At 59.7% G+C, this 56,060-nt stretch carries 55 protein-coding genes and 2 pseudogenes (2 of these 57 running past the window's edge); 24 read left to right on the top strand and 33 right to left on the bottom strand.

All coding sequences use genetic code 11. The annotated features are described in order from the left end of the window. Positions 1-68 carry the end of a hypothetical protein gene (locus AB3X94_RS22710; protein WP_368612824.1) on the top strand. It extends 610 nt beyond the left edge of the window, so 68 of the gene's 678 nt are visible here — the last part of the coding sequence; its start codon lies beyond the left edge, outside the window; it ends in the stop codon at positions 66-68. A 94-nt stretch (positions 69-162) separates the two neighbouring features. Here AB3X94_RS22710 and AB3X94_RS22705 read toward each other — a convergent pair whose 3' ends face one another. The 7 genes from AB3X94_RS22705 to AB3X94_RS22675 are packed head-to-tail and all read right to left on the bottom strand — an operon-like array spanning position 163 to position 5,715. Beyond that, complete coding sequence (locus AB3X94_RS22705; RefSeq protein WP_368612782.1) at positions 163-3,258, bottom strand: complex I subunit 5 family protein; 3,096 nt, start codon at positions 3,256-3,258, stop codon at positions 163-165. Further along, the gene (locus AB3X94_RS22700; RefSeq protein ID WP_013093972.1) at positions 3,252-3,626 is read right to left on the bottom strand and encodes a sodium:proton antiporter; all 375 of its coding nucleotides are present in this window, start codon (positions 3,624-3,626) and stop codon (positions 3,252-3,254) included. Before AB3X94_RS22700 ends, AB3X94_RS22705 begins: the two co-directional genes overlap by 7 nt. Before the next feature lie 16 nt (positions 3,627-3,642). Beyond that, a complete protein-coding gene (locus AB3X94_RS22695; RefSeq protein WP_176111603.1) occupies positions 3,643-4,344 on the bottom strand; it encodes a Na(+)/H(+) antiporter subunit B in 702 nt (233 codons plus the stop codon). Continuing rightward, entirely contained in the window at positions 4,341-4,685 is a 345-nt protein-coding gene (mnhG, locus tag AB3X94_RS22690) for a monovalent cation/H(+) antiporter subunit G (protein WP_176111604.1), read from the bottom strand. Before mnhG ends, AB3X94_RS22695 begins: the two co-directional genes overlap by 4 nt. 3 nt (positions 4,686-4,688) lie before the next feature. After that, positions 4,689-4,931 (bottom strand): hydrogenase subunit MbhD domain-containing protein, encoded by a 243-nt coding sequence (locus AB3X94_RS22685; protein ID WP_018433708.1) that lies wholly within the window; start codon positions 4,929-4,931, stop codon positions 4,689-4,691. 3 nt (positions 4,932-4,934) lie between these two features. Continuing rightward, positions 4,935-5,195, bottom strand: a complete 261-nt coding sequence (locus AB3X94_RS22680) for a monovalent cation/H+ antiporter complex subunit F (protein WP_176111605.1) — start codon at positions 5,193-5,195, stop codon at positions 4,935-4,937. After that, complete coding sequence (locus AB3X94_RS22675; RefSeq protein WP_176111606.1) at positions 5,188-5,715, bottom strand: Na+/H+ antiporter subunit E; 528 nt, start codon at positions 5,713-5,715, stop codon at positions 5,188-5,190. The genes AB3X94_RS22680 and AB3X94_RS22675 overlap by 8 nt, the downstream gene beginning before the upstream one ends. Here AB3X94_RS22675 and AB3X94_RS22670 point away from each other — a divergent pair. Further along, the gene (locus tag AB3X94_RS22670) at positions 5,714-6,094 is read left to right on the top strand and encodes a hypothetical protein (protein WP_368612781.1); all 381 of its coding nucleotides are present in this window, start codon (positions 5,714-5,716) and stop codon (positions 6,092-6,094) included. The two genes, AB3X94_RS22675 and AB3X94_RS22670, sit on opposite strands and share 2 nt — an antisense overlap. 12 nt (positions 6,095-6,106) lie before the next feature. On the opposite strand, the gene AB3X94_RS22665 is transcribed toward AB3X94_RS22670, so the two are convergent. The 11 genes from AB3X94_RS22665 to phnF form a co-directional block, all read right to left on the bottom strand. Further along, positions 6,107-7,552 carry an MFS transporter gene (locus tag AB3X94_RS22665; RefSeq protein ID WP_368612780.1) on the bottom strand — a complete coding sequence of 482 codons (1,446 nt, stop codon included), beginning with the start codon at positions 7,550-7,552 and terminating at the stop codon, positions 6,107-6,109. 90 nt (positions 7,553-7,642) lie between these two features. Then, positions 7,643-8,449, bottom strand: a complete 807-nt coding sequence (phnP, locus tag AB3X94_RS22660) for a phosphonate metabolism protein PhnP (protein ID WP_368612823.1) — start codon at positions 8,447-8,449, stop codon at positions 7,643-7,645. Continuing rightward, positions 8,449-9,006 carry a phosphonate metabolism protein/1,5-bisphosphokinase (PRPP-forming) PhnN gene (gene phnN / locus AB3X94_RS22655; protein WP_176111610.1) on the bottom strand — a complete coding sequence of 186 codons (558 nt, stop codon included), beginning with the start codon at positions 9,004-9,006 and terminating at the stop codon, positions 8,449-8,451. Before phnN ends, phnP begins: the two co-directional genes overlap by 1 nt. Before the next feature lie 10 nt (positions 9,007-9,016). After that, positions 9,017-10,171, bottom strand: coding sequence for an alpha-D-ribose 1-methylphosphonate 5-triphosphate diphosphatase (locus AB3X94_RS22650; protein ID WP_368612779.1), 1,155 nt, complete (start codon positions 10,169-10,171; stop codon positions 9,017-9,019). After that, the gene (phnL, locus tag AB3X94_RS22645; protein ID WP_368612778.1) at positions 10,168-10,890 is read right to left on the bottom strand and encodes a phosphonate C-P lyase system protein PhnL; all 723 of its coding nucleotides are present in this window, start codon (positions 10,888-10,890) and stop codon (positions 10,168-10,170) included. The genes AB3X94_RS22650 and phnL overlap by 4 nt, the downstream gene beginning before the upstream one ends. A 9-nt stretch (positions 10,891-10,899) precedes the next feature. Then, positions 10,900-11,730 (bottom strand): ATP-binding cassette domain-containing protein, encoded by an 831-nt coding sequence (locus AB3X94_RS22640; RefSeq protein ID WP_176365371.1) that lies wholly within the window; start codon positions 11,728-11,730, stop codon positions 10,900-10,902. Further along, positions 11,727-12,647, bottom strand: a complete 921-nt coding sequence (locus AB3X94_RS22635; RefSeq protein ID WP_368612777.1) for an alpha-D-ribose 1-methylphosphonate 5-phosphate C-P-lyase PhnJ — start codon at positions 12,645-12,647, stop codon at positions 11,727-11,729. Before AB3X94_RS22635 ends, AB3X94_RS22640 begins: the two co-directional genes overlap by 4 nt. After that, positions 12,644-13,774 (bottom strand): carbon-phosphorus lyase complex subunit PhnI, encoded by a 1,131-nt coding sequence (locus tag AB3X94_RS22630; protein WP_368612776.1) that lies wholly within the window; start codon positions 13,772-13,774, stop codon positions 12,644-12,646. The genes AB3X94_RS22635 and AB3X94_RS22630 overlap by 4 nt, the downstream gene beginning before the upstream one ends. Continuing rightward, a complete protein-coding gene (gene phnH / locus AB3X94_RS22625) occupies positions 13,774-14,352 on the bottom strand; it encodes a phosphonate C-P lyase system protein PhnH (RefSeq protein WP_368612775.1) in 579 nt (192 codons plus the stop codon). The genes AB3X94_RS22630 and phnH overlap by 1 nt, the downstream gene beginning before the upstream one ends. Next, on the bottom strand, positions 14,342-14,818 hold the full coding sequence (gene phnG, locus AB3X94_RS22620; RefSeq protein ID WP_176111617.1) for a phosphonate C-P lyase system protein PhnG: 477 nt from the start codon (positions 14,816-14,818) through the stop codon (positions 14,342-14,344). The genes phnH and phnG overlap by 11 nt, the downstream gene beginning before the upstream one ends. A gap of 118 nt (positions 14,819-14,936) precedes the next feature. Next, positions 14,937-15,668, bottom strand: a complete 732-nt coding sequence (phnF, locus tag AB3X94_RS22615; protein ID WP_176111618.1) for a phosphonate metabolism transcriptional regulator PhnF — start codon at positions 15,666-15,668, stop codon at positions 14,937-14,939. 431 nt (positions 15,669-16,099) lie between these two features. Here phnF and AB3X94_RS22610 point away from each other — a divergent pair, with 431 nt between their 5' ends. Further along, positions 16,100-17,965 carry an alkaline phosphatase family protein gene (locus AB3X94_RS22610; RefSeq protein WP_312883695.1) on the top strand — a complete coding sequence of 622 codons (1,866 nt, stop codon included), beginning with the start codon at positions 16,100-16,102 and terminating at the stop codon, positions 17,963-17,965. Between the two features lie 145 nt (positions 17,966-18,110). Here the strand turns inward: AB3X94_RS22610 and AB3X94_RS22605 are convergent, their stop codons facing one another. From AB3X94_RS22605 to AB3X94_RS22585, 5 genes and pseudogenes are all read right to left on the bottom strand, one after another. Continuing rightward, positions 18,111-19,469, bottom strand: a complete 1,359-nt coding sequence (locus AB3X94_RS22605) for an alpha/beta fold hydrolase (RefSeq protein ID WP_368612774.1) — start codon at positions 19,467-19,469, stop codon at positions 18,111-18,113. A 607-nt stretch (positions 19,470-20,076) separates the two neighbouring features. Beyond that, positions 20,077-22,575: a filamentous hemagglutinin N-terminal domain-containing protein gene (locus AB3X94_RS22600; protein WP_368612773.1), complete on the bottom strand. Its 2,499-nt coding sequence runs from the start codon at positions 22,573-22,575 to the stop codon at positions 20,077-20,079. Positions 22,576-22,802: 227 nt separating this feature from the next. Further along, the gene (locus AB3X94_RS22595; protein ID WP_368612772.1) at positions 22,803-23,039 is read right to left on the bottom strand and encodes an LrgB family protein; all 237 of its coding nucleotides are present in this window, start codon (positions 23,037-23,039) and stop codon (positions 22,803-22,805) included. 34 nt (positions 23,040-23,073) lie between these two features. Beyond that, a pseudogene (locus AB3X94_RS22590) lies at positions 23,074-23,313 on the bottom strand (DUF4148 domain-containing protein); the annotation flags it as partial. Between the two features lie 221 nt (positions 23,314-23,534). Further along, positions 23,535-23,945 (bottom strand): DUF4148 domain-containing protein, encoded by a 411-nt coding sequence (locus AB3X94_RS22585; protein ID WP_368612771.1) that lies wholly within the window; start codon positions 23,943-23,945, stop codon positions 23,535-23,537. A 366-nt stretch (positions 23,946-24,311) separates the two neighbouring features. On the opposite strand from AB3X94_RS22585, the gene AB3X94_RS22580 reads away from it, so the two are divergent. Continuing rightward, entirely contained in the window at positions 24,312-24,758 is a 447-nt protein-coding gene (locus AB3X94_RS22580) for a hypothetical protein (protein WP_368612770.1), read from the top strand. Between the two features lie 137 nt (positions 24,759-24,895). Here the strand turns inward: AB3X94_RS22580 and AB3X94_RS22575 are convergent, their stop codons facing one another. Beyond that, a complete protein-coding gene (locus AB3X94_RS22575) occupies positions 24,896-25,252 on the bottom strand; it encodes a hypothetical protein (protein WP_368612822.1) in 357 nt (118 codons plus the stop codon). A 77-nt stretch (positions 25,253-25,329) separates the two neighbouring features. Then, positions 25,330-25,527, bottom strand: coding sequence for a hypothetical protein (locus tag AB3X94_RS22570; RefSeq protein WP_368612769.1), 198 nt, complete (start codon positions 25,525-25,527; stop codon positions 25,330-25,332). A 227-nt stretch (positions 25,528-25,754) separates the two neighbouring features. Here AB3X94_RS22570 and AB3X94_RS22565 point away from each other — a divergent pair, with 227 nt between their 5' ends. The 5 genes from AB3X94_RS22565 (at position 25,755) to AB3X94_RS22545 (ending at position 31,777) form a co-directional block, all read left to right on the top strand. Then, positions 25,755-27,605, top strand: a complete 1,851-nt coding sequence (locus AB3X94_RS22565) for an AMP-binding protein (RefSeq protein WP_368612821.1) — start codon at positions 25,755-25,757, stop codon at positions 27,603-27,605. Between the two features lie 409 nt (positions 27,606-28,014). Then, on the top strand, positions 28,015-29,172 hold the full coding sequence (locus AB3X94_RS22560) for a porin (protein WP_176111626.1): 1,158 nt from the start codon (positions 28,015-28,017) through the stop codon (positions 29,170-29,172). A 103-nt stretch (positions 29,173-29,275) separates the two neighbouring features. Then, the gene (locus AB3X94_RS22555; protein WP_176110690.1) at positions 29,276-29,587 is read left to right on the top strand and encodes a hypothetical protein; all 312 of its coding nucleotides are present in this window, start codon (positions 29,276-29,278) and stop codon (positions 29,585-29,587) included. A gap of 371 nt (positions 29,588-29,958) precedes the next feature. Continuing rightward, positions 29,959-30,474: a flavin reductase family protein gene (locus AB3X94_RS22550; RefSeq protein ID WP_176111627.1), complete on the top strand. Its 516-nt coding sequence runs from the start codon at positions 29,959-29,961 to the stop codon at positions 30,472-30,474. A 43-nt stretch (positions 30,475-30,517) separates the two neighbouring features. After that, positions 30,518-31,777 (top strand): aromatic ring-hydroxylating dioxygenase subunit alpha, encoded by a 1,260-nt coding sequence (locus AB3X94_RS22545; RefSeq protein ID WP_176111628.1) that lies wholly within the window; start codon positions 30,518-30,520, stop codon positions 31,775-31,777. Positions 31,778-31,970: 193 nt separating this feature from the next. Here the strand turns inward: AB3X94_RS22545 and AB3X94_RS22540 are convergent, their stop codons facing one another. From AB3X94_RS22540 to AB3X94_RS22525, 4 genes are all read right to left on the bottom strand, one after another. Then, entirely contained in the window at positions 31,971-32,945 is a 975-nt protein-coding gene (locus AB3X94_RS22540) for a PDR/VanB family oxidoreductase (RefSeq protein WP_246392336.1), read from the bottom strand. A 70-nt stretch (positions 32,946-33,015) separates the two neighbouring features. Further along, on the bottom strand, positions 33,016-34,836 hold the full coding sequence (locus AB3X94_RS22535) for an acyl-CoA dehydrogenase family protein (protein WP_368612768.1): 1,821 nt from the start codon (positions 34,834-34,836) through the stop codon (positions 33,016-33,018). Positions 34,837-34,839: 3 nt separating this feature from the next. Next, a complete protein-coding gene (locus AB3X94_RS22530; RefSeq protein ID WP_368612767.1) occupies positions 34,840-36,513 on the bottom strand; it encodes a 3-hydroxyacyl-CoA dehydrogenase NAD-binding domain-containing protein in 1,674 nt (557 codons plus the stop codon). A gap of 4 nt (positions 36,514-36,517) precedes the next feature. Beyond that, the gene (locus AB3X94_RS22525) at positions 36,518-37,687 is read right to left on the bottom strand and encodes a thiolase domain-containing protein (RefSeq protein WP_176380447.1); all 1,170 of its coding nucleotides are present in this window, start codon (positions 37,685-37,687) and stop codon (positions 36,518-36,520) included. A gap of 167 nt (positions 37,688-37,854) precedes the next feature. Here AB3X94_RS22525 and AB3X94_RS22520 point away from each other — a divergent pair, with 167 nt between their 5' ends. From AB3X94_RS22520 to AB3X94_RS22480, 9 genes are all read left to right on the top strand, one after another. Beyond that, positions 37,855-38,643 (top strand): crotonase/enoyl-CoA hydratase family protein, encoded by a 789-nt coding sequence (locus AB3X94_RS22520; RefSeq protein ID WP_368612766.1) that lies wholly within the window; start codon positions 37,855-37,857, stop codon positions 38,641-38,643. 16 nt (positions 38,644-38,659) lie between these two features. Continuing rightward, on the top strand, positions 38,660-39,877 hold the full coding sequence (locus tag AB3X94_RS22515) for a Rieske 2Fe-2S domain-containing protein (RefSeq protein ID WP_368612765.1): 1,218 nt from the start codon (positions 38,660-38,662) through the stop codon (positions 39,875-39,877). 90 nt (positions 39,878-39,967) lie between these two features. Further along, positions 39,968-41,833 (top strand): AMP-binding protein, encoded by a 1,866-nt coding sequence (locus AB3X94_RS22510; RefSeq protein WP_176112004.1) that lies wholly within the window; start codon positions 39,968-39,970, stop codon positions 41,831-41,833. A 73-nt stretch (positions 41,834-41,906) separates the two neighbouring features. Continuing rightward, positions 41,907-42,104 carry a hypothetical protein gene (locus AB3X94_RS22505; RefSeq protein ID WP_176111634.1) on the top strand — a complete coding sequence of 66 codons (198 nt, stop codon included), beginning with the start codon at positions 41,907-41,909 and terminating at the stop codon, positions 42,102-42,104. Positions 42,105-42,356: 252 nt separating this feature from the next. Next, a complete protein-coding gene (locus AB3X94_RS22500; protein WP_176111635.1) occupies positions 42,357-42,752 on the top strand; it encodes a RidA family protein in 396 nt (131 codons plus the stop codon). A gap of 32 nt (positions 42,753-42,784) precedes the next feature. After that, positions 42,785-43,993, top strand: a complete 1,209-nt coding sequence (locus AB3X94_RS22495; protein WP_368612764.1) for a Rieske 2Fe-2S domain-containing protein — start codon at positions 42,785-42,787, stop codon at positions 43,991-43,993. A gap of 33 nt (positions 43,994-44,026) precedes the next feature. Further along, entirely contained in the window at positions 44,027-45,025 is a 999-nt protein-coding gene (locus tag AB3X94_RS22490; RefSeq protein WP_368612763.1) for an amidohydrolase family protein, read from the top strand. 80 nt (positions 45,026-45,105) lie between these two features. Beyond that, positions 45,106-46,098 carry a protocatechuate 3,4-dioxygenase gene (locus tag AB3X94_RS22485; protein WP_368612762.1) on the top strand — a complete coding sequence of 331 codons (993 nt, stop codon included), beginning with the start codon at positions 45,106-45,108 and terminating at the stop codon, positions 46,096-46,098. A 70-nt stretch (positions 46,099-46,168) separates the two neighbouring features. Then, positions 46,169-47,518: a spinster family MFS transporter gene (locus AB3X94_RS22480; protein WP_368612761.1), complete on the top strand. Its 1,350-nt coding sequence runs from the start codon at positions 46,169-46,171 to the stop codon at positions 47,516-47,518. Between the two features lie 140 nt (positions 47,519-47,658). On the opposite strand, the pseudogene AB3X94_RS22475 reads toward AB3X94_RS22480, so the two are convergent. Then, a pseudogene (locus AB3X94_RS22475) lies at positions 47,659-47,778 on the bottom strand (IS6 family transposase); the annotation flags it as partial. 66 nt (positions 47,779-47,844) lie between these two features. On the opposite strand from AB3X94_RS22475, the gene AB3X94_RS22470 reads away from it, so the two are divergent. Genes AB3X94_RS22470 through dmpG form a run of 3 tightly spaced genes read left to right on the top strand, consistent with a single transcriptional unit; the run spans position 47,845 to position 50,729 of the window. Beyond that, positions 47,845-48,657: a 2-keto-4-pentenoate hydratase gene (locus tag AB3X94_RS22470; protein ID WP_368612760.1), complete on the top strand. Its 813-nt coding sequence runs from the start codon at positions 47,845-47,847 to the stop codon at positions 48,655-48,657. Positions 48,658-48,709: 52 nt separating this feature from the next. Continuing rightward, complete coding sequence (locus AB3X94_RS22465; protein WP_368612759.1) at positions 48,710-49,651, top strand: acetaldehyde dehydrogenase (acetylating); 942 nt, start codon at positions 48,710-48,712, stop codon at positions 49,649-49,651. Positions 49,652-49,664: 13 nt separating this feature from the next. Continuing rightward, entirely contained in the window at positions 49,665-50,729 is a 1,065-nt protein-coding gene (gene dmpG / locus AB3X94_RS22460; RefSeq protein ID WP_176111642.1) for a 4-hydroxy-2-oxovalerate aldolase, read from the top strand. Positions 50,730-50,887: 158 nt separating this feature from the next. Here the strand turns inward: dmpG and bphD are convergent, their stop codons facing one another. Genes bphD through AB3X94_RS22445 form a run of 3 tightly spaced genes read right to left on the bottom strand, consistent with a single transcriptional unit; the run spans position 50,888 to position 53,900 of the window. Beyond that, positions 50,888-51,745, bottom strand: a complete 858-nt coding sequence (bphD, locus tag AB3X94_RS22455) for a 2-hydroxy-6-oxo-6-phenylhexa-2,4-dienoate hydrolase (RefSeq protein ID WP_176380460.1) — start codon at positions 51,743-51,745, stop codon at positions 50,888-50,890. A gap of 46 nt (positions 51,746-51,791) precedes the next feature. Next, on the bottom strand, positions 51,792-52,973 hold the full coding sequence (locus AB3X94_RS22450) for an acyl-CoA dehydrogenase family protein (protein WP_368592159.1): 1,182 nt from the start codon (positions 52,971-52,973) through the stop codon (positions 51,792-51,794). A gap of 30 nt (positions 52,974-53,003) precedes the next feature. After that, entirely contained in the window at positions 53,004-53,900 is an 897-nt protein-coding gene (locus AB3X94_RS22445) for a VOC family protein (RefSeq protein WP_368612758.1), read from the bottom strand. 268 nt (positions 53,901-54,168) lie between these two features. On the opposite strand from AB3X94_RS22445, the gene AB3X94_RS22440 reads away from it, so the two are divergent. From AB3X94_RS22440 to AB3X94_RS22430, 3 genes are all read left to right on the top strand, one after another. Further along, positions 54,169-54,612, top strand: coding sequence for a MarR family winged helix-turn-helix transcriptional regulator (locus AB3X94_RS22440; protein WP_368612757.1), 444 nt, complete (start codon positions 54,169-54,171; stop codon positions 54,610-54,612). Positions 54,613-54,778: 166 nt separating this feature from the next. Further along, positions 54,779-55,450 carry an RraA family protein gene (locus tag AB3X94_RS22435; protein ID WP_368612756.1) on the top strand — a complete coding sequence of 224 codons (672 nt, stop codon included), beginning with the start codon at positions 54,779-54,781 and terminating at the stop codon, positions 55,448-55,450. A gap of 276 nt (positions 55,451-55,726) precedes the next feature. Beyond that, on the top strand, positions 55,727-56,060 hold the 5' portion of the coding sequence (locus AB3X94_RS22430; protein WP_176111648.1) for an ABC transporter substrate-binding protein. 449 nt of this gene lie beyond the right edge of the window; only the first 334 of its 783 coding nucleotides appear in the window; its start codon is at positions 55,727-55,729; the stop codon falls past the right edge of the window.

Here is a 56,060-nt window from a genome sequence, read left to right as displayed (position 1 = left end):
TGCAACTGCGCGAGGGTGTGCGCTTGACCAAGGACGGCTGGGTAGCGGAAGAATATTTCGTTCGCTGATCGTTGAGTTTGCCGACGCGGTGCACGACTAGATCGCGCGGCACCTGAGGCGCGGCGGCGGCTCCGTGCCGCCGTGCCAGGACCACCCGCACCGTTATGGTGTCCCCGCTGGACTCAATCCCGCGCTCGCGAAGTAGATCACGAGAAAATACAGCAGCACGTAGAGCGCGTAGGTCTGCCCGTTGCCGGTATAGACGCGTCGTATCCGTGCCGCCGCCGCGAGCGCGAAGTGCGATAGGCCGCGCCAGAAAATCTGCGCGACCGGCGGCACCGTGCGGCTCAGCATCGGCCGATAGAAGTGGTAAAAGTCCGGGGCGTTGCGCGCCTTGCCGCGACGGCTGCGGTAGTACAGCGCACCGAGTCCGAATACGACCGCGGTGACGGTCAGCACGACGATCACGACCGGTGTCGGATTCCAGAACCCGTAGATGCTTTCGAGCGACATGCCGCCCCATACCAGCGTCGCCGCGAACTGCGGATCGATCGCGGCGGATACCGGTTCGAGCAACACCTTCGGAAAGAACGACAGGATCGCGATACCGACCACGAACAGGAACTGCGGCACCAGCAGCATCACCGGCGCTTCGCGCACCTGCGGCCGCTGCGGCGGGCGCGGCTTGAGGAAGACGCCGTTCAAGAGGCGCAGCATGTACAGAAAACCGGCGCAGGTCGCGAGCAGTCCGCACACGGCGAGCCCGTACCAGCCCTTGTCGGTCATCGCGCTCAGCAATAGCCATTTGCCGCCGAAGCCCATCAGCGGCGGCAGGCCCGACATCGATACGAGTGCGATCACGACCATCGCGAACGTCAGCGGCATCTCGCGCGCGAGGCCGCCCACAGCGGCGAAGTTGCGCGTGCCGGTGCGCAAGATCACACCCGCGAGCGCGAGGAACAGGATGCCCTTCACGAACATGTGATTGGCGACCAGGTACAGCGCGGTGACCCAGCCGAGATGGCTCATCAGGCCGATCGCGGTGACGATATAGCCGGTCTGGCTCATGCTCGACAGCGCGAGCATGCGTTTGAAGTCGTTCTGCCGCAATGCCATCAGCGCGCCGAACAGCGCCGTCAGCATGCCGATCCATGTCATCACGTGCGCGAGTTCGAGGCCGACCTCCGAGCGTATCGTCAGATAGGTGCCGATCAGCAGGCCGAACATCGCGACCTTGCTGACCACCGCCGACAGCATCGCGGTCACGTCGTCTTCCGCTTCGGTGTAGGCGCCCGGCAGCCATACGTGCACGCCGATCGCGCCCGCCTTGATCAGGAAGCCGGCCGCGAGCAGCACGAACGCAAAGTTCGCTTCCGGTCCCGAATGGATCAGCGCCGATAGTGCGATGGTGTCGTCGATCGCCGCGACGTTGGCGAAACCCGCCAGCAGGAAGAACGCCGCCAGCAACGAAAACAGCAGGAAGGTCAGCACATGCGGGCCCGCGCGCCGGCACTTCGCGATCAGGAAGCACGACGACAGCGTGATGATTTCCCAGCTATAGAAGAATTCGAGCGACGTCGATGAGCGCAGCAGCGCCGGAATCGACAGCGACAGCACGACGAGCATCGGATAGAAGCCGGGGCGCACATCGTCGCGATAGAGACTTGCCGCGGCGATCACGAGGCTGCCCGCGAGCAGCAGCCAGGCGAACAGCCCGGCGATACGGCCCGCGCCCTCGCAAAGCAGACTGCCGATCAGTCCAATCGCGATCACCGCGAGCACGCCTTTCACGCGCCCCGGCAGACGATCGGCCGCATAGAACAGCGCGCCTGCCGCGAGCGGCGAGAAGATCCACACCGACGCGACGCCCGAGAACACGGCCGCCATATAGGCCGCCGCGATGAGCAGCACGGCGACGCCGAACAGCGGCAGCAGCGCGGCGAGGTTCGGCCGGGCTTTGGCCTCGACCTCGGACGGAGCCAGCGCGCGCACGAACCAGTGGAACATATAACCCGCTTCGAGCAGCGAGCCTGTCAGGATCAGCACGATCCAGTACGGCTTGCCGGCGGCGGTCAGGCGCATCACGAGTTCCCACTTCGCCCAGAAGCCGGGGAACGGCGGCAGCCCCGCAATCGCGACCAGGAAGAGGCCGAGCAGGCCTATCAGCAATGGGCTGCGCGACAGGATCGCGCGTGCGTCGTCGCCATGCCGCCGCAGCACGCCGGTCAGCCAGAACAGCCCCGCCTTCGCGAACAGATGGTTGATGAAGAGGCCGCCGACGACGAGCGGGATCGATGCGTCCGCGCCGACCTGGCGCAGCAACGCGAGCGACAGCATCAGTAGCGCCATTTGCCCGATCGACGAATAGCCGAGCACGCGCTGCGGTTTCGTCTGCTTGATCGCGAGCAGGTTCGAGAACAGAAACGTGACGCCGCCCGACACGGCGAGCAGCGTGAGTTGGCCGTCGAATAGCGGCAGCAACTTCAGCAGCGCGAAGAACACGCCCGCCGACACGCCGACCGATACCATCGCGGCGACGCCGCTCGGCGCGGTCTCGTAGACGTCGAGCCCCCAGCCGTTGGCCGGAAACGGCTTCAGTTCGATCACTAGACTCGCGAACACGAGCAGAATCGCGGCCGTGCCGATCGGGCCGCCGATCTGCTCGCGCAGCGACAGCAATTCGTCGATGTTCAGCGTGCCGCTCACGTAGTAGAGCAGCACCGCGCCGAGCAGGAACAGGGTCGACGCGATCACGGTCGCGAGGATGTACTTGAACGCGGCGGCGAGCGCGGCGGGTGTGCGCTCGAGCCCGAACAGGCCGTATGTCGCGATCGACACGATCTCGAGAAACACGAACAGGTTGAACAGGTCGCGGGTCATCACCATGCCGTCGATGCCCATCACCAGAATCAGGTACAGCAGCAAGGCCGCGTAGTTGCCGCGCAGACGGTCCCACAGATGCAATGCGCCGAGCAGCGCGACCACGTTGACGCTGAACGTGAAAAGGCCTTCCCACAGGCCGAAGCGCAGATTGATCGACACCGGCGGCAGCGCGCCCGCGGTCAGCACCTCGATCGTGTCGCCGCCATCGAGCAGGCCGTAAAACGACACGCCCGAGACCAGCACGATCCCGCACAGCGCGATGAAGAAACCGAGCGTGAGCCACGGCTTGCCGAGCCGATACAGCAGCGGAATGACGAAGCCGCCGCCGAGCCCGAGAATGAAGATCTGCAACGGATGAAACAGCGCGGCTACCATTTCGACTCGGTGAAGGCGTCGATGGAGAGCGTCTTTTTGGCGGCGTAAAGACGGATTGCGAACGACAGCATGATGGCGGTGACCGATAGCCCTATCACGATCGCGGTGACGACGAGCGCCGATGGAATCGGATCGATCGCACGGTGCGCGGCGGCGGATTTGCTGAGCGCCGCATCGATGATCGGCGCAGTGCCGCCCGTGATGTAGCCGGTCGCGACCATCACGATGTGCAGGCCCGTGTCGATCACCGCGAAGCCGATGATGATGCGCAGGATGTTGCGGTGGGTCAGCATGCCCCACAGGCCGATCAAGGAAAGGCAGAAGCCCGTGATCAGCAGGATCTTCGAAACCGGAATGCCCGTGCTCATGCGCTCCCCTTTTCGTTCAGCTTCTGAACCGGTCGATGATGACGCTAAGCTCCGCGCCGACCTTGACGCCGAGCAGCGTGGAAATCAGCGGGATCGCGCCGGCGCTGAAGAACGTGCCGAACTGGCCGCGCGGCAGAAAGCGCGCGTCGAGAAAACCGCCCGCGAGCACGAGGCCCAGAATGCCGATGCAAACGTAGAGCACGCCCGCGAGCGATTCGACGACGCTCAGCAGCGCGAGGTTCAGCGTCGAGCGGGGCCGCGCGAGCAGCATCAGCATCACCGCGGATGCGACGATCGCGCCGCCCTGGAAGCCGCCGCCCGCCGACAGATGGCCGTTGACGATTACGTAGCCGCCGAAGGTGAAGATCATCGGTAGCAGCACCTGTTTGCCGGTATGTACGATCTCGCCGGCGGGCCGGCGCGCAAGCGCGGCTTCTTCCGCCACAGCGGTGGGCGTTGCGCTTTCCTCATTCAGCAGCACGCCGACGCTCGCCGCGACCATGAACAGCACCGCGACTTCGCCGAGCGTGTCGAAGCCGCGAAACGTGATCAGGATGCCGGTCACGATGTTCGGAGCGCCGAGTTCGAGCGGCCCTCTGACGACGTAGTACCAGGCGAGCGGGCGCAGCCCCTGCAACTCCGAATAGCCGCCGACAATTCGCCAGAACACGACCGCGAACAGCAGCACCGTCAGCAGCGCGAACACGCGACGCATCATGATTCGGCCTTCCCGGCGGTGCGCGCGTCTTCGTCGGCGAGCGCGTCGGTGATCGTGGACGGGGTCATCGGCGTGCGGATCAGCCAGGCGGCGCGCGATAATGCATGCGAGGACAGCGGGTTGGTCACGAGCACGAAGTAGATCAGCAGGATCAGACGGAAGGTCCAGCTCGGGTGGTAGAACGCGAGGCCGATCAGCACGAGCATGTTGCCGAGCGTCGACGCCTTGGTGCCGGCCTGAATGCGCGTATAGGCATCCGGCATGCGCAGCAGCCCGAGGCCGGCGGAGAACAGAAAGACGGCGCCCAACAGGATGAACACGCTGCCGGTCAGTTCGAACATGCGCTAGCCCTTCTGATAGCCGGTTTTGCGGATCGCGTACAGAAAGACGAAAGTCGTGAGTCCCGAGCCGATCGCGGCTTCGGCCATCGCGACGTCCGGCGCGGCGAGCAGCAGGAAGGCGACCGCCGCGAACAGGCTCGCGAGTCCGGAGCTCACCATCGCGGCCAGCAGATTCTTCAGGCAGACGGCCAACACCCCGCTCACGAGGATGCTCGCGCACATCAGCAGCAGGAGCAGTTCGAGCATCGCTCACAGCCCCCTTTCAAGAAAGCGCGCAATCGCGAGCACCGCGAGAAAGCTGAGCAGTGCGTACACGAGCGCGACGTCGATATAGACGAAACGACCGGAGAACTGCGCATACAGCGCGATCAGCGACAGCGAGATGACCGTCAGCACGTCGATCGCGACGATGCGGTCGACGACGGTTCTGCCGATCACGAGACGGATCACGCCGAACAGGATCGCGAACAAGATCAGCACGCCGGCGATCCGGAGCATGATCTCAGCCAAAGACTTTCTCCAGATGCTTTTCGAACGGTGTGACGAGTGCGTTGGTCGCTTCGTCGATATCGGTCGTCTTCACGTCGAGCCAGTGAATGAAAAGTATGTCGTCCCGAACGTCCATCACGAGCGAGCCCGGCGTGAGCGCAATCGAATTGGCGAGCGCGAGACGGCCGAGCGGCGTTTGGAGGCGGGTGCGAACCTTGACGATGCCGGGCTTGATGTCGATACGCGGCGAGTACACCAGCGCCATCACATTCAGATTGGCGCGTACGAGCTCGACGATGAAAGTCACGCTATACGCGGCGAAGTGATACGGCGCGGCTGGCGTTAGACGTAGGCGCTGCCATGCTTCGCTCGACGATACGAAGACACGCGCGACGACGAAGGTAATGACGAGACCGACAAGAGCGGGTTCGACCGCGAGCGATGCATTCGCGACCATCCAGATGACGAACAGGACGACCCAGAGGCCGGGCATTCCCCGAGGAACGAACGACGACACCGGTTTTCCGTTGTTCGAAGGCATGTCATCGGTTCCTAAGGAGGCCTTGCGGAAAATTCTAAGTGACAATTTATGGCAAATCAAACCCGACGCCGATCACCGCTCGTTGATTGAAAAAACCGCGATAGATGGATGTGTGCAAACAATACCCGTCCTGACGTATCTCGCTAAGTGGCTGTTTTGTATGAATATTCGTCTTTCCCGCAATTCCATGTTTGCAAACAGATACGGTCTGGCGCGCGGCGCGCTGCAAAACGGATTTGCAAATGAAATCTGTACTGATGCCCTTTGGCATGCCGTGCACTCAGGCAAGTACCACCTTCGTATCGGGGCACGACTCGACGGTGGCCATTCCGAAACCAGAATGAAAAAAGACTGCAGAGATTTCTCTGCAGCTCTTTGACTTTCAAGGCGTCTATGCTTCGCGCGTTCGGAAATTTTGCTGCGGTGTGGCTTCCGTCAACGCATCATCGCTGCCTTCCTCCAGCGAAATATGCCGGGTTTCGCGTCCCTTGACCCACCAGATCGCGGCGGCAATGGGACCGGGCAGCGCAAGCGCCAGCAGCACGAGCAACGGTGCGGAAGTTGTGCCCGTCGTGCTGAAGGCGCTGGTGAGCAGTAGCGGCGTGATCATTGCGCCCACTCGACCGAAAGCAACGGACACGCCCAAACCCGAGGCGCGCAACCGCGTCGGCAGGATTTCAGACGAAACCACGTAAGCCGAGATGTAACCCCACGTGACGCCAAACTGGATCAGGCAGTAGCCGACCACCATGGAAGGCAGCGTTTGCGCAAAGTACACCACCAGGATAGCGAGCACGGTGAACGTGTAGCTCGTGAACAGCGACGAGCGACGCCCCCACGACTCGAGCACACGCGATGCCAGCAAGCCGCCGAGCAAAGCCGCTACGTTGCCGTAAATGTAGTAGATCGGCATCGCAGCAGCAGGCACTTTCATGTACGGCAGAATGACGAGCGCCATCAACGACAGTACGCCATACACTACGACTGCCTGCGAGAAGTTCAGCGCACTGGCAAGGCCGCACGGTCCGCGATAGCGGCCAACCAGCTCACCCACATTGCGCCAGAACGTCGGGTGTGCGGGCACGATCGCGGTGGGCTGATAGCGCTTCTGCGCTTCGGTAGCCGCGCTGATCCCGGCGCGCTTCGCATACGCGGCAATTTCATCGACGATTGCTTCAGCTTCGGTCACGCGCCCTTGCTGCAGAAGCCAGCGCGGCGATTCGGGAATCACGCGGCGAATCCAGAAGAAAATCAGGGCCATCGTGGTACCCAGGCCGAAACCCACGCGCCACGCGGTGTCGGGCGGCAGGAGATTCAGCGCGTAGTACGAAACAACGGCGGACAGCACGGCACCGAGGGGAAAACCCGACAGGATCAGCGCGTCGGTACGTCCGCGATTGCGGCGCGGAATGAATTCGCCCATGGTGGCCGTCACGGCGGAGTATTCGCCGCCCACGGCGAGCGCGGTCAGCGCGCGGAACACGAGAAAGGAGTGGTAATCCCACGCGAAGATGGTTGCCACGCTGAACGCGGCATACCAGAGGAGCGTAGCCAGGAACAGGCGTTTGCGGCCGAAGCGATCCGCCAGGTAGCCGAACGCGACCGCGCCGATCAGAATGCCGAGCACCCACACGCTTACGGCCAGCGAGCTTTGGGCCGCGTCGAGGTGCCAAAGCGCCTTGATCGTGCCGAATACGCTACCGATGATATTGGTTTCAAAAGAGTCGAGCGTCCAGCCCACTCCCAGCGCGACCGTCAGCAAGGTGTGGAAGCGGGTCCACGGCATGTGATCGAGCCGGGTTAAGGCGTCGGTCTTGATGGTGGTTCGGGAAGTCATGTCGATATGTTCCTTTCCTGATTCGTTGTGATATTCGTCGTACTAAGTAAAGTGACATCTTGAAGACACATGCGATTCATGCCGTGCGGATTAGCTGGCCATGGCGGCCCCCTCGGACGTCTGTGCAGTCCGAAAATCACGGGGAAGCACGTGAGCCATGCCGTCCCGCGCGATCAAAACACCTTCTGGCATGACGTTTTCTGATTGCTCAAGTAGCCACGTATCGAACGTATGGGATGCATGCGTCATCCATGCACGTACTGGCCGCAGCTGCTTGACTAGCGCACATGCGGTATTCCAGTCGTTGTGGTTGGTCGGCTGATCCGTTGGCGGTAAAGAACAGTCGAGAGCCAGCGAAAGTGCTTCCCATCTCTGCAGCCACTCCAGCGTGGAAGGCGGCAACCCGATCGTGTCAGTCAGATAGGCGAAGCGTTCGCCCTCTGGCCCTTCGATTGCATAGCCGAACGTTGGTTTGGAATGGATCAGCGGCAGCGCCGTAAAACGCAGGTCGCCGACATCGAAAGTGCCGAATTTCTGTGCCTGATTAAATGCGAGCAGGCCCGGGTTGCGATACAGATCGGCGCAACCGTTGCTGTCTGGCGGGGCCCAGGTCGGGATGGATTTCCCGACGCCCCAGCGCAGATGGAACAACCCTTGCACGTGGTCTGGATGGAAGTGCGTGAGTGCGATCGCGTCGAAACTTCCAGCGGGAAAACGCTCGGATAGGTCCATCAGTCCGGCATCGAGCAGAACGCGGGTCGTGTCCGTTTCGATCAATGCGCTGCAGGGGCGACGAACGCAAGCGGGTAAGGCTCGCGCTCGTGTACATGCGGGGCAGTTGCAGCCGTAGAGCGGTACGCCGCCTGCCGCGCCGGTGCCGAGGAAAGTAACGCGCATCATGATGGCTCCGCACAGCGGAGAATTAGCGAAACCAGTGCCTCTCCCGCCTGTCCGAGATCACCGTCGTTGCGGATGATCTCCACTTTGCCGGCACGCTGCTCGAGCAAATGGTTGCGCCGCAGGCGCTGCTCCACCTGCTCGACCGTTTCGCGACCGCGCGCCAGAAGGCGTTCACGCAGTACCGCTTGCGGCACTGCAATTTCCACCGGCACGAGGTGGGGGTAGCGCGTGCGTGCATGCGGCAGATATTCGCGCGACCCGTTCATCACGACGGTCAACCCTTTATCCAGCCAATGGTCGATCTCGGCCCCGATACCGTATTGCAGCCCATTGCTCGTCCAGTTCAGCGCGAACAGGTCCGAGCTGCTGCGCGCCGCGAACTCTTCGGGACTCAGCGCGACGTGATTCTCGCTACCGGCGTCCGCTGCGCGCGTGATGTAGCGATGAGCAAAGCAGATCCCCACGTGGCCGGACAACTGCTCGCGCGCATAGCGCAGCAGGCTATCCTTGCCGCTGCCGGAAGGACCGCTTACGTAGATCAGATTGCCTGACATGGAAGCGGCCTCAGTGATGCACGCGGCTCGCGCCGAGCACGAGCTTGCCGCGAGACCACACCTGGTCGGCATGCGGCAACCCACCTATCCGCTGGACTGCGACCAGATCGGCGCGCTGTCCGACCGCGATCTCGCCGCGGTCGTTTAGCCCGGCTGCCCGCGCCGGATTGCGCGTCACGAGCGCGACCGCGTGCGCGAGCGAAACGTCCGCGACCTCGGGCAGCTTGAACGTGGCTGGCAGCAACGAGGCAGGCGAGTAGTCGCCGCACAGGCAGTCTGCGACGCCTGCCAGCACGGCATCGAGCGCACGCATGTTGCCCGACTGCGACTTGCCGCGCAGAATGTTCGGCGCGCCGAACAGCGTGGCTATGCCGCTGCTGCGCGCGGCCTGGGCCGTTTCGAGGTTGATCGGGAACTCCGAGATCGTCGCACCGAGATCGCGTACCACGTCGACCTTGGCGGCCGAATCGTCGTCGTGGCTTGCAATTGCGACACCCTTGGCGCGCGCCAGCGCAGCCAGTTGCTGCATGCGTTCGATCGCGCCTCTGGCCGCCTCTGCCTTCTGCTTCATGATCTCGTCGAGCGTGGCATCGTCGGCTTTGTAGGCGTTCGCAAGGTATTTGCGGAACGACTCCACGTCGCGAAACTGACCCTGGCCCGGGCTGTGATCCATGAACGAGATCAGGTCGATCACGCCTTCGTCCATCAGCGACGACAGAACCGGAGGGGCGGTGCCGTCGGTCACCTCGAAGCGTGCATGGAATCTGTTATCGATTAGCGCATGCGCTTGCCAGGCGTGGATCGAGCGGCCGAGCTCGGCTGCCGTTTCGTTGTTGCGTACGCCGAACTCGCGGTTCGCGAAAGACAGCGCATGAAATACCGTGGTGATGCCCGCAGACGCATTGCGCTTGTCTGCCTGCGCGCAAGCGAAGTCGATCGGGAAATACACGCCGGGACGAGGCTCCACCTCTTTTTCAAGCGAGTCGCAGTGCAGGTCGATCATACCTGGGATCAGCGTATGTTCTTGCAGGTCGACCACGGTCGCTCCGGCGGTATGTTCTGGGTCGAGCGCCGCGATTTTGCCGTCCTCGATGAGTACGGCGAGTCTTTCACGCACTTCGTCAGCGAGAACGACGGTTGCGTTCGTCAGGAGTTGGCGGCTCATTGCGTGATCGCTTCAGAAAGAGGGGAGTGGACAACCGGCGGTGCAAGTTCGATCACCTGGTCGGCAAGGCGCTCTACGAGGTCCAGATGGTGGAAGATGGCGAGCATCGCCACACCTTCGGCCTTGATCCCTTGCAGGATCTCCACAACCTTGTCGGTGGTGCGCGGATCGAGGCTTGCGGTCGGTTCGTCGAGGAGTAACAGGCGCGGGCGAGCGACGAGGCCCCGCGCCAGGTTGACGCGCTGCTTTTCACCACCCGAGAAGGTCGCAGGGGGCACTTCCCAAAGACGCTCGGGCACGTTCAGCGCATCGAGCATTCCACGCGCGTTGTCGCGCGCTTCGGCACGCGCGGTGCCGCGCACGAGCAGCGGCTCGGCCACGACATCGACGGCGGCCTTGCGCGGCAGGCAGTGCAGGAATTGCGTGACGAAGCCAATCTCGTCTTTGCGCAGCGCGAGCACTTCGTGCTCGGACGCCTGCGCGAGATCGACCGTCTCACCGGCTGCGGTGCGGAACAGCAGGCTTCCGGCGCTCGCGAGGTAAGTACGGTAGATGCATTTGAGCACCGACGATTTGCCGGCACCGGTCGGGCCGATCAGCGCGGACAGGCGGCCCGGCTCGACGGCAAACGAGACGTTCGCGCAGGACGGGATGGTCTTGCGCTGATCGTGCAGCGCAAAGTGCTTGCTCAGATTTTTAACGGTCAGGATCGCGGACATTGGTTTACCTCAGAGAGCGGAGGCCACAAGCCGCTGCGTGTACGCATGCTGCGGGTCTTCGAGAATCTGGTCGGTCAGGCCCGACTCGATGATGCGGCCGTACTTCATCACGATCGTGCGGCCCGCCAGCAAGCGGATCACGCCGAGATCGTGCGTGACGGCGATCATCGCCGTGCCGAGTTCCTGCTGGATCTCGAGGATCAGATCGAGGATGCGCGCCTGCACCGACAGGTCGAGGCCAGTCGTAACTTCATCGAGGAACAGCAGCGGTGGACGGGTCGCGAGTGCCTTCGCGATCTGCACCCGCTGTTGCATGCCGCCCGAAAACTTCTTCGGCGACTCGTCCATACGTTCGGGCAATACCTCGGTGCGCGAGAGCAGGTCGCGTGCGCGTTCCCGGATCTCGCCGAACAGCGTCACGTCGTTCATCAACAGGCGCTCGGCGATGTTGCCGCCGGCCGACACGTTGAAGTTCAAGCCGAGATGCGGGTTCTGGTACACCATGCCGAAGCGATGATTGCGCAGCCAGCGTTGTGCTGCGGCATTCGCTGCGAACAGGTCCCAGTCATTGTCTTCATCGAAGAAGCGCGCGGTGCCCGCGGTTGGCTTTTCATCGAAGTACAGCGTTTTGACGACGGTCGACTTGCCCGACCCCGACTCACCCATGATCCCGAGAATCTCGCCGGGCCGCAGGTCGAAGCTGACGTCGTGGGCAGCCACCACCGAACCGCAATGCGGGCAGATGTTGGTGTCCTGTTCCGGGCCGGTGCTTTCGATGCAGCGCTCGCAGCCTGTGCCGTGAATCTTGGTCAAGCCGCGCACTTGAAGAATGGGGCTCACTGGACTGCTCCTTCGTTCGTTGCGTTGGCCTTCTGCTGAGTGCGGCCGTTGCGATAGTCGTTGCAGTAGTCCGAATCCGAACATTGGTACGACCTGTCGCCGTCCTCGCCGATGATCTCGTCGAGAAAACTGTCGATCGAGCCGCAGCGCACGCAGGCGCGGCGATTGCCGTGCTCGTCGTGGAAGTCCTCGGTGCGGAACGGCACGTCGTCGAACGCGAGCGGGTCCGCGCGGGTATAGGGCGGCACCGCATAAATCTTCTTTTCGCGTCCCGCACCGAGTAGCACGAGCGCGGCCGACATGTGCAGCCGCGGCACGTCGTAGCGCGGAATCGGACTCGGGTCGATCACGTAATGACCGTTGATCCGCGTCGGATAGCGATGCGAGATAGTGATTTCATCGAACTGCACGATGTCTTCGTACAGCTTGGTCAGCAGACGCGAGTAGTCACCTTCGCCGTGCATCGTCTTGCGGCGCGCCTCGGACGGTTCCACGACGACCAGCGGATCGGGATACGGCACCTGCAGGACGAGAATCTGCTCTTCGGTCAACGCGACTTCGGGAATCCGGTGGCGCGACTGGATCAACGTGGCTTCACGGGTGTGCTCGGTAGTCTGAACACCCTCGCAGGTGAGTTCGACGAAGTGACGCAGATTGACCGCATTGACCGAGTCGTCGGAGCCTTGGTCGATCACCTTGAGCGTGTCGTCCGGACCGACGAGGGACAGCGTGAGCTGCAGACCGCCCGTGCCGAAACCACGGCCCATCGGCATTTCACGAGAGGCGTACGGCGTCTGGTAGCCGGGAACGCAAATCGCTTTAATCACCGCGCGGCGGATCTCACGCTTCGCGTATTCATCGAGGAAGCCAAAGTTGTAACCTGCTTCGTCGAGCGGCAGTTCGTAGAGGTCGTTCATAGCTCGACTCCTTGTGCATCCTGTTCGGTCTGCTTGTCCGCAGCCTTTTGCTGGGTCGTGCGCAGCCGGTCCATGTCCGACTGGAACGTGACGTAATGCGGCATCTTGTAGTGGCTCGCGAAACCCATCGAATCGACGCCGTCGATATGCAGCAACACGAACTCCGGGTCCTCCGACGGATTGGTCGGACCGTTTCGCATGCCGTTCTGCAGCGAACGGTCAAGCACGGCCATCGAGATCGCCTTGACTTCGTTGTGGCCGAAACACGCGCCATAGCCGAGGGTGAAGACGGGTGGCCCGCCGCCGTCGTCGTCTTCGTACATCGCGACCATCTCGCACTCGGTCATCAGCACCTCGCCGGCCTCGACGAGTTCGCCCGTGACCGGATGGGGAATTCGCACCGGCACATAGCCGACACGCAGTTCGGCCACGGTCGGGTGGACATCGCCATAGCCGCGCATGTTCGAGTAAGCGACCGCGAGCAGCGAGCCGGTTTCGGCGCGCGCCATCGTCGCGAGGGCGGCGGAACGCGGAACCGGGAAGATCAGCGGATCGCGCGTGACATCGAAAGGCTCGGTGCGTGACGGCTGCAGCGCCGGGAGCAGTCCTTCGGCGCGCAGTGCATCCACGACCTTCGGGAAGGTGTCCGGCAGATCGCTTTCGTCGATCGAGTCGAGAAACGTGCGTGCAACCGAGCGGAACGCTTCGGGTGATTCGTTGGCGAGGTCGAGGCGCATCAGGCGCAGCGCGTAGTCGTTGGTCGGACCGAGCATCTGACCGCCAGGAATGTCCTTGAACGCGCTGGAGATACGGCGGATCACGCGCATTTCGCCCGTGTGCTGTACGGGCGCCTCGAGCAGCCGAGGCTTGGTCGAACGATAGGCTCGCAGTGCGAACGCTGCTTCGAGCGTATCGCCCTGCATCTGCTTGATAGCGAGCGCGGCGAGGCGCGGGTGATACAACCCGCCTTCCGAAACCACTCGCGAGGTCAGCGAACGAAGCTGATGTTCGATCGTCTGCAGGGTCAGCGGCGTGCCGTGCTCGCCCTCGGCCGTACGCAACGCGTCGACGACACGCTCTGCGCCCTCGATTGCCCGGCCGCCGCCCTTGATAGCCACATAACCCATTACCGGCCTCCTTCGATGGCAACTTTGATCGTGCGGGGCAGTGCGACTACGCTGCACTCGTCCAGCAGTACCAGATCGACGCCAAGTGGGAAGCCGCTGTTCCATTGCTTGCGCAACTTCCACCACTGCGGGTCGACTCCCGACACGTGCAGCGAAACGCTGCTTTGAATGCCTGGACCGCTGAGGACGAGCTCGCCACCTTGCTTGATCTCATCGACGACCAGTACGAGTGTTGCGCCGCTTTCCGGGCTGTCGAGCGTGCCGAAAGCAGGCTCGACAGCGGGTAGTTGACTGCCCGGCATCACGACGAATTGAGCCTGATCCGCACTAGTGGACTTCGCGCCGAGGCGCTGACGGTCTGCCGCGCCGATCATCTCGCAGGGATCGGCCAGCGTAGTTGCGGGATCGACCAGCGTCGCAAGCACGAGTGGCAGCACATGCGTGGCCTGCGTCTCGAGTTCGCTGATTCGGCCAGGATAGGAAAACGCATCCAGGATGCGGCGAAACGCGCGCTGCTGAACCAGTGGTGTCCAGTCGGCCGGATGCGAGACGATACGCGTCTGCAGTTCATTCATCATCGTCCTCCTGCGCGGCGAGCAACGCGAAGTCCACGCGCGTTGCCGCCAGCAGCTTCTTGCGATCGGCCGCGGTTGCTTCGACGATCTGTTTGCCTTCACGAAGAAGTTCCACGGCCGCATCATGCCCAGGCCAGGCGGCAGCCGTTACCGCGTCCAGGATCGCGAGTGCGCGAATCAGGCTCGTGCGGTCATCCATGACGATCGCCGCGCCTTCGGCGGTGCCGCCTTGTGGGTCGGTCAGGCGCACATGCGCCTTTGCGACCGGAATCTCGCCGAGGTAGTAAGTCTCGCCCATGGCAGCGTCGGTGAGTGGCACCAAGGCGAGGCCCGATTGCGGGATTTCCAGGTCTTCCACCTGAAATTGCTCACCGAATTGACGCGCGAGTGCGCGAATGCGCTGTGCCGGCACGTTCGTCCAGTAGCGCATCCAGTCCCCGCGAGTGGGCTGCGACGCTGTCGCGTTCATGAGTTGTCCTTCTGAATATACATATAGCACTAGAAACTTGGTGAAGCAGTTAGATTTCTTAGCCGATTTATGCGGCCCGAAGGCCGCAACCTTTGCCTCAGGGATGACCCCAGACCCCTTACAGCAGCGGAATGCGCAACTGGACGCGGTCTGCGCGGAACCGGGTAATCACATACTCGACCGGCTTGTTGTCGCGCTCATCCACATTCACGCTCTTGACCCGCAACACTGGCCGGTTTTGCGGCATGCCAAGGATTCGCGCGTCGTCACCTTGGGGTAGCACTGCCGTGACGGCGCTATCGACGCGACGCAGCTGGCAGCCATACTCTGCATTCAGAAAAGCGTGAAGGGAGTCGCCTTGATAACGGACAAGCAGATCGGGGAAGGGTTGTGCTGGCAAGAAATGCGAAATGAGGCACATCGGCTTGCCGTCCACGCTTCGTAACGTTTCCAGCCAATGCACGGGCTCGCCTTCCAGGATGGCCAGGCGTTCGGCAACGCGCACACTGGCAGGCAAGGTCTGCTTGCGCAGGATGCGGTTTCCGGCCAGCAAACCCTGAGCGTTCAGGGTTTCGGTAAAGCGGGTGGTTTTGCCGATCTGGTAGTCGATCTGGTTATCGAGCACAAGGATGCCGCGGCCATGACGGCGCTCCACCAGGCCGGCCTCGACCAACTCGTCGATGGCACGACGGAGCGTGTGCCGGTTCACCCCAAAGCGTGACGCGAGTTCGCCCTCGGATGGCAGGTAGTCGCCAGGTGCATAGACGTTGGCGATTTCCTGTTCCAGTTGTCGTGCGATCTGGGCATACAAGGATTCGCCCTGTTCTCGACTGACAGCGTACAAGCTCATATACGGTTATCTAGATAAGTGGATAACCGAATCCTACAAAGAGTGTGTGACAGAGATGTGATGCGGGGATGGCAGGTTCTCGGAAGTCGACTGATAGCGGCGTCCGTGTCGAAAAGCCACGGAACGATTGCAATTCCGAGCCGGCGTCTGGACCTTTGTCCAACGGGTTCGCGCACACGACGACAGCCGTCTGTAATGCCAACGACTCTCCAGCTTCATGGAACGGCCCTAAGGTCTTACCGTTGTAATCAACGGTAAGGAGACGGCAAATGGTGAGGCCCCAACTGTCACAACGATGCAATAAGGTATGCGTACGACTTTCGATCGCAGCATTCGCGGGAGTCGCCGCGTTAGCGTTCGCTACGTTGCCCGCCGGCGTATCTGCGGCAGGCAACGATCGAACGTCCCCAACACTGACGCCGATCAAGCATGTGATCATTGTTGTCGGCGAAAACCGAACGTTTGATCACGTTTTCGGCACCTATCAACCCGCGCAAGGCCAATCAGTGTGGAACCTGCTGTCGCGCGGCATCGTCAATGCGGATGGCTCCCCTGGGCCACACTTCGCGAAGGCACAGCAATATCAGGCGCAACTGATTGGACCGGCCAAATTCGCGCTGGCCCCGTCGAATAAAACGCCGTACGGGACGCTGCCGGCGCCCAACACCGGCGGGGCGCCGACTGCGGCGAGCGATGCGAGCCCGCCACCATTCGCGACTCACGATGCGGCCGCGCAGGCCGAGGGGACGGCGCTCGAAGCGTCCGACATCGATCAACTGTTGACCGGCGCGACAGGGCTGCCGGCGCATGCAGAGGATTCGCGGGTGGCCAACTACAATGCGTTGCTGAACGGTCCATACCTGTTGCAGCCTCCGCTCTATGATGCGTACATGGGTGGTCCGGTGCACCGCTTCTATCAAGCCTGGCAGCAAGCGGACTGTGCCGTCGCGCATGCGAGCCGCGAGAATCCGAGTGGCTGTCTGGGCGACCTGTTTGCGTGGGTCGAGACTACCATCGGCGCGGGTAGCAACGGTAAGCCGCGACCGACGCCTTTTAGCGATCAGACCACCGGTGAAGGCTCGAATGCGCTCGGCTTTTACAACGTGAACAATCGCGACATGCCGTACTTCACGCAACTGGCGCGGCAGTACGCGATGAGCGACAATTATCACCAACCGGTGATGGGCGGTACGGGGGCCAACAGCATCATGATCGGCGCCGCTGATGCGTACTACTACACCGACGGCAACGGCAACGCGGCAACGCCACCTTTGGATCAGATTGAAAATCCCGATCCGTTGGCCGGCACCAACAACTGGTACACCCAGGATGGCTACTCGGGCGGCAGCTATAGCAACTGTTCGGACCCGGGCCAGCCGGGCGTCGGCCCGATCCTTCAATACCTCGAATCGTTGCCCTACGACCCCAAGGCGAACTGCGCGCCAAAGCACTATTACCTGCTGAACAATTACAACCCTGGATATAACGGCGACGGCACGGTACTCGACAGGTCGAAGTCGCCTTTCACGATCCCGCCGTCACCGGTGCGCACCATCGGGGACACTCTGCTTGATCGCAACATCCCCTGGAAGTATTACGGGGAAGGCTGGCAGAGCTTCATCAAGGATCCGACGAAAAGCGTCTACTGCAACATCTGCAATCCGTTCCTGTACGAGACGTCGATCATGACGAACCAGCAGGTGCGGGACACGCATCTTGCAGATTTGCCTGACCTGTATGCGGACATCGGCGCGGGCAATCTGCCAGCTGTATCGTTTGTAAAGCCGGGCGGCTTGCTTGATGGACATCCGACATCGTCGAAGTTTGGACTTTACGAGGCGTTCGTGAGGAAACTGGTCGATGCGGTAAAGAGCGACCCGAAGCTATGGGCCACGACGGCGATCCTGATCACCACCGACGAGGGCGGCGGCTACTACGATTCAGGCTATGTTCAACCCATTGACTATTTTGGCGATGGTTCGCGCATCCCGATGATCGCAGTGTCGAAGTACTCGACCGGAGGACGCATTTCCCACAGCTACTCCGATCACGCTTCAATCGTCAAATTCATTGAGCGCAACTGGGGATTGCCGCCGATCACGGGTCGTAGTCGTGACAACCTGCCAAATCCGATCCAACGCAGCCATAACCCATACGTGCCGGTGAATGCGCCTGCGATCGGTGACCTGTTCGATCTGTTCGATTTCAAGCGGGAATCCGACGATCACGATCATGACCACGGCAGGCCGGACAGCGATGACGATCGCAGCGGCGGTAAGGGATGGTGGCCTTTCTGATCGTGTTCTGCACGAGGTACGCTGGGCACCACAAAATGGAACCGCCGCGCACTCCCGGCGCGGCAGTTTCATCCGCAGGGCGAGCGGACTATTGAGGCGATGCTGCTAGCGACCGCTGAGCCGCCGGCGCATTCGTCAGAGCGCTTCAAACCTGGGCGCGCAAGGACCTTAACCCCGTGCGCACTTCGTTCGCGAAAATCATCGGTTCTTCCCACGCGGCGAAGTGCCCGCCAGTTTCGGGCTTGTTGAAGTAAATCAGGTTGTGATATGCCTTTTCGGTCCAACTCTTTGGCGCCTGGTAATTTTCTCCGGGAAACGCACTCACAGCGGCTGGCACATTGACGTCGGCCGCGAGAAAGAAGTTCGCGTGCGATTCCCAATAGAAGCGAGCCGCCGAAACCCCCGTATTGGTGAGCCAATAGAGTGTGATGTCGTCGAGCACGTCGTCGCGCGTGAGCGCACCTGCGGCATGACCGTTGACGGGATGACCGAGCACTGCCGCGCTCAACGCCGCAGCGGGCTGGCCGTAGCCATCGCCATGATCGAGCAGCCAGGACGCCAGCGCGACCGGCGAGTCGGCGAGTCCGTACAGCGTCTGCGGGCGTGTGCCCATTTCGAATGCGTAACCGCGCTTCTTCTTGAAGTTGGCGCTCAACTGTTCATACGCGTGCTGCTCCTCGTCCGATAAGCCGGCAGGCATCGCGTCGCCCGCGGCCAGCGACTTCAGAACCTCTGCGGGAACGGAAGCAGGGAAGTTCACGTGAATCCCCATCAGTTCGGGCGGCGCCTGTTTGGCCATGATGTTCGTCACGATGGCGCCGAGATCGCCTCCCTGGGATGCAAAACGCTGATATCCGAGCCGCTTCATCAACGTGACCCACGCGCGGGCGGTGCGCTCCGGACCCCAGCCCGTTGTGGTTGGTCTCGCTGAAAAACCATAACCAGGCAATGATGGAATCACGAGATGAAAGGCGTCCGAAGCCGGCGCGCCATACGCAGTCGGATTGACGAGCGGATCGATGATCTTGAACTGTTCGATCACCGAGCCGGGCCAGCCGTGCGTCACGATCAATGGCATCGCGTTGTCGTGCTTCGATCGCACATGGATGAAATGGATATCGAGTCCATCGATCTCGGTGACAAACTGCGGATACGAATTCAGCCGCGCCTCGCATTTGCGCCAGTCATAGCCGGTCGCCCAGTATTGCGCGAGCCCCTGAATGGTGGCGAGCTGAATGCCCTGCGATTCGTCGGATACCGTCTCGCGATCCGGCCAGCGCGTGGCCTTGATGCGACGCCGCATGTCGACGAGCTGCGAGTCCGGAACATGAACGTGGAACGGACGAATTGCGGACCTGTCGCCGTTCGCGGGTTCCACGATTTTGCCGACTTCCGGGTTCGTATCTGCGAAGGCGAGGCGGCTCAGCGAGCCTGCGGCGAGCGCCGCGGCGGCCATACCGACGAAGTGTCGACGCGATGCGGATGGTGGGGTGTCTTTTGACATGGAATCGATCTCCTGCCTTGATCAGCGTGTTGCGTTGCGAGTGAAATCTGCGACGTACAGCTTCACGAAGTCATACGTGCGGTTCGCGGCCCGGCGTTCGGCTCGCGACGGGCGTATTTGACCGGATGAACGTATCGCGTTTGTGTCCGAGAGCTGGATGTGTGTAAGCGCGCGTATCCAGTCTGTTTGCAGATACGTTGGGATACAAAGGAAGACCTGGGCGAGAGGGAGGGGCGTGACGACGGGGGGCGGGAACCCAATGTGCCTCCATTCACTGCAGCAAAGAGGACGGCAGCGGTGAACGCAGCGGGACGCACACAAACATGCTCATGCGCGACGGTCGGTTATCTGAGGTGGATAGGACGTTCGAGCGTCCACATGGAAATGCGGGCCACCGTCCGTAGTTGGCCGACCGGTTCTGCGCAGTAGCGAGAACCCGCTACCCGAGAGCCGCGCCGGCCTGCGCGTGGCTCCAGTTCAGAAGCGATACAACGGTCGCATAAGCCCTTGGATTTAAGCGCCTCAGCCAAAGCTACCTCTGCGTACCTCAGGTCACTCCGTGAAGCCATGCCCTTCGGTTGTTTGTCCCCTGCGATGATCGTTCCCCTCAAGGACCGAGTTGCCAACGCAGTACCGGATGGGTCGCGCCGGCCGGGAGTGCCCAGACGCCGGTTGAGCTGAAGTCGAACGTCGGGCCGAAACTAGATGGCATGCTCATCTGCGCGGTGGTGAGTCCATTCGCGATCGGCACCGGAGTACCCGTGCCCACGCCGACCGTGGCCCCGGTTGTCTGCGTGTCCCAGTAGACGTCGTTGGCGATCGTGCCGGTGTTGCTTAGCGCCAGGCCGAACGGCGGGGGGCCACGACCGGCCAGGACCATTTGGGTGACTGTGCCGGTCGCGAAAGATTGCTCGATCGTGCCGGTGTTGCTTTGAACGAGCGCCGCGCTCCCCGTGCCAAAGCAGGCGAAGCCGCCACCACCACCGCAGTAGTCGGGCGCATACGTAACGGAGCCGGTCGCATATGACTGCGTGATCAGACCGTCGTTTGTGCCGACCAGACCGCCGGCGCCCAGACCGTGAGCCGCGGAATTCACGGTGCCCGGCCCAAACGACGGCGGGATGTCCGGGCTTTGCGATTCATACGACTGCCGGATTACGCCGGTGCTGAAGTTGTATCCGACGAGGCCGCCCAACACGCCCTCGCTCACCATCGCCGCGTCGCTGGACGAGCGTGTGATCGTGCCGTAATTCGAGCCCACGAGACCGCCGCTCATCGCATCGATCGAAACGAAAGGTTCAGATAAGGAAAGGCTGCCACTCGTCTGGGCGCGCACGATCTGGCCGTCGTTGACGCCGGCCAGGATGCCGAAGGAGCCATAGCCGCTGATGCTCACGAAGCCGCTCACGCTGACGTTGCGAACGACGCCCGTCGCGCCGACCACACCGAATAGACCACTGGCTGCCTCGGGATTCGCCGGATCGCCCGTGGCGGGAACACTCTGCCACGCATTCAGATTCGAGATCGTGTGGCCCAAGCCGTCGAACTGTCCGGCGAACGGCGCGGCGCCAGTTCCGATCGGCACATAGACGCCTGTGCCGCAGCAACGTGGCGTGCTGATGTCGATGTCCTTGCCGAGCGCATAGTTGCTGGCGAGATCGAGCGAAATGTTTTCCAGATCCACAAGTGAATTGACGAGCTGGTAGCCGGTAATCTGAGTGATCAGTCCGCTGTCGGACGGCGCCGTCCAGGTCGTGTTGGCGAGCAGTGTCCCCGGCGTGTAGGTGCCGTTCATGTCGTATAGCGCGCTGACCGTCCCGGTGCTCTTCGACCAGTCGATCGTGCCGCCGTTCGTCACGCTGCCGCCGTTATCGATGCCTGTCGCGTCCGCGCGCAGCGTAAGGTTGCCAGTACCCGTGTCGCGGATCGTCGCGCCCGGAGAAAGCGCGACGTTGTGGTAAGCCGCGAGCGTCAGCGCCGACGCACCGCGCCAGTCGATATCGGATGCGATAAGCAGGTCACCAGCCGCACCGTTGGCGCCGGTGGTCGAGAGTTCGACAGTGGACCCCGCATTCAGGCTGCGTTGGAGCGCACGCGCCACTGAAGCGTCCACGGTAAGCGATGGCGTTGCGATGTTCCATCGACCGGCGTACACGGCGGCGCCGCGCTGGAACGACAGTTGCGCTGCCTCGGTATCGACCGTGCCTCCACTGCCGTCCGGGTTCTTCGCTACGATTGCGCCTCGTTGCGACACCGTGCCGTCGTCCGCCACGAGCCACACATGCCCGTCGCGAGTCGCACTGCCCGTCGCACGGATGCGCGCGCCGCCGCCCGCGAGTGCATATACGTTGCCGTCCGCGGCTTGCAGGCTGATCTGCGCGGCGCGCGTGGTACCCGAATCGACCACGTTGCCCGCGCTGCCCGCCTGGACGAATACCTGTTGGCCGCTCGACGAGTCCTGCAGCAGCACCTTCGACCCGGCCGCGAATTCCGCCGTACCGTCAGGCGCATTGACGGTGCCGCCGTTGATTACGGTCCGCGCGATCAGGAACACGTCGCCGCCGCTGGAACTGATTTTCCCGAGATTCACGACTACCGCGTCCGAGTTGCCCGACACGGTGAGCGCGCCGCCCTTCATGAACGCACAGTTGTCCGTGTCCAGCGTCGATGCGACGAAGCGTCCGCCCGTCGTCACCACGCCGGATGGACCCACGACGACACCTTGCGGATTGACCAGATACACGCTGCCCGTGGCACTGAGCTTGCCGAAGATCGCGGAGAGCGAGCCTCCCGTCACGCGGTTCAGCGTCGCACCACCGCCGTTATTGAACGTCACGCTATTGCTTCCGCCGATCGAGAAGCTGTTCCAGTCGATCACACCACGTGTCGAACCGGATTGCGTGATCACGAGGCTGTTGCCTGCGCCCGCTATCGTGCCGGTGCCGGCGACGTAACGGCCGCCTTGCGGCAGGCTACCCGCCGCGAACGCCACAGGTGTGAGGGACAGTCCAGCCAGCGAAATACCGATGGAGAGCCAGAGGGGTCCGCTCGACTGCCGTCGACCCGGTGTGCGTCGCGCGGGCCGAGGTTGTTCCGGATGTGACATACAGCCCCCTTTCCGCGTGCGTGCGGAATGGTTACCGACGACCCCGCAGAGCCGGCCGGAAACGCGTGAGTCGCAGCATATGAAGAATAGCAGTTGGCGTCGCGGGTGCATGCCGGTTTCTCAGCGCATTGCGCCTTCCTGGCAGGACTTTTGCGACATGGCCGCTTGTGATTGGGCGAATGACACCTACAGGGGCCTCACAGCATCACCGGCGTTGCCAGTGACGGTCAAGTCAACCAGCCACCGAGGAAGGGCAGAAGCACCGGGCGGACAAACGCCGACATAGTGCCGTTCATCGCCATTCCCAGTCCCGAGTAGGCGCCGGCGTCTTCACTGATCCGAAACGCCCTGGTACTTAAGGCGTGGGAAGCAACACCCATCACAAAGCCGCGCACGTCGTCACGCCGCACACCAACGGCATCCATGACTACGTTTCTCAGGGTCGCACCGGTAATGCCGGTCAAGATGACGATCGCCGCGGTGAGCGAAGGCAACTCGTCACTGACCGTCTGGATTGACCACCATTGGATGTTGGGCGGGACCGGTTTGCGACGATCCGGCCATCGGCGACCCATATCCCGACGTGTGCTGGCCAGTCGCGTGCTGCGCGGCAACACGCCTTTCGGCAGCCTGAATATCAGCGGGATACTGGGCATCCAGTGCGGCGGCCGGGTTGTAGCCATTCTGTTCGAGTTGCAGCACTTCTGCCTCGACCTTGGCGCGCGTGACTGGCTTTTTCAGGACAGGCCCCGGCGCGGCGCCAAAGAAGACCCCATGGGTTCGGCGGGAACGCATGTGCTGGATTGACATAGCTCGTCAGACCGCCCGTGTAACTCGCGAAAGTCCATCGAAAGCGGCTTGATGCTGGAATGGTTTAAGCGGCGAAGTCAACGTGGTCAATACCATGCGGCAGGCAATCTACCCTGATCGTCGGGGCGGTATCGGGCGAGCTATCGGGGTCAATTGCCGAAGAAAAGGTTGCAGTAACTTGCTGGGCCGACGCACGAAGATGGCGATGGTTTCGATACATGCCGGACACCGCCGGAAGCTGAGGTGCCGTCGGTCGTGCCACCAGCGTCGCTGTTGTCCGCCTGCTGGCTCTCCTGTGCAGCGACGTTGGTCGTCGTGCCGCCAATGTCACGGTTGCCGGCCTGCTGGCTGTCCTGTGCAGCGATCTTCGCTTCAGCAGCCTGAATTGGCTCGGGATACTTCGTTTGATCGCCGTCGCCCACGTGATAGCCGGCCTGCTCGAGACGGATCAGTTCCGCACGCACCTGCGCACGGGTGACGGGCGCGGTGCCCTGAGCGAAGCTGACGACTGGGCTGGACAGTGCACAGCTAGCGAGGACCATGCATGCAAGGGTCTTCATGATAGAGCTCCTTGATTAACGGCCAACTTAACCGACCAGATACCTAATAGAACACGCAGCAAATTCTAAAAACAGACGGGAAGTTGTTGTTGATATGGGGTATGGAGTCTCGTCCGCGACTCCTTAACTCGGCAAAACGTCGCGCATGTGCGCACTGCGTTTTCCGCGCCGGCCGGTTATAGAGGCGTGCTCACAACAGGCACTCGATAAGAGATAAAGGCAGAGATAAAGGCGAGCCCGTTGCATAGTGATTGACGCGCTCCTTGTGTCAAATTGTCTTGCATTATCACGCCGCGTAACTGTGTCAGTTGTGATTGCGTCGATAGTTTGATGTTCGGCATTAAATGTTCGTTTTCTGGAGTATAAATGTTCGTATTGTCTCCCTTCGCAGCTTACTTACTGAAAAAGACCATGACGCTCGCGGAGCACGCCGGCGTCAGCGCGGTCGAGCAGATGCACTGGGCATGGGCTGCATTGGTCACGCTGACATCGTTCTGGTGGGCGGCGGCCAGCTTTGGGCTAAAACCACCCACCTTCGTGATCCTTCACAACTATTACTTCAGATTTGCCAGGTATGGCTTCCTGGAACTGACGATGGTCAGCCAGGCATTTACCTTACTGCTGCTCGCACCGAGTTTTCGTGCGGCTTTAGGTGCCCTGTTGTTCGGCACTATCCCATTCGCATTTAACATGGCACCACTGCTATTTATTTACCGGCCAGGGGATGTTCGACTGGTATTCGGCTCAGATAATTGGTTATTGCGTCATCGCCTGGTACGTTTGCAACGCTCAGCAACTCATATGTGTAAATGAGGTCGTTCTCGAGGAGGCCCGATCTCAGGCCGCAGCGGCAACGGCGGAGAAGAACCAGTTTATCGCTGCGATAAGCCACGATTTGCGCCAACCGCTCACCACGCCCGGCCTGAAGTTGAGCTTTATCGAGCGGAGCATTAAATCGACCAGTCTGGTCGAAGACGTCTCGAGTCGCGGATATGCAGTCGCCGGCTGAGGCGCAAGGACTGAGGTTGAGACTCCATGATCACCCGTATCTGGTCCGTACGGATCGACATGCGTTGGACAGGATCGTCCGAAATATGATGATCAATGCGGTCCGGTACACGCCGTCCGAGCAGGGAGGCAAGAAGGGACATGTTCTGGTTGGCGCTCCACATCGCGCCCGAGCGACTCGCTAATCCGCCCGATCGCGGCGGCAAGCGACGCTTCCGCCTGGTCATCAGGTGCACCGCAAGGCCATCCGCCAGCAATGCCATTGCAATGCCGGCACCCATGTTGCCCGCGCCGATCACCACGGCGCGACTGGAACACACGCTACGCTGCGTAGCGCATGCGCCTCCATCTCAGCGCGCCGCTTGCGAATAGGCCCTCACCGCCTCGGCGCAAGACGTGGCGAAGGCAGGCACGGGCGGCCCATCGTGCGTCGGCAGAAACCCATCGTCACCGGGTCGTCCTCCAGTACGCCGCGCGCGACGTCCGCACGCATCTGGGCTGTCGACAGTCCGTCGGCCCGGCGAATGGGATGTTCGTGGATCCTCGCGATATATGCGGCGCTTTTGGTACTCATGGTAAGGATTCCTCCGTGGTTCGTGTGCAAAGTCGAGCCAGTGAGGAGCCATCGTGTCGCACGTATAAGGTGACCTTATATCATGTGCCACTGCGAAATTCAAAAATAGTCGGCGAACAGCCCATTAAGTGTTTCTACCATGTAGATTCGGCGCTGAAACGCATATAAGGTTGCCTTATTACGTGGTCCGATCGTGCCGTTGCTCCTTTTCAGAGTCTTTCGTGAACATGATTGCCCAGTCTCCTTTCATCAATCTCCCCTTCCTCGAGCGCAATGTCGAGGTCGTCGAGCGAGCCGACGGCGCGGTCTATATGCGCAGCAAGGTGCCACTTGGTCCGGTCGAGGCGCATCTGCCGGGCGTCCTGAGGCGTCGTGCGGTCGAGCGCGCCGAGCAGCCATGGCTGAAACAGCGCTGCCCGCGCACTGGAGACTGGCGCATGCTCAGGTACGGCGAGGCCTCTTTCCAGGTCGACGCCGTGACTCAGTGGTTGCTGTCACAACGTCTCGAGGGACGCAGCGTGATGGTGCTGAGCGGCAACACCCTCGAACATGCGGTCTTCGAGCTCGCGGCCATGCAGGCGCGCATGCCCTATGTACCAGTGACCCCGGCCTATTCGCTGCTAAGCACCGATTACGCCAAGCTCAAGGCGATGGTCGCGTTGATCAACCCAGCAGTGATCTTCGTGCAAAGCGCGAGCCAGTTCCGCGCGGCGCTGCACGCCGCCGTCGATTTATGTGACGCGCGCGTCATTTACGTCGATGAACCGGCGGATGACATCGACGCCACGGCGTGGGACGCGGTCCTCGCCACGCCGGTGGGCCCGGAGGTGCAGGCGTCGATCGGCGCCATTACGCACGATACGGTGGCCAAGTACCTCTTCACATCAGGCTCGACTGGCGAGCCCAAGGCCGTGCCGGTCACGCAGCGCATGCTGTGCGTGTCGATGGCCATGCACGCGCAGACTGTGCGCCGTAATCCCGCCGCTCCGGAATCCGTGCTGCTCGAATGGCTGCCATGGAGCCACGTGGCAGGCGGTACGGCGATCTTCAACGGCGTCCTGCACGATGGCGGGACGATGTACATCGACGATGGACGCCCTGTGCCCGGCGAGTTTGCGAAGACGCTGCGCAACCTCAAGGAGGTTTCGCCGACAAATTTCAACAGCGTGCCTGCAGGCTACGCCATGCTTGCCGATGCGCTGGAGGCGGACGAGACGTTTGGTCAGCAGTTCTTCCGGCGCCTGCGGCGCCTGACCTCATCTGGCGCCAAGCTTCCCGACAGTCTCTATGAACGTCTGCAAACGCTGGCCGTTCGCCACCGCGGGCACCGCGTTCCGTTTGTGGCCAGCTATGGCTCGACCGAGACGTGCGCTGCCACCACGGTAGTACATTGGCCCACCGGGCAGGCCGGTCTGGTTGGTCTTCCGCAGCCTGGCGTCGAACTGAAACTGGTGCCGCTCGACGAAGAACGCTATGAAATCCGTGCGCGTGCGGCTTCTGTCATGACTGGCTATCTGCAACAGCCGGGGCTGACGCGTCTCGCCTTCGACGACGAAGGCTACTACCGTCTGGGCGATGCCGTGACCTTCGTGGATCGGACAAAACCGGAGGAAGGACTCGCCTTTGCCGGTCGCGTCGCAGAAGAATTCAAACTGCAGTCGGGCATCTTCGTGCGCGTCGGTACGCTGCGCGTCGAGGTAATCAGCAGCGCCGCCCCCCTGCTGCGCGACGCGGAAGTCGCGGGCGCCGATCTGCCTTATGTGGCGCTTCTCGCATGGCCCAACCAGGAAGCATGTCAGGAACGTTTCGGCCTGCGCGACGCGCAGGCGCTTTCCTGCCACGCGCCATTCCACGACGCGTTGCGCGAATCACTGCTGCGCCACAACGGACGTCACACCGGTAGCAGCATGCGCATCCGCCGTGTGATGCTGTTGAACGAACCGCCATCGATCGATGGCGGTGAGATAACCGACAAGGGCTATATCAATCAGCGGGCCGTTCTCGCGCGTCGCGCGGGCGCGATAGCGGCGCTATACGCGGACAAACCCGGCGCTAATGTCGTGACGATCGAAGAATAGTATTCCGAGCTGCCAATCACTGCTACGGCGCATCAGCTGGTGTCCATGCGCGCGGGCCGCGAGTGCCACGGGCATCAAGTATGTCTTGCTGAGCGCCGTTTCGATCCTGCTCTGGGCCGCTGTTCACTATTGGATGGCGGGTTGCAAATACGCACGGCTCAAGGATTCTGAACGGCAATGCAGCCTGCAGGTCAGCCAGAGCTCATGAGTTCCATCCGCCTGACATGACCGCCGGTAGCCATGGTCGTTTAAGGCGGCACCAGGCAAGCGCGCCACGCGAGCTTCTTTGATGACGCTCCCGAATGATTTTATCGGCCACTGGACTTAGGTGAATGCGCATTACTAAGCGTTGCATTGAATTGGATGGATTTAATAAGTTTATGGCGTTTATAACCACGGAGGAGATCGCATGAAACTGAAGGAAATCAGTTGCGCAGCAACGCTGTCGTTGCTGGGCGTCGGACACGCATATGCACAAAGCAGCGTGACGCTATACGGGGTTGTGAATTCAGGCGTCACTTACATTAGCAATAGTGGCGGCCACTCGGTCTGGAAACTCGACAGCGGGATCGACCGGCCAAACGTATGGGGTTTAACCGGCCGGGAAGATCTGGGCAGTGGACTGGCGGCGCTTTTCAAGCTCGAAAGCGGTTTTAACCTGACGAACGGCAACATGACCGCGGCCGGCAAGATTTTCAACCGCGACGCGTACGTCGGCCTGACCAGCAATCAATGGGGGACGGTCAAGATGGGGCAGATGTTCGACTACCTGTACCGCGACGTGACGTTCTATACGAATGGCGTGCAATTTGCACCTGCCTATTCGTTCCACCTCTCCTATGACATCGACCGCACCGCTGGCGAAGCGGTTGCGAACGCCGTCGACTACGAGACGCCGAACTATCGCGGCCTCCGGGCAGGCGTCATGTACGGGTTCAGCAACGGCAATTCCAACCATGTGTTGAGCACCGGGCTCTCCTATGCGCCGCAGGGGTTGATGGGTCCTTTCTCTGGATCGCTGGCATACACGCGCACCAATGGGAGCTCGTCACCGACGACCGACGCAACGATTGCCCAAATCGTGTTCCACGGCGATAAGGTTTATACGGTCGCCGCGGGCGCGCGTCTCCAGGTTGCCAACAATGCGTACTTGAACGCTGTGTATTCGTACACGAACCTGACGCTTCCGCTCGGTTCGTCGATGATTACTCAGGATTTCGAAATTGGCGGAAAGTATGAGTTCGCACCGGATCTGCATGCTGGCGTCGGCTATTCGTACTTCATGCAGCGCGGCGTGAACGTCCAGGGCCTGACGCCGACGCAGAAATTCGGCATTGCCAGCGCAGGGATTGACTACCTGCTGTCGAAGCGGACCAGTATCTACGCGTTCGGCACGTTCCAGCACGCCTTCGCCGGCAACCAGCCGGCCGGCAACTTCCTCGTGACCGGCGCACCGGTCTTCGGTCCAGTGGCCGGCACCGGCATCGGGCCGACGGGGGCGGCTGCCGGGTTTTCGAGCGGCAGCAACCAGGCCGCAGTGCAGATCGGGATCAGGCAGATGTTCTAAGCACCGCAGCCTTCGGGCCGGCGCTCTTTATCCCATACACGTAGCTATGTTACGTGCCGGGCCTCCCGGGACTCCGGCACTTGAACCCGCACAAGGAGAAAACATGACCTTTTCACTCTATCGCAAGCTGGTATTGTCCGCGTCGATTACCGCCCTGAGCATCAGCTTCGCGGCCCAGACTCAGGCCAAGCCTGCCAGTGCGCCGGCCGCAGCGTCCTCATCGGCTCCGGCCGCCTCGATGACGAAAGCCGAGATCAAGGCACAACGCAAAGCAGCGCGCAAGGAACAGCGGGCAGCGAAGAATGCTGAACTGAAGAGAGTCGGGGCACAGGGCGGTCAGAGCGATTCGTATACGGACTATCCGGACAAGGCTCAGAACCCCCCGGCTAAAGTGCCTGCCGGAGCGAGCCACTAAGTGGTTCACTGCTTGCGCAAAAAGGCGGACCCGTTCGCCTTTTTTGCATCCGCGGAGCTTTTGCACTTCAACCTCGCGCTAGTGGATTGTCTCCGAGCGAGCGCGCTGCAAAATACGGCTCGAAGCATCCCACAGCGACGCAACGAGCGTCATTGGCAAGCACATCGCCACGTATCGCTCGGGCTGTTCCGTCAGGGCCCAATGTCGAAACAGGTCGACAATCCCACGTAGTCTTATCGGATCCATGCGCTCTCCGGTCGGTACATACCCGAATTCCTGACCATTAAAAACTAAGGCAACCTTCCAATCAACTACTTGATCGACCATTAATTGGCTTTGCATTTGTGTCGTTTACATAGATTGGATTAACCATGAGTTTGACTGTTGCACCAGAGTCCGGAGTCACGTTGCCGTTTACGAGCCGTGAATTTCGCAATGCCATGGGTCAGTTTGCGACTGGTGTTGTCGTTGTCACCGCTAACACGGAGGGCGAAGTCCACGCAATGACGGCCAACTCGTTTATGTCCGGCTCGCTCGAACCTCCGCTTGTTCTGGTTTCGATCGCGAAATCAGCAAAAATGCACGAACGGATAACCAAAGCGCAGAGCTTTGGCATCAGCATCCTGGCTCAGGATCAGGAATGGTGCTCAAACCATTTCGCGGGCAAAACCCATCCTGTCCTGGTGCCCATTTTCGTACAACTTGAACATGTACCAATCGTGGAAGGCGCAAACGTTCAGGTTGCGACCGTTCTCCGTCACGCCTATGAGTGTGGCGATCACACACTGTTCGTGGGCGAGGTCACGGCGCTTGTTCAAGACCAAGGTCCGGCACCGCCACTAGTTTTCCACGCGGGCAAATACGCTGCGATCGCGGGCGCCAACTGATACACAGCAAGATCAGGCCAACATTCCCCAGCAGGAGACGCAATTGCTGAGCAAAGAGAAGAACGAGCTACTGATCGCGACGTCGAAAGGCACACCGATGGGTGAGTTCCTGCGTCGCTATTGGCATCCGATTGCCGGGGTTTCGGAATTCGATACCAGGTTGATCAAGCCAATGCGTCTCTTTGGTGAAGATCTGGTTCTATACCGGGATTTGAGCGGCAATTACGGCCTTCTCGATCGTCATTGTGTGCATCGTCGTGCGAGTCTCCAATTTGGCTACGTTGAGGACAAAGGCATCCGCTGTGCCTATCACGGCTGGAAATTCGAGGCGGATGGCAAGTGCTCCGAGCGTCCCTACGAAGATACAGCGGTTCCCGACGCGACGGCCAGAGCCGGTCTCAAGATCACGAGCTACCCGGTCAGGGTCGCAGGCGGCATGCTTTGGACCTATATGGGTCCGATTGAGACGATGCCCGAATTGCCTGTTTGGGAGCCCTTCAATTGGCAAAACGGGTTTTGCCAGATCGTGACCTCGGTCATCAATTGCAACTGGCTCCAGTGCCAGGAGAATTCGATCGACCCTATTCATTTCGAATGGCAGCACTCGAATTATTCGGTGCGTCGCATGGGGGGCACGAAAGAGAAATACGTTCCCAGGCACACAGCACTCGATTTCACAGAGTTCGAATTCGGTTATCAGTATAAGCGGCAGCGCACGGACACCAATGCTGAGCATCCGCTATGGACCACGGGCCGCGTCTGTCTGTACCCAAATGGGTTCTTCCTCGGTGAGCACTTCGAATGGCGCGTGCCGGTCGATGACGGGCATACCCTGAGTATTTCCTGGTTTTATCTTCCAGTTCCGGCTGAAGCACGGCCCTATGTACAGGACCAGATCCCGACGTGGGAATCGCCTGTCATGGATGCGAATGGCAAATACCATGATTCGCATATTCTGAACCAGGATTTCATGGCTTGGGTCGGGCAAGGTACGATTGCCGATCGCACGAAAGAGGTTTTGGGTTCAAGCGACAAGGGCGTGGTAATGCTGCGTCGCCGGTTCGAGGCCGACCTTCAGGCGATTGCGGAAGGTCGCGATCCGAAGGGACTGATCCGCGAACCGGAACAAGCCAAAAATGTGAGCCTGCCTGTCGCGTTCCCCGATGAACAACTTAAGGCCGTACCTCGCGAGCAGTGGATGCAGAATGAGAATTTTAAACGCCACCTCACGAATTTTGTTTTCTCGATCGGTCAGCCACCTGAGGTATTGCGCCAGTTGAAAGACGCAATCGGAGTCGAGTAAAACACATTAAAGGGGAGGTTAGGGCCGTGAGCCCCGCCAAACGGACGTCGTCATGCTTCAAAAGCCGGACGACCAACCTGCCAGCAGACCCTTCCGGCTGATACGCCCCAAGTGCATTAGATCAGAGCACTTGCCAGAGTAACTTGCTGGGCTTTACTTCGGCGGGCATAACATTGCTCAGGCTTCTTGATGATCAGAGATCGAGTGTGAGCGTCGGGCTCGCACTGCGCGAGCAACAGACGAGCATACATTGACGCTCGGCCTTCTCTTCGGCCGACAGGAGTTTGTCCGCGTGGCTCGGTGTGCCGTCAATGACCTTGACCTCACACATTCCGCAGGTACCTTGCATGCAGCCGTATTGAACGTCCACGTTATGGTCGAGCAGCACGTCGAGAATCGACCGATCCTCAGGTATCCGATAAGTTGCCCCCGACTTCGCGAGCACGACATCGAATTCGGAAACCCCGCCAGTGGATGGAGGCTCCGCAGCCGAGAACCGTTCAAGATGAACTTGCGATCCAGGCTTTGATGACGCCGCGGCCTCGAACGCGTCGAGCATACCGGTGGGACCGCAGCAGTAGACGTGGGCGTCAGCCGGTGATTCGGCGATCACCGTCGCCATGTTCACGCGCGTGCCGCCGGGGATCTCATCAAAATAGGTGTAGAGCCGTCCCCCAGTTGAGCCCTGCACAAACCGCTCGATCTCCTTGAGGTAGGCCGCGTGTTGTCGGTCGCGCGCCGAGTAATGGAGATGCCATTCGCGGCCCAGCGCCTCTAGCTGGCGAACGATCGACCAGATCGGGGTGATGCCGATGCCGCCAGCGAAGAGAATGCTGACACGGGCACCCGGATCGACCGGAAACAGATTGCGAGGCGTGCTGATCTTCGTTAGGTCGCCGACACGCATCGCATCATGGACGTATTGCGACGCGCCCCTGCTGTTCGCGTCCCTTGCGATCGCGATTTCGTAGACCCGGGGCGTTCCTTGTGCGCTGACAATGGAATAAGAGCGGGACAGCCGTGAGCCCAGCCTGATATCAATGTGTGACCCGGCCTCGGCTTTCGGCAAATCGGAGCCATCCACGCGCTCGAGCACCAGACTGATAGTATTTTTCGACTCCCAAGTCATGGACTTGATTCGCACATCGATAAAAGAATCGTCACTCAAGTTACACCTGTAAAAGCGATAGTTTTCAGAAGATCGGGGGCAGGGGCGGCGGCGTTGCATCGTCCGCTACTTAAATCAGATTGTCCGGAAGGTTTAGCAGCCCAGCATTTCCGCTCTCGATTCGTCGACACAGACTATCGATGAGCGGCATTTGACGCTGCATCCAAACTTCGGCCAGTGCGAGTTTGCGAATCCGCGTCCGGTCGTCAACGAAGCGCGTCGTTCGACCGTCTGTTACGATGGCCGCAATTTCCGCCCACATCCATCCGAGATAGAGCACCCCGACAGCGGTCATCAGATCGTATGCCCCTGCCTCGAGCGCCCCCATATTACGGGCGCTCATGTGTGTCAGGCGTTCCAACGATATTTCCAGGCGTTGCAACGCGTACTCGAGTGGCTGCAAATAATCATCGAGCCTTTTATCTTGGGAATGCCGGGCAATAAATTCGGAAATCGCGGTCGCAAAATGGTTCCACATACGTCTGTCGTGGGCCATGATTTTTCGGCTCGCCAGATCGGACGCGTGGATACCATTCGCGCCTTCGTAAATCTGCGTGATTCGCGAATTACGGACCAATCGCTCGATTCCATAGTCTTTGACGTAACCGTGACCGCCGAAAACCTGCTGGCATGCGACAGTGGTCTCGAAACCCCGGTCGGTGAAAAACGCTTTCATCACCGGAGTGAGCAGATCAAGAATATCAGCCGCTTTCTGACGTGCTGCCCTGTCGCTCAAATATCGGGCTTCGGATTGCAGTACGGCGGCCTTCATTGCACCCGCACGTGCGCCCTCGGCAAATGCCGATGATTCGAGCAGTAAGCGTCGAACATCCGGATGTGCGATAAGCGGATCGGCAACCGTTTTCGTGTCACGAGAGCTGCTGGCCGCGCGTCCTGAACGACGTTCGCGAGCATATTCCACCGCATTCTGGCGCGCGATCTCCGCATGGCCGATACCCGATACGGCGGTACCGACACGAGCGTAATTCATCAGGTGGAACATTGGCGCCATGTTGGCCGTCGTTCCCTGACCTTCGGTGCTCTCTATGCGGTAGCCAACGGCGTTTTCGAAATCCAGCGCACAGGTGGCACTCGCTTCGATACCCATCTTGTGCTCGATTGAACGCACGTGCAACCCATTGCGATCACCTAGTGCGCCCGTCTGCGGATCGATGTTCTGCTTCGATACGAGAAACACGTTCACCGCGCTCAGGCTCTGAGGAACACGCCCCTCTTCGTCCACGGCTTTCGCGAGCACAATGTGGACAATGTTGTCCGTCAGATCATGGTCGCCGCCGGAGATGAAAATCTTGTTGCCGGTAATGCGCCACGTTCCGTCTTCCTGAGGCACAGCGCGTGTCGTGATCTGACGCAGATCCGTACCGGCTTGTGGCTCCGTCATGCTCATGGTCGCCGTCCATTCGCCGCTCGCGAGTTTGGGCACCACGTGCGTCTTGATCCAGTCCGGAGCAAGTGTGCCCAGCATATACGCCGCAGGTGAGCAGAAACTGCCGTACATCGAAAATGAATGACCGGTTGCGGCACGCATTTCCGAAATCGGCACCGACATAACGGGCGGCAAGCCACCTCCACCGAGTTCGGCTGCGAGGCTCAATGAATGCCAACCCGCTTCGCGGTACGCATCCCATGCGGCCTTGAATCCGGCCGGAGTCGAAACCTGGCCGCCGTGAAAATGCGCGCCTGCCTCATCCGCCTTCTGATCAAGCGGGTGCAGCACTTCTTCGTGAAAAGTGGCGGCTGCCTCGATAACGGCGGACGTGAAATCGGGTGTGAGATCCGTAAAACCAGGAAGATCGGTCCGGTCTTCGATCTTTAGGAAATCATGAAGAATGAAAAGCCAGTCCTTGGCCGGGGCTCGATAGTTCGCCATCGTTTAATCAGAAATTTTAATATCGGAAATACGAGCCGCATCGGCTCCCGCGAGTTCAACCAACAGATCAGCAGGTTTGAATACGTCACCGTGCTTTTCGAGTGCGGCGAGTCGGCGCACCAGTTCGGGCAGGCCGATCTGGTCCGCGTAGTACATCGGTCCGCCCTTCCAGTCGGGCCAACCGTAACCCAGTTGCCAGATCAGATCGATGTCGGACGCGCGATCAACGATGCCCTCTTCGAGAAGTTTCGCGCCCTCATTGATCATTGGGAGAATCAGGCGATCGTGCACTTCCTGATCGGAAATCGCGCGTCGTTCGATTCCTTCGACGCACGATGCTTCCTCGATCAAAGTCGTGACCTCCGGATCGATTAGCGGCCGCTTCTTGCCCGGTTCGTAGCGATAGAAGCCACGGCCGGCGCGCAAGCCCGTGCGCCCCCGGTTATACAGTTCATCCAGTAGCCAGTCTTTCTGACCGCGACGCTGGCGCGATCGGTACATGAGTTCAATGCCGCCCGTCATGTCCTGGAGTTCAAACGTACCCATCGGAAGGCCGACCTCGCGCAGCACACGATCTACCTGTTCGGGGAGCGCACCCTCGAGCAGCAGACGCGATGCCTGACGTTCGCGCGCGATCATCAGACGGTTGCCAACAAAGCCGTCACATACGCCGACCGGGACGGCCGTCTTTTTGATTTGAGCCGAAAACTGGAGCGCGGCATCGAGCGTGACCGCCGATGTCGTGTCTGTGTGGACGACCTCGACGAGCTTCATCAGGTTGGCCGGATTGAAGAAATGCAGGCCAATTACCGATTGCGGACGCGTCGTCGCCGCGGCAATCCGGTCGATGTCGAGGGTCGAGGTATTGGTCGCCAGAAGCGCCGAAGGCGATGCATATTGATCGATTTCGGCAAATAGTTTCTGCTTGACCTCCATGTCTTCGAACACGGCTTCGATTACGACATCAGCGCTCGCAATTGCCGATAGATCTCGATCCGCCGTCAACACCGCGAGTCGCGCATCGCGCTCGTTTTCGGTCAGCCTTCCCCGCTCCACGTCACGGTTCAGTGATTCCGTGATACGGGTGACCGCGTTCTCGAGCGAGTCGTCCGACTGATCAATCAGTCGGACCGATAGTCCGGCATTGAGAAGGGCAGTCGCGATGCCGATCCCCATATTGCCACTACCGATGACCGCGCCCCGCTCGAACAGCCGCGGCTGATCCGAAATCCGACACTCGAGCGCGGTATACGCGGCTTTCGTATATTCGCGTGCGGCGTTCGCACGTACGGTCGTGAAAGCCGGGGCGGGTGGTCCATCCTGAGTCGGCATCGAATGCAGAATGACCTCATCGCCAATATTGAGGCTTCGAACATCCGCGTCGGTGACCACCGAATTGATGAGCAATCCTTCTTCCAGTTCGATGATTGCCGGTGCCAGAGGCTTGGGGCTGCGTTCAACGATTGAATAGGAATAGATGGTGCCGCGCCCAGACAATGAGTGCCATTCGGTTTTTTCACTGCCGCAGAATGGGCAGTGCGAACGCGGATAATAATGCAACGTATCGCAGTCTTGACAGTGTTTCGCCAGTAGCTGACCCGAACGCATTGCCTCCCAAAAGGGCTCGTCGCCCGGAAACAGAACAGGTGCCGGAGGCAAATTCCGCTTTTGCGCCATATGATTACTCCGCTTTCAGAATGAGGGTGCCCGCGGCGTGTGCGCTCGCCAGATTGCCGCCCGTGCCATGTGCGAGTACGAAATCGCGGTTTTTGACCTGGACCGCAGGATGCGCTTGACCCCGAGACTGGCGCACCGCCTCGAGAATCTTGGTCATGCCACCTTTATTGCCCGGATGGTTGTTGCACAGGCCCCCGCCATCGGTATTGAACGGGAGCTTGCCGACGCCCGAAATGAGATTGCCGTCCATTACGAACTTGCCACCGTCTCCCTTGGCGCAGAAACCGAGGTCTTCGAGCTGGATCAGCACCGTGATCGTGAAGCTGTCGTAGAGCGATGCATATCCGATATCCCGGGGTGTGATCCCGGCCTCGGCAAATGCGTTGGCCCCCGATCGAGCGCCCGCCGAAGTCAGTAGATCGATTCTCCCGGCGTCAGGATGCTTGACGGCGGCGCCAGTTCCAACAACCGCAACTTTCGGACGCTTCAGCTGGGCCGCAATTGCGGGATTCACGATCACGAGCGCGCCGCCCCCGTCGGTGACAACGCAACAATCGAGACGGTGCAGCGGATCGGCAACCATCGGTGAGCTGAGTACATCATCCACGGTCACAACTTCACGGTGCACCGCGTTTGGATTGTGCTGCGCGTGATGGGAAGCCGCGACCCTGACCCACGCCAGTTGCTTGCTCGTGGTACCGAATTCGTGCATATGGCGACGCGCAACCATCGCATAGCCGTACATCGGGGGAGGAGGCACCGCCGACTGGAAAGCCAGATTTGGCATCGTCGAGCGATCGACACCCGCAAGCGCAGTACCCGTGCCCGACGAGAGTGGGCGATCTGCCATTGTCACAAGGGCGACATTGCAGTGACCGGCGCGGATCGCTTCAACCGCGTGCGCCACGTGTAAAAGATACGCTGAACCCCCGCTCTCGGTGGTATCGATGTGCCGCAGATTACGCAGACCAATGTATTCAGCCATGGTGAGACCTCCAAGACCCGGAGCGTCCGCACCACAGAAATAACCATCGACATCATCGAGAGTCAGGCCCGCATCCTTGAGCGCGCCTAGCGCAACCTGCGCATGAAGCTGTGCCGTCGAGATCCCGTCAGCACGACGCACGGGATGCTCATAGATACCAGCAATGTACGCACCACCTTTACTACCCATGGGGAGGCTCCTTGGATCCGGTCATTATTAGTAAGGTTACTTTATATAGTACGATTCTCCATCAAAGCCGGACTCCATGATAGCAAGGGTTTGTACCGAATTCACGGCTATCTATAGGTAATATAGGCTTATGATTGATCCATCCACGACTAACGCGGTCTCACTCTATGTCAAACACTGAAACCCTGATACAGGTCGAACGCGAAGGCGATGTCGCGCTCGTGAAGCTCAACCGCGCGACGAAGCGCAATGCGATCAACGATGCATTGCTCGATGAACTGAATATGATCTTCGTATCCGGTCTCGAAGGCGCACGCGCTGTGATCCTTCACGGCGAAGGTGAGCATTTCTGTGCCGGCCTCGACCTCTTCGAACTGATGGCGAATCGAAGTTCCGACGTGATTGTGAGCCAGCGCCGTTCGCGTCGATGGTATCGAACGTTCGACCTGATGCAGTTCGGTGAAATTCCGGTTATCAGTGTGCTCAAGGGCGGCGTGATCGGCGGAGGCTTCGAACTCGCGGCTGCCACGCATGTGCGCGTCGCAGAAAAATCGACATTCTTCCAGTTGCCCGAAGGGCAACGCGGCATTTTCCTCGGTGGCGGCGGATCGGTTCGCATTCCTCGTTTGATCGGCGCATCCCGCGTCACCGAAATGATGCTCACGGGTAGCACGTTCGACGCTTTGGCGGCCGAGCGCATGGGTGTCGCGCACTATGTGACGGAAGATGGCGCAGGTCTTGCCAAGGCGCGCGAACTCGCGTCCAGAATCGTGGCCAATGCAGCGGCCACGAATTACGCGATTATCAACGGTATCACCCGCATTTCGGAAATGCCGCTTGGCGAGGGCCTGTTTGCCGAAACGATGGTGACGACGATGACACGAGCCGCCAACACCGGTGCCGACAAGCGCATCACCGATTTCTTCAACGAACGTCGCAATCAAACCCAAGATTGATTCACAAGGAGACATCATGCCTTCTAAAGCGGACAATGATTTGTTGACCCGCGTATGCGGCGACGCTCCGATGGGAAAAATGTTGCGCCAGCATTGGTGGATGCCGGTGGCGCTATCCGACAAACTCGAAGCGGACGGCAAGCCCGTACGTATTCGCCTGTTTGGTGAAAACTATGTCGCGTTTCGCGACACTGACGGCAAGATCGGTTTTTTTGACGAGGCGTGCCCGCATCGGGGCGCGTCGCTGGCACTTGGCCGCAATGAGGAAAATGGCTTGCGCTGCATTTTCCACGGTTGGAAATTCAACGCCGAAGGCGTGACCGTTGCGGTGCCGACTCAACCCAACAACGAAGCCGAGTATTGCAAGCACGTGCCGCTCAGGCACTACCCGGTGCGCGAAGAAGGCGGCATGGTCTGGGCATGGCTCGGTCAGGGAGACCAGGCCCCGGCGTTCCCCGAATTGCCGTGCGTCGGGCTCCCGCGCGAAAACTTCGTGGTCTTCCGTCAAAAAGTGAATGCCAACTGGCTACAGGGCGTCGAGACGACCATGGATTCCGCGCACCTGGGTGTCCTGCACCAGGAGTGGCTCAAGGGGTTCGGTGATATTGAGCTTTCATCCGCGAATATGGCTCCGGTTTATCACATCGCGCAGAAACCGTTTGGCTTTCGCTACGCGGCGGTCCGCGCGTTGAAAGAAAACCGTTCGTATGTGCGCGTCAACTCTTTCGTCATGCCGTGGTATGGCGTTATCTCTGGGAATAATTCGGGGATCAGGGGCGGTTCGATGTTTTTCTCCGTGCCGATCGATGACGAAAATATCTGGTACTACCAGCTCACGTATCGCACGGACGGTAAGCTGGTCTTGAATCCGACGCTCGTATTCGACGACGCCGATTCGTGGCCCCCGCTGCCTCTGGGACCGGCTGAGGACAACTGGGGTCAAGATCGTGAGGCCATGAAGAACGGTCACTTTACGGGCTTCACGCAGATGCTGGGAACCGAGGATTTCGCGGTCATCATGAGCATGGGACCGATTTCCGACCGGACGAAGGAATATCTGGGTGCCGGTGACGGTGCTGTCCTGGCGGTTCGTCGTTGCCTCATGAATTCCCTCAAGGAGTTCATGAACGGCGATACCCCGAAGCTCGCACGTCACGCAGAGATCGACTACAAGAGCGCAGCCCCGGCGTCGGGTACGTTCGAAGACGAAGCCGGATGGCGTGCGCTGCTCTGAAATAGATTCGAAATTTACGTACATAAAGCTCGGTGATGAAAATTGCCGGGTACTTTTGTCATGTGCTGTTCAAGACTCACCTTTTTGGCTATGACGACTGATCTGAAAGACGCCCCGTTTCGCCATGTCCCGTTTTTGCCTCGTGACATTAACCTCGAGCAGCGCAAAGACGGGACATTGATTCTCAGGAGCAGTATTGAACTCAAATCAGCGGTGCCGCATGTCCCGTTCCTGTTGCATCGGAGCGCCGATCGTCGTCCTGATCATCCGTGGCTGGTTCAACGACGCGGACCTGATAACGAATGGCAAGCACTGACCTACGGTCAAGGGCGATCGCAGATTCAGGCCGCGACTCAATTTTTGCTCGATCTGAACAAGCACGGTCAGACCGTGATGGTACTAAGCGAGAATTCGCCGGAGCATGGCGTTATCGAAATCGCGGCGATGCAAGCGCATATGTCATATTCGCCGATCACGACTGCATATTCCTTGCTGAGTGGCGATCACGAGAAGCTGAAGGCGATGGCCGCACTTCTCGAACCGGCTGTGATTTTCGTCCAGAGCGGCAAGCGTTATGAGCGGGCCGTCAAGGCAATCGATGATCAAGCACTCGTAATCTGCGTCGAAGATCCGATCGATGCACCTAATGTCGTGACCTGGGATCAGGTGATCGCGACCGAAGCAACGGATCAGGTACGCATTTCGATTGATTCGATCAAGCCGGATACGATTGCCAAGTATCAATTCACGTCAGGATCGACCGGGACTCCGAAGGCCGTGATTGTGACGCAGCGTATGCTCACGGTCTCGCTGATGATGACGGAACAGATGTTCGCGTGGGAGCCGGGCGCAATGCCGGAAACGGTGCTGCTCGAATGGCTTCCATGGTCGCACGTTGCCGGCGGTCACTCGATCTTCAACTGCGTGCTTGAGGAATGCGGCACGATGTACCTCGATGATGGCCGGCCGACACCGGCCGAATTCGCGAAGACGTTGCGCAATCTGCGCGAGGTCTCGCCGTCACGTTTCAGTGGCGTTCCTGTCGCATATGCGATGCTTGTCGATGCATTGCAAAAGGACCCGGAACTTGGATCCGCAATGTTCAGCAATATGCAGCGTATGACGTATTCGGGCTCCCGTCTGCCGGACGCGACGTATGAGGCTATGCAACGCGAAGCCATCAAGTACTCGGGCCGCAAGATTCCGTTCGTTTCGGCTTACGGTTCGACCGAGACCTCAGCCGCTGTGACGTACGTGCATTGGGCAACCGATCGCACGGGTATGATCGGACTTCCCCATCCGGGCGTCGAAATCAAGCTCGTACCGCTCGAGGATGGGACCCGCTATGAAATCCGGGTCCGTAGTGAAGCCGTGACACCCGGCTATTTGAAAAACCCGGAGCTGACGGCGCAGGCATTCGATGATGAAGGCTTTTTTATCATGGGCGACGCGGCGACATTTGTCGATCCAGAGCATCCCGAAGAAGGGATGGTATTTGCGGGTCGGGTGGCAGAAGAATTCAAACTTATGTCCGGTATTTTCGTTCGCGTTTCGTGTCTCAAAGCTGATTGTGTCAGCGCGTGTGCCCCTCTCGTGCGCGACATGGTGATCACGGGCGCCGATCGTCCCTATGTAGGGGCACTCGCGTGGCTGAACATCGAAGCCTGCAATATGTATCTGAAACAGAGTGGCCTCGGGTTTTCCGATCTGGTAAAGAATCCGGATATCAGGCGCGCGCTCCGTTCCGCACTCCAGGCGCATAATGAGCGCAACCCCGGGTCCAGCATGAAGATGAAGCGCCTGTGGCTGCTGGAGGAGCCGGCGTCCATGGATCGGGGGGAGACTAACGATAAGGGTTACATCAATCAGCGGAAGGTCCTGGAATCGAGGGCAACTGAAGTCCAAGCGCTTTACGATGTTGTCGAGGCCCCGAATCTGATAGTGATAGAGGCTTAAGCATCGGTAAAGGCCTCTTGGTTGATCATACAAGAGGCCTTTATCGATAGACCTCGCCAGCGTTTTCTCCCCGGTGTCTGCATTTCGCACACTACTCGACGTGCTGTTCGAACTCGATCCGCGTAGCCTCGCTCGATACGCCCAGGTTGCATTCGTCAACAACAAGGGCATCAACAATCTCGGCCTGAACATAAGCGACGGTGCGACCACGCTGTTTGCTCCGTCTGTCACGACGGTCGGCGTGAACACCGGCATTCGCACGCTGTTCTGATCGCGCGTCGTAACTGATCTAGGTTGAAGCAGTAACGAAGCCAGACTTATCTCACGATAAGTCTGGCTTTCTTATTACTCGATGCGCTGCGTAGGTGAACACCCCTACTCATCGATTGAATTTCGACTGATAGTATTCATAAGGTTACTTGTTTGTCTCGGATTACCCGACGCTTCCGCAACGTCGCATCAAGATAAGTGGAATCGGCTCTGTAACCGAGACTCGGGCGAAACCTTATTATCAGGCACGGTGATGAAATACGAAGGAAAGCGATCGATTGAAGTTCCGGGCGTGACTCATGGGCAGACGCCCATTCCGATGGGTGCCAGAAAGGGTAACTTCATCTTTTCGTCAGGCATCGCGGGTAAAGATCCGCAGACGGATACGCTGCCTGAAGATGCGCAATCGCAGGCTAAATTCGCGTTCCAGAATATGCGGACGCTCGTCGAAGCAGGTGGCGGTACCGTCAACGATATTGTGCGTGTCACGGTATTTCTCAAAGACGGATCGCTTCGTCCGATCGTCAACCCACCTTGGCTTGAAATGTTTCCTGATCCTGAAGATCGTCCGGCGCGTCACGCCCAGATCGTGGATCTGCCGGGCGGCATGCAGATCCAGCTCGAAGTGATCGCAGTGCTCGGTGATTAGGTATTCAGAATTCAGTTCCAAGGAGGTGTGCTATGACTAAAGACGAGAACGAATTGTTGACCAGGGTCTCGGGCGACGCTCCGATGGGTCAAATGATTCGCCAGAACTGGTGGATTCCGGCGCTGCGTTCGGCGTCGCTCGTCGCTAGCGGAAGACCTGAGCGTGTGCGACTCTTCGGTCAGAATTTCGTAGCTTTCCGTGGTGATAATGGCAAGGTCGGCTTCTTTGACGAAGCTTGCCCGCACCGTGGTGCTTCGCTGGCACTCGCCCGCAACGAAGACAACGCGCTGCGTTGTATCTTCCACGGCTGGAAATTCAATTCCGAAGGCGTGACTGTCGCGGTGCCGACGCAGCCAAATAATGAAGCTGAGTATTGCAAACACGTGCCGCTCAGGCACTATCCGACTCAGGAAGCGGGTGGCATCGCGTGGGTATATCTCGGACAGGGCGAACCCCCGAAATTCGCTGATTTGCCGTTCGTGGGCTTGCCCGCCGATCAGGTGGTGGTGCATCGTCAGCGCCTCGAATGCAACTGGCTGCAAGCGGTCGAGACCACGATGGACTCGGCGCACGTCGGTGTTCTCCACCAGTCGTGGCTCGAATACGAAATGACCAATGCCTCGGTCAACCAGGCTCCAGTCTACAAAATCAGGCAGAAGGAATACGGCTTCCGTTACGCGGCTGTACGCGCACTCGGAGATGGCAGGTCATATGTGCGCACCAATTCGTTCGTCATGCCATGGTACGGCATGATTTCACCGCGTAAGGCCGGTGACACCACGCGCTCGCAGATGTTCTTCTCTGTGCCTATTGATGACGAGAACACGTGGTATTGGCACATGACGTTCATCCTGGACAAGCCAGTTCCGCACGAAGATTACATCTTTCCCGCCGATCGCGACAACTGGCCTCCGGTTTCGTCGCGTTCGGCCGACGATCTCTGGGGCCAGGATCGCGAAGCGATGAAGAACGGTCACTTTTCTGGCTTCCCGCAAACGCTTGGTACCGAAGATTTCGCAATCCTTCTCAGTATGGGTAGGCTCCAGGATCGCACCAAAGAATATCTCGGTGCCGGTGATGGTGCGGTGATGCAGGTCCGTCGCTGCCTGATGAATTCGTTAACCGAATTTTCGGCAGGTTCAGTGCCGAAACTCGCACAGCACGAAAAGATCGACTATAGGTCGGTCATGCCGCTGGGCGGCGTCTACGAGAACGACCAGCAATGGCAAACAACCTTGTAATTTGAAATCTTTTCCCTACGAGTCATATCCAAAATGTCACTTATCATCGATTCGCATGCTCACGTCGTGATTCCAGGCGAAAGCTATAAATTCATGGCCGAACTCGCGTCTCACCGCGCTAATCCGCACGTCGGTGTGCCCAGGTTGAGCGATGACGCGGTGCGCAAAGCCGGTCAGACGATCATCGAGATCATGGATCGTGTCGGTACGGACATTCAGTTCCTGTCGCCGCGTCCGTACATGCAGATGCATTCGATCAAGCCCGCGAAGGTGACGGCGCTATGGACGAAGCACATGAACGATCTGGTTCACCGGACCGCCGAAATGTGGCCCACGCGTTTTCGCAAGGTAGCAGGTTTGCCGCAGTACCGTAATGAAAGCCCGGTCAACTGCCTCGCAGAACTCGAATTCCGCGTAAAGGAGCAGGGTTTTATCGGTTGTCTGCTGAATCCGGATCCGACCGAAGGCGATGACACGCCGCCCCCAGGACTGGGGGATTCGTTTTGGTTCCCGCTGTATGAAAAGCTGTGCGAACTCGATATTCCTGCGCTGATCCACTCAGCCGGCAGTTGTCAGCCGCGCGAGTCGTACACCCTGAAATTTATCAACGAAGAAAGTATCGCCATTCTGTCGCTGATGGAATCGGACGTGTTCGATCGTTTCCCGAACCTGAAGCTGATCGTCCCGCACGCCGGCGGCGCAATTCCGTACCAGATCGGCCGCTTCCGTGCCTGGAACATCCGTCGCGGTGTGATGCCGTTCGAGCAAAAGCTGCGTCAACTCCACTACGACACCACCAATTACGACAAGGATTCGCTCGAACTCCTGATCAAAAAGGTGGGTGCGGATCGGGTACTGTTCGCCACTGAAAAGCCAGGCACCGGCAGCGCCGTCGACCCGGAAACGGGTCTGGACCTCGACGATCTGAAGCCGGTTATCGAATCGATGGCCATGCTCTCGCAAGAGGACAAGAACAACATCTTCCGCTGCAACTGCATGAAGCTGTACTCGCGTTTTCGTACCGGCGAATAGTAATCGATCGGCAGAGAAACGCAGCGCGGGACATCTGTCCCGCGCTTTGTCGTAAGCAAATTCGGAATTGATTAAACATCATGGCCAAAATCGTTGCTGGCGTCGCGACTTCTCATACGCCCCTTCTGACGCTCGGTGCTGCACAATGGATTCATCGGGCAAATGTCGATTATGAAAACCCGGAGCTCAACACGTCCGATGGACGGTTGATGACGTATTCGCAGTTGCTGACTGAAGTAGGTCCGCGCTACGAGAACGAAGTGGATGTTCCGACGCTGGCCAAAAAGGAGCAGCAATGCAATGACGCGCTAGACAAGCTCGCGGCATTCGTTGCTCAAGTCAAGCCCGATGTCGCGATCATCGTCGGCGACGATCAGGCAGAACTTTTCAACAGCGCCAACCAACCGGCGTTCGCGATCTACCACGGACAGACCGCATACACGATCGACAAGCTCCAGGAGCCGACGACGCCTGATTGGCTACGTACGGTGCGCAAAGGCTATATGCTCGATCAGGTCCACGGATTGCCTTGTGATCCCCAGATGGCGCTCACGTTGATCAAAGGACTGATCGATGAAGAGGTGGATGTCGCGGCTTCGGACCACGTGGAGGACCCACTGGACAAGGGTTTTGGTCATGCCTATGGCTTCGTGGTCAAACGTCTGTTTGCCGGTCTCCCGATTCCGATCGTACCGGTGCTGTTGAATACCTATTTCAGTCCGAACGTCCCATCCTCGCGTCGTTGCTACAACGTGGGCCGTGCAATTCGTCGTGTGGTCGAAGCGATCCCGGGTGACCAGCGCGTAATGGTCATCGCGAGCGGCGGTCTGAGCCACTTCGTGGTCGATGAACCGCTCGACCGTCAGATCATTGCGGCCTTCGAGAACAAGGACGCCGATTTTCTCCAGAGCATCCCGCGAGGTGCACTCAATTCCGGTTCCTCGGAAATTCTGAACTGGGTAACGGTGGCGGGCGCGCTCGAGCACCTGAATGTGCAGAGTGCCGAGTATTTCCCGCTTAGGCGAACTCCCGCAGGTACCGGCGTCGGCGCAGGGTTTGTTACCTGGGCGTAAAGGGCAGCAAATAAAAGAATGAATTAATCGATATAAATGCTCAGATTCTGAGCGTAACAGGAGACTGAAGATGTCCACCGCAGAAGCAACCCGGATTTCGACCCGGAGTCGAGGTTACGAGCGATGGTTGTTGTTTTTGCTCGTTCTAATCTATGCATCCAGTATGACGGATCGCATTCTGGTCGCAATCGTCGGTCCGGTGCTCAAACGTGAAATGGGGCTTTCCGATTTCCAGCTTGGTTTGCTCAGCGGTCTCGCGTTCTCGATTTTCTACGCGACGCTCGGTATTCCAATTGGGCGACTGGCTGAACGTTATAACCGCAAGTTGATGATCTCGGTTTCGATTGTTGCCTGGTCGCTGATGACGATGCTTTGCGGTACCGCAGGTAGCTTCGCTTCGATGATGGTCTACCGTCTTGGCGTCGGTATCGGTGAAGCGGGCTCGACCCCGACTTCGCACTCGCTGCTTTCGGATCAGTTTCCACCGTCCAAGCGTGCAACCGTTTACGGTATCTACGCACTGGGACCGGCAGTTGGCGTTTTCATTGGCGCATTCGGCGGTGGTACGATTGCCCACCTTTATGGTTGGCGCATGGCGTTCTACGCATTCGGTTTCCCGGGTATCATCCTGGGCCTGATTGCTTATTTCACGCTGCGTGAACCGAAGCGTGGCAACTTCGACTCCATCGAGTCCAGGCATGTTCCGGCGCTCAAGGAAGTCCTTGCCGCGTTCGTGCGTGAAAAGCCGTTCTGGCAAATGTCTCTCGGTATCGTGACGACCTCGATTTCGATTTACGGAACGTTCATGTTCCAATCGATCTATATGGGTCGCACGTTTGGCCTGAATATGCAACAGGCGGGATTGACGCTTGCGATCGTCAATGGCGTTGGCGCATTCGTCGGCGGCTTGATCGGTGGCTATGGTTCGGACTGGATGGCGAAACGTGACCGTCGTTGGTACGGCTGGATTCCGGCGGTCGGATCGCTTTTGGGTATTCCGTTCACGATCATTTCATTTACGTCGATGAACTTCGCGGTCTCCACCGTCGCAATGTTCTTGATGGCGACTTCGCTGAACGTGTGGAACGGTCCTTCGTTTTCGGTGATTCACAGCCGACTCGAACCGCGTATGCGCGCCACGGCTTCGGCACTCGTGTTCCTGCTGATGAACCTTGTCGGCCAAGGTCTGGGACCGGCATGGGTGGGCTGGATGAGCGACAGGTTCGCATCGAACATCTTTACCGGTAGCGGTGATTATGCGGCGGCCTGCAAGGCTCCGATCGCTGACGCAGTGGCAGCATCGTGCCACGTGGCGGGTACACAAGGTCTGCGGTATGCAATGATTGCCCCGATCATCATGGTCGCGATCGCAACGTGGTCGTTCTTTGCCGCGGCGAGGAGTATCGGGCGCTCGAAGTGATTTGAATCCGGGTAACAAGAACCCCCGCTTCGGCGCCAATGCCGTTCAGTTAATGTTCTTTCTACTGTACCGTACTGACTAACGCGAAGGGCGGGATTTGACGACCCGGTCGCATGCGCGCCCGGGTCGTTTTTCGTGTTTTCCACAAGATCCAGCAGACCGAGCTTGTAACGCAAGTACCAGCGGACACACACGATGATCACATCGGGGTCGAAGTGACGACCTGCGAACAATTCCTCCGGGCTTTTCGGCTTGCTCATGGTCGGCTCTCTATTTGTTCAGTCCGACACGCTAACCGATTAGCCGGAGCGAGAGGAGAACAAAGGATGACGAAGGAGAACATTCAGGCCATCGCCGCGCGTCTGCGCGAAGCGGAACGTAACCGCGAAGCGATCGATCCGGTGCGCCGCGAGGTCGCACTGGGCGGCAATCCGCTGGGCGGCATACCGCTGGACGACATGGCGACCGCCTACGCGGTACAGCAGGCCAACGTCGATGCACGCGTGGAAGCAGGCGAGCGCATCGTCGGCCGCAAGATCGGCCTGACCTCGCTGCCGGTGCAGAAACAGCTCGGCGTGGACCAGCCCGATTTCGGCGCGCTGTTTGCCAGCATGGCCTACGGCGACCAGCAGCCGATTCAACTGGCCGGTCTGATCCAGCCGAAGGTCGAAGCCGAGATCGCACTCGTGCTCAGGCGGGACCTGACGTGCGACAAGCACACCTATGCAGACCTGATCAACGCCACCGATTACGCGCTGGCCGCGATCGAAGTGGTGGACAGCCGCATCCGTGGCTGGGATATCCGGTTCGTCGATACCGTGGCCGATAACGCCTCGAGCGCGGCCTTCGTGGTCGGCAGCCGCCCGGTACCGCTCGCGGATCTCGATCTGTTCAAGGCCGCCATGACGCTCGAACGCGACGGCGAAGTGCTGTCGCAGGGAAGCGGCGCGGCCTGCCTTGGCAATCCGCTCAATGCCGCGATCTGGCTGGCCGACCGCATGGTTCGGCTCGGTACGCCGCTGCGCGCCGGCGATGTGGTGCTGACGGGCGCGCTGGGACCGATGGTCGCGGTCACGCAGCCCGGTACCTATACGGCGCAGATCGAAGGCCTCGGCAGCGTGCGCACGACCTTCGCATAACAGGTCATTGCTCAGGTCTCGTCAACCAATTCTTCAGGATTCTGGAAAACACATGGCTTCGGCAAGACTCAAGGCCGCGATCATCGGGTCCGGCAATATCGGCACCGATCTCATGATCAAGATCATGCGGCACGGCAAGCATCTGGAAATGGGCGCGATGGTCGGCATCGACCAGAACTCGGACGGCCTCGCACGCGCCGCGCGTCTGAACGTGGCGACCACGTACGAGGGCGTGCGGGGTCTGGTGAACCTGCCGATGTTCAAGGACATCGACGTGCTGTTCGACGCCACCTCGGCAGGAGCGCACGTGAAAAACGACGCCTTCCTGCGCCAGCACAAGCCCGGCATCCGCGTGATCGACTTGACGCCGGCGGCCGTCGGCCCGTATTGCGTGCCGGTGGTGAACCTCGAAGCGCACCTGGCAGCGCCGAACGTCAACATGGTGACCTGCGGCGGCCAGGCCACGATCCCGATGGTGGCGGCCGTATCGCGCGTGGCCAAGGTGCACTACGCCGAGATCGTCGCCTCGATCAGCAGCAAGTCGGCCGGCCCGGGTACGCGCGCCAATATCGACGAATTTACCGAAACGACCTCGAAGGCCATCGAAGTGGTCGGCGGTGCCACCAAGGGCAAGGCCATCATCATCCTGAACCCGGCCGAGCCGCCGCTGATGATGCGCGACACGGTGTATGTGCTGTCCGAAGCGATCAGTCAGGCCGAAGTCGAAGCCTCGGTCGAGCAGATGGCCAAAGCCGTCAATGCCTATGTGCCTGGCTACCGCCTCAAGCAGAAGGTGCAGTTCGACGTGATCCCCGAGAGCGCGCCGCTCACTATCCCGGGCCTCGGCAAATTCAGCGGTCTCAAGACCTCGATCTTTCTCGAAGTGGAAGGCGCGGCGCACTACCTGCCAGCCTATGCCGGCAACCTCGACATCATGACCTCGGCGGCGCTGGCAACGGCGGAGCGCATTGCGGCTTCGGTAGCGGCGGCATAAGGGACTATTTACCATGAGCAAGAAACTCTATATCTCCGACGTGACGCTGCGCGACGGCAGCCATGCGATCCGCCACCAGTACTCGATCCAGAACGTGCAGGACATCGCCCGCGCGCTGGACAAAGCCCGGGTCGATTCGATCGAAGTCGCGCACGGCGACGGCCTGCAGGGCTCGAGCTTCAACTACGGCTTCGGCGCGCACAGCGACCTCGAATGGATCGAGGCGGTGGCCGACGTCGTGACGCACTCGCGGATCGCCACGCTGCTTCTGCCGGGTATCGGCACCATCCGTGACCTGAAGGCGGCATACAACGCCGGTGCGCGCATCGTGCGCGTGGCCACGCACTGTACCGAGGCCGACATCTCGAAGCAGCATATCGAGTATGCGCGCGAACTCGGCATGGATACCGTGGGCTTCCTGATGATGAGCCATATGACCTCGCCGGAGAATCTGGCGCAGGAAGCGAAGAAGATGGAAAGCTACGGCGCGACCACGATCTACGTGGTGGATTCGGGCGGCGCGCTGAGCATGAACGATGTGCGCAGCCGTTTCCGCGCGCTGAAGGCGGTGCTGAAGCCGGAAACCAGCACCGGTATTCATGCGCACCACAACCTTAGCCTGGGCGTGGCGAACTCGATTGTCGCGGTCGAGGAGGGCTGCGACCGTATCGATGCATCGCTGGCAGGGATGGGCGCCGGCGCCGGCAATGCGCCGCTGGAAGTGTTCATCGCCGCGGCAGAGCGCATGAGCTGGAACCATGGCACCGATCTATACACGCTGATGGATGCGGCCGACGATATCGTGCGGCCGCTGCAGGACCGCCCGGTGCGCGTGGACCGCGAGACGCTCGCGCTCGGCTATGCCGGAGTGTATTCGAGCTTCCTGCGTCACTCGGAAGTCGCCGCGAAGAAATACGACCTGCGCACTGTCGACATCCTGGTCGAACTGGGCAAACGCCGCATGGTCGGCGGGCAGGAAGACATGATCGTCGACGTCGCGCTCGATCTGCTCAAGCAGCAGAGCGCAGCAAAACCATCAGGCACGCAGAGGACACGTTCACGACCCGAAACAAACTGAAGTACACCGACGCCGACACCAGCCGTCTCGGGAGACCAACAAACAGGTTAAGTTGCGCGAACGCTGTCGACGTTGTGTCGATACAAAACAACAAAAAACAAAAAACCCTGACAGATTTCGATCTGTCAGGGCTCATCAGGCACAGCAGGCGGTGCGAATCAGTCGCGCAGGAAGTCGATGATCAGACGGTTGAACTCTTCCGCGTGTTCCCATTGTGCCCAGTGGCCGCATTTCGGGAATACGTGCAGGCGTGCATCCTGCATCGTGTTGATCATGCGCAGACCGTGATCGATAGGGACGAAACGATCGTCACGGCCCCACGTGATGAGCGTCTTGTGCTTGATCTCGGGGAAACGTGCTGACAGGTCCATCGATGTCGAGGGCATGATCTTGCCGCCTTCTGCCCAGTTTTTCAGGTGGTTCAGGTTCGACTGGATATTGTTCCAGCGGCCTTGACGCAGTTCCTCAGTAATACCAGCCGGGTTGTAGACGAAGACTTCGAGCATGGCCTCGAAGTTCTCGTACGAAGGCTGCGCGTAAAGACGCGACATACGCTTGATGCCTTCTGCTGGCTGCGGCTGGAAAAGGCTCGGACCTTGCGCACCCGGCCCCATCAGAATCATCTTGTCCAGGCGATCAGCGAAGTCGAGAGCGAATGCGATGGCCGTCGCACCGCCCATCGAGTTGCCGACCAGATTCGCCTTGTCGAGACCGAGGGCATCCATCACGCCCTTGATTGCACGTGCGTTCAGCACATTGCGCGGCGTGTCCGTCATTTTCAGTTCATCGGATTTGTTGAAGCCAGGCTGATCGAGCAGGATGACGCGGAAACCCGCTGCCGCCAGTGCTTCGATATTGCGGTAGTAATTGCTCCAGCCGCTCGCACCCGGACCGCCGCCGTGGAGCATGATGACCGCGGGGCCAGCGCCCATGTCGTTGTAGTGGAGCTTGAAATTCTCGAGGCGCGGTTCGTTGATCGTCACGAACTGGCTGGTACCTGCTTCGGTAAAGGACATTTGGTGTGCTCCAGAAATATCCGATTTAGAAATTTATGCCGGACGATTAGCGGGAATATTGCAACGGCGGGAGTGCCTCACCGAGCAGGAAACCGCCGAGCGTCCCTGCGTTATCGTCCGCGTTCTGCGTGATGTGATTTGCGGCCGCCATCACGTCGCGCATGATGCGCTGGATCGGCTGGTCGTTAAAAAGCCCTTTCGCCGCAGTTGCCGTGAACAGCAATTGCACCGCTTCCTGACAGTCACGACCGACCGATGCGACATCGAGCCTGTACAGCACCTGGTCTTCAATCGGGATCAGTTCACGACGTTGCACAATCTTTGTCGTTTCGATCATCATTTGAAGCAGACGGGCGCGCGCCGAGCGCACGAGCAGCACTGCGTTGGCCAGCCTGTCCTTGACGTAGGGGCTCGAGCTGACGGGCTTGCCGGTCGTGCCATTCCGCCGCGACTTCATCTGCTCGATGTAGTGATCGATTGCGCCCTGAGCCATACCGACTGTGACCGCCGATACCGAACCCGCAAAAATCTGCACGAACGGGAACAGGAACGCGGAGCCGCGAGGGTCCATCGAGTAATCGGAAATACTGTGTGTCCGATGTTCGGGAACGAAGACCTTCTCGACAAGCAGACTCTTGCTGCCGGTGCCGCAAAGACCCATGACATGCCAGTCATCGATGACCTGGTAGTCGGATCGTGGAAGCAGTAAGCTGAGTTTGTCGATGGGCTTGCCTTCATCGTCGCGCTCGAACGCGCCGAGAATCACCCATTCACCGTGATCGGTACCGCTCGAAGTCGGCCACTTACCGTCGATGATGTAGCCGCCCTCGACCTTTTTGACCGAACCGACCGGCGCATAGGATGACGCGACAATCACGTCATCCTTGGCCGACCATACGTCGTCACCGGCCTGCTGCGGAAAGAGCCCGAATTCCCACGGATGGACGCCCAGAATCATCATGTTCCAGGCGCTGGAGCAGCAGCCGCGGCCGAGTTCCATCAGCACCTTGAAGAACACAGCCGGATTCATCTCGTAGCCACCCCAGCGACGCGGCTGAAGGATACGGAAAAAACCTGCTTCAACGAATTTTTCGATGATGTCGGCGGGGACCGATCGTGCGGCCTCGACTTCGGCAGCACGCTCGCGCAGCCACGGAATCATGACGCGAGCACGCGCCACCAGTTCATCTTCTGTCGGAATCTGCGTCGCGACTTCTCTACTGTTCATAATATTTCCTTTTTTTATGCAGTCATTCGATCAGCCGAATTTATGACCCCAGTCGCTCAACCGCGGGTGCGTGGACACCTTCCAGGTTGCGTCGTCCACGACGATCCCGCCATGGCCGTATTCGACGGCGAATCCTGAAGGCGATTTGACATAGAACGAGAACGTGAGATCGTTAGGATGACGGCCCAGATGCATGAGCATCGGCAGACCGGCAGCGATGCAGCGATCGTATGCGAGCCCAACGTCGTTCATGTCCTGAACCTGGAGCATCAGGTGACCGAGACGTTTGTTGCCCGGCATCGTGCCTGTGGCCAGCGAATGATGACGCCCACCAGTCGTGTGCATGAATGTCACATCGACTTTGACGCCGGGCGCAAGTTCTGCGCGGATATAGTCGCTGAGCTTGAGGCCCAGGACCTTGCGATAGAAATCGACAGATTGATCGAGGTCTTTTGACCGGATCACGATGTGGCCGATTCCGAGCCTGCCGGTCTCGAAACGACCGCGCATGACCTTCGAATGCCAGGCGTCGGTCATCGGAGCGATATGAGGCCCGGTGTAGAACGCGTGACGGAAGCCCGAAGGATCGTCGCAGTGGTAGAGCATCTCGACCTGGCGTTCTCCGCACAGTGCCGGACCTCCTCGCTCGACGGCCTGACCGATACTCCGAAGACGTTCGACGTAGGCTTCGAGTTTCTCCGGAGTCTCGAACTCCCAGCCCGCTTCGAAGATGTCTTCGTCGTCGCTTTTCTGAACGAGAATCCGCTGCACGTACTCGTCCATACGCAGCGTCAACGAATTACCGTCCGGCGCGGCCTTCACCTGGAGCCCGAGGATGTCGCTCGCAAACCTGGACCACGCTTCGAGGTCCTGTGCACCGACTACCACGTAGCCCAGATTCGATATTTCGGCACCCGCGTCGCTCATGTTGTGTTCTCCGGTGTTCCGAATTGCATGGCCGGTCCCCGACCAGGTTTCCGGCCAGGGTCTCGACCAGGGTCACAACAGATAATATCAACGTCATGTAGTATTGCGACCAAGTACTTTCCCTTAAACATGGGGATTTAGCTGCGCATTGGCACGTATATCGTAAGGTAACATTAGCGTTACATGGGGGCGCGACTGCGGCTACAATGACAGTCCACGAACGTTCTCCTATTACGATCGAGGCGCAATCTTTTTCAAGGCCCGAAAAATGAGCACATCCATTCGAATTTTCTTCCTGATTCAACAATTAAACCGGCTGGTCGTCAGTCGCATCGACGAGACACTGAACGCCGAGAACATTACGGCCCGCCAATTCCTTCTTCTCGATCTGCTGTCCAACCATGAACCATGCTCCAGTGCAGAACTGGCGCGCCGTGCTCACATGACAGCCCAGGCTATGGGCGAGTCGGTGAAAGCGCTGGAACAACGTGGGCTTCTGGAAAAAATGGCAAGCGAGAACGACGCGCGAGCACTCCGCATTCAACGCACACCACTCGGATGGGAGACGTTCATGCGTTGCAGCGAAGCCGTGAACAAAGCTGAAGAAGAATTCTTTTCGTGCCTGGCGTCGTCCGAAGTGGCGCGTCTGCGCGGGAGTCTCGCATTAGTGCGCGAAATCGCGATTGACGCCCTCAGGAGCGCGGAAAATTGAACGACCATAGTTCGTCGTAAAAGCTGTATGGTCCACAAAGGAAAATCGACGACAACGAAAGGTGAAATTGTCCATCGCCTTCGGTCGCGACCGGCATGCGCCTCGATGACGCTCGCGCCCAGTTCAAGTATCACCGGTTACAGACGCGTCGCATCGGAGACCAGGTATGAGCGAGCCCCGTTTCAATCCGAAGACGACCACCAGGCTCGATATCAGGCGTCCGAGCCCGGATCTTCTGGCGCAGGCTTCTGCTCTTCCTGCCGCGACGCTCCACGAAGCAGCTGGCAAGATCGGGGTCATGCCCCCCGCGATCAAACCCGTGGCTCCCGGATTCAGGATCTGCGGACCTGCGCTCATTGTTCACGCACCGGGCGGCGACAACCTGTGGCTGCATCGTGCGATCTATGCAGCCGACCCGGGAGACGTTCTGGTTGTGTCCGTCGGGGACGCCTATGAGTATGGCTACTGGGGGGAGGTCATGTCCACTGCGGCTCTTGCGCGCGGTCTCGGCGGCCTCGTGATCAATGGCTGTGTACGCGACCAGCGGTTGCTCGCAGAAATGGGTTTCCCGGTCTATGCGCGTGGCCTGTGCATCCGGAGTACGGGCAAGGGCTTCGGGGCCCGTGGCTGGATCAATGCGCCGACCCGCTTCGACGATGTGACGGTTAAAGCCGGTGATCTTATCGTCGCTGATGAAGACGGTGTGGTCGCGATTCCGGTAGCCCGTGTTGCTGAAGTGATTGCCGCTGCGCAAGCTCGTGAGGCCAAGGAAGCAGTTCAGATGCGTCGCATCCGGGAAGGGGAATCCACGCTCGCCATTTTCGGCTGGGATGAGTGATCCCGTAACTGGAAAAAGAAAACCCGCCAAAACGGTAATGCCGTTCAGTTAAGCGACTGGTTTCATTGCTCCGGAACAGGTTTTATTTGCAAAGAACCAAGAGCTATTTGCCCGCCGAAGCGCAATACCGGCCTATGCGCGGCCTGCATGAATTGATTTTTTTAATGAATTTGCGCAGACGGCCGGAACACGGTCGAATGTAGGGTTTCTCGCGGCCGGCGTATAACGCTGCGCCGCCTGTTTGAATTCATCAAAAAAAGCCGATAAGGAGCAACAATGAAAGCCATCTTGGCCACCCTGACGATTGCACTGCTGGCCGCATCGTCCGGGAGCGCAATCGCCAAGGATTGGTCGACCGTGCGGTTCGGGGTCGACGCGAGCTATCCGCCGTTCGAATCGAAAGGCGCCGACGGCAAGCTAGTCGGCTTCGATATCGATCTCGGCAATGAGATTTGCCGCCGGCTCAACGCGAAATGCGTGTGGATCGAGAATTCGTTCGACGGCATGATTGCCGCGCTGAAAGGCCGCAAATTCGACGGCGTGCTGTCGACGATGTCGATGACGCCCGCGCGTCAGGCGCAGATCGGGTTCTCGTCGAAGGTGTTCCGCA

The organism is Paraburkholderia sp. BR10923 (genome assembly GCF_040948765.1).
Classification (GTDB): Bacteria; Pseudomonadota; Gammaproteobacteria; order Burkholderiales; family Burkholderiaceae; genus Paraburkholderia; species Paraburkholderia youngii.
The sequence above is the reverse complement of the archived record's forward strand: the minus strand, read 5'-3'. Positions and strand labels throughout refer to the sequence as shown.

What these genes read in the sequence shown, in the direction of transcription:
- AB3X94_RS22705 (WP_368612782.1), bottom strand. Translation starts at nt 3,258, where the DNA reads ATGGTAGCCGCGCTGTTTCATCCGTTGCAGATCTTCATTCTCGGGCTC.
- AB3X94_RS22700 (WP_013093972.1), bottom strand. Translation starts at nt 3,626, where the DNA reads ATGAGCACGGGCATTCCGGTTTCGAAGATCCTGCTGATCACGGGCTTC.
- AB3X94_RS22695 (WP_176111603.1), bottom strand. Translation starts at nt 4,344, where the DNA reads ATGATGCGTCGCGTGTTCGCGCTGCTGACGGTGCTGCTGTTCGCGGTC.
- mnhG (WP_176111604.1), bottom strand. Translation starts at nt 4,685, where the DNA reads ATGTTCGAACTGACCGGCAGCGTGTTCATCCTGTTGGGCGCCGTCTTT.
- AB3X94_RS22685 (WP_018433708.1), bottom strand. Translation starts at nt 4,931, where the DNA reads ATGCTCGAACTGCTCCTGCTGCTGATGTGCGCGAGCATCCTCGTGAGC.
- AB3X94_RS22670 (WP_368612781.1), top strand. Translation starts at nt 5,714, where the DNA reads ATGTCATCGGTTCCTAAGGAGGCCTTGCGGAAAATTCTAAGTGACAAT.
- AB3X94_RS22675 (WP_176111606.1), bottom strand. Translation starts at nt 5,715, where the DNA reads ATGCCTTCGAACAACGGAAAACCGGTGTCGTCGTTCGTTCCTCGGGGA.
- AB3X94_RS22665 (WP_368612780.1), bottom strand. Translation starts at nt 7,552, where the DNA reads ATGACTTCCCGAACCACCATCAAGACCGACGCCTTAACCCGGCTCGAT.
- phnP (WP_368612823.1), bottom strand. Translation starts at nt 8,449, where the DNA reads ATGCGCGTTACTTTCCTCGGCACCGGCGCGGCAGGCGGCGTACCGCTC.
- phnN (WP_176111610.1), bottom strand. Translation starts at nt 9,006, where the DNA reads ATGTCAGGCAATCTGATCTACGTAAGCGGTCCTTCCGGCAGCGGCAAG.
- AB3X94_RS22650 (WP_368612779.1), bottom strand. Translation starts at nt 10,171, where the DNA reads ATGAGCCGCCAACTCCTGACGAACGCAACCGTCGTTCTCGCTGACGAA.
- phnL (WP_368612778.1), bottom strand. Translation starts at nt 10,890, where the DNA reads ATGTCCGCGATCCTGACCGTTAAAAATCTGAGCAAGCACTTTGCGCTG.
- AB3X94_RS22635 (WP_368612777.1), bottom strand. Translation starts at nt 12,647, where the DNA reads ATGAACGACCTCTACGAACTGCCGCTCGACGAAGCAGGTTACAACTTT.
- AB3X94_RS22630 (WP_368612776.1), bottom strand. Translation starts at nt 13,774, where the DNA reads ATGGGTTATGTGGCTATCAAGGGCGGCGGCCGGGCAATCGAGGGCGCA.
- phnH (WP_368612775.1), bottom strand. Translation starts at nt 14,352, where the DNA reads ATGATGAATGAACTGCAGACGCGTATCGTCTCGCATCCGGCCGACTGG.
- phnG (WP_176111617.1), bottom strand. Translation starts at nt 14,818, where the DNA reads ATGAACGCGACAGCGTCGCAGCCCACTCGCGGGGACTGGATGCGCTAC.
- phnF (WP_176111618.1), bottom strand. Translation starts at nt 15,668, where the DNA reads ATGAGCTTGTACGCTGTCAGTCGAGAACAGGGCGAATCCTTGTATGCC.
- AB3X94_RS22605 (WP_368612774.1), bottom strand. Translation starts at nt 19,469, where the DNA reads ATGTCAAAAGACACCCCACCATCCGCATCGCGTCGACACTTCGTCGGT.
- AB3X94_RS22600 (WP_368612773.1), bottom strand. Translation starts at nt 22,575, where the DNA reads ATGTCACATCCGGAACAACCTCGGCCCGCGCGACGCACACCGGGTCGA.
- AB3X94_RS22585 (WP_368612771.1), bottom strand. Translation starts at nt 23,945, where the DNA reads ATGAAGACCCTTGCATGCATGGTCCTCGCTAGCTGTGCACTGTCCAGC.
- AB3X94_RS22580 (WP_368612770.1), top strand. Translation starts at nt 24,312, where the DNA reads ATGTTCGTATTGTCTCCCTTCGCAGCTTACTTACTGAAAAAGACCATG.
- AB3X94_RS22570 (WP_368612769.1), bottom strand. Translation starts at nt 25,527, where the DNA reads ATGAGTACCAAAAGCGCCGCATATATCGCGAGGATCCACGAACATCCC.
- AB3X94_RS22565 (WP_368612821.1), top strand. Translation starts at nt 25,755, where the DNA reads ATGATTGCCCAGTCTCCTTTCATCAATCTCCCCTTCCTCGAGCGCAAT.
- AB3X94_RS22560 (WP_176111626.1), top strand. Translation starts at nt 28,015, where the DNA reads ATGAAACTGAAGGAAATCAGTTGCGCAGCAACGCTGTCGTTGCTGGGC.
- AB3X94_RS22555 (WP_176110690.1), top strand. Translation starts at nt 29,276, where the DNA reads ATGACCTTTTCACTCTATCGCAAGCTGGTATTGTCCGCGTCGATTACC.
- AB3X94_RS22550 (WP_176111627.1), top strand. Translation starts at nt 29,959, where the DNA reads ATGAGTTTGACTGTTGCACCAGAGTCCGGAGTCACGTTGCCGTTTACG.
- AB3X94_RS22535 (WP_368612768.1), bottom strand. Translation starts at nt 34,836, where the DNA reads ATGGCGAACTATCGAGCCCCGGCCAAGGACTGGCTTTTCATTCTTCAT.
- AB3X94_RS22530 (WP_368612767.1), bottom strand. Translation starts at nt 36,513, where the DNA reads ATGGCGCAAAAGCGGAATTTGCCTCCGGCACCTGTTCTGTTTCCGGGC.
- AB3X94_RS22525 (WP_176380447.1), bottom strand. Translation starts at nt 37,687, where the DNA reads ATGGGTAGTAAAGGTGGTGCGTACATTGCTGGTATCTATGAGCATCCC.
- AB3X94_RS22520 (WP_368612766.1), top strand. Translation starts at nt 37,855, where the DNA reads ATGTCAAACACTGAAACCCTGATACAGGTCGAACGCGAAGGCGATGTC.
- AB3X94_RS22515 (WP_368612765.1), top strand. Translation starts at nt 38,660, where the DNA reads ATGCCTTCTAAAGCGGACAATGATTTGTTGACCCGCGTATGCGGCGAC.
- AB3X94_RS22510 (WP_176112004.1), top strand. Translation starts at nt 39,968, where the DNA reads ATGACGACTGATCTGAAAGACGCCCCGTTTCGCCATGTCCCGTTTTTG.
- AB3X94_RS22500 (WP_176111635.1), top strand. Translation starts at nt 42,357, where the DNA reads ATGAAATACGAAGGAAAGCGATCGATTGAAGTTCCGGGCGTGACTCAT.
- AB3X94_RS22495 (WP_368612764.1), top strand. Translation starts at nt 42,785, where the DNA reads ATGACTAAAGACGAGAACGAATTGTTGACCAGGGTCTCGGGCGACGCT.
- AB3X94_RS22490 (WP_368612763.1), top strand. Translation starts at nt 44,027, where the DNA reads ATGTCACTTATCATCGATTCGCATGCTCACGTCGTGATTCCAGGCGAA.
- AB3X94_RS22485 (WP_368612762.1), top strand. Translation starts at nt 45,106, where the DNA reads ATGGCCAAAATCGTTGCTGGCGTCGCGACTTCTCATACGCCCCTTCTG.
- AB3X94_RS22480 (WP_368612761.1), top strand. Translation starts at nt 46,169, where the DNA reads ATGTCCACCGCAGAAGCAACCCGGATTTCGACCCGGAGTCGAGGTTAC.
- AB3X94_RS22470 (WP_368612760.1), top strand. Translation starts at nt 47,845, where the DNA reads ATGACGAAGGAGAACATTCAGGCCATCGCCGCGCGTCTGCGCGAAGCG.
- AB3X94_RS22465 (WP_368612759.1), top strand. Translation starts at nt 48,710, where the DNA reads ATGGCTTCGGCAAGACTCAAGGCCGCGATCATCGGGTCCGGCAATATC.
- dmpG (WP_176111642.1), top strand. Translation starts at nt 49,665, where the DNA reads ATGAGCAAGAAACTCTATATCTCCGACGTGACGCTGCGCGACGGCAGC.
- bphD (WP_176380460.1), bottom strand. Translation starts at nt 51,745, where the DNA reads ATGTCCTTTACCGAAGCAGGTACCAGCCAGTTCGTGACGATCAACGAA.
- AB3X94_RS22450 (WP_368592159.1), bottom strand. Translation starts at nt 52,973, where the DNA reads ATGAACAGTAGAGAAGTCGCGACGCAGATTCCGACAGAAGATGAACTG.
- AB3X94_RS22445 (WP_368612758.1), bottom strand. Translation starts at nt 53,900, where the DNA reads ATGAGCGACGCGGGTGCCGAAATATCGAATCTGGGCTACGTGGTAGTC.
- AB3X94_RS22440 (WP_368612757.1), top strand. Translation starts at nt 54,169, where the DNA reads ATGAGCACATCCATTCGAATTTTCTTCCTGATTCAACAATTAAACCGG.
- AB3X94_RS22435 (WP_368612756.1), top strand. Translation starts at nt 54,779, where the DNA reads ATGAGCGAGCCCCGTTTCAATCCGAAGACGACCACCAGGCTCGATATC.